Source organism: Blastopirellula marina DSM 3645, assembly GCF_000153105.1.
GTDB classification, from domain to species: Bacteria; Planctomycetota; Planctomycetia; order Pirellulales; family Pirellulaceae; genus Blastopirellula; species Blastopirellula marina.
In genome coordinates this window covers 606,763-664,433 of the sequence record NZ_CH672376.1, presented here as the reverse complement: position 1 = coordinate 664,433, position 57,671 = coordinate 606,763, and the positions used below count along the sequence as shown (strand labels likewise).

The following is a 57,671-nucleotide window of genomic DNA, read 5'->3' as shown; positions in this document are numbered from 1 at the left end:
AGTCAAAACCAATTCGTTGTCCACCGGACAGGAAGCGACGACCGCTTTGAAGAGTCGGCTCCGCGCATCCCGGCGATTACGCTTCATTTGCCAGACGAGCCGGAGTCGATTTCGATTGAGACAATCAACTTAAACCGTCCACTACATTTTTTGTTTGCTTGGGAGGATACACCTGACCGCGAACGGGCGAACTCCACAATATTTGAGCGTGCGAACTTTATCAGGTTCAACGACCTAGAGGCGAGATTGAGTCAATGAGCATACTAAACCGTCCAAGCGACGGACTCTTTAACATCCTGGTAGTTTTTGCCCGGTGCCTTGCTCAGCACGGCAGCATGGACCGTGGTAAATTGATCAAGGTTTGCGCCCCGGTGTCAGCTGTCGACTCTCAAGAGCGTGCGAAGCAGACACTGAACAACTGGATTCAATTGGGCCTTTTAAACGACAAAGAAGGCAAAATTTCAATTGACCGTAGTTTATCCTCAGAAATTAAAAAAACGTTTGAACATGGTCATCTAGCATTAGCATGTCGGCAACGCGTGCTTGCAGTAGAGAACAACCAGCGTTTTTGGGAAGCGGAAGACAACGGAAGTTCTGACTTCTGTCGCGCGGCTAGTTGGATGTTGGCTCAAAATGTATTCGATGTTGAAGTCGTAGGTCACAAAGCGGTTGAGGAAATCGAAGTGCAGCAACTTCGAGAGTTTAGCGCCTTTACCAACGATACCCGCTGGGCGGGTTTCAAAGCATGGGCATCTTTTCTCGGGTTTGGTTGGATTGGTCGTTATCCAAACAAAAACACCTTTGTAATTGATCCCACAACGGCTGTCTCTGAATCACTCGCCGAAGTATTCGGCAAAAGCAAGGAACTTGCTCAAGAACAATTCTTCCGCACTCTCGCGGACGTGCTTCCTGTCATTGACGGTGGTGTGTATCGATCACAAGTCGAAGAGAAAATCGACAGGGCAAGTTGGAAAGAGCCCAAATCCAGCGAAATATCAACATCACTCTCGCGAGCGCTCAGCCGACTTCACGAGAGAGAGGAAATTCAATTGGAGAATCGAGCCGATGCTATCAAGCGAACCTTGTTAGGTAGGAACAATCGCCCGCTCCGAAACGTTTCCCACATTATTTGGAAGGGAGGTAAGAAATGAGCCTTTCCGATTTTTGGCCAACCGAAAGAAACGTTCTCGAGTGTATCAAACCGGAGGCCGAGAACCCTCGTGATGAAGTGTTCTTGGCGATCCACCAGCCAATGCGGTTGGAAAGAAGGCATCTGAAGAACCACAGCAAATCTCCAGCTACAGAACACGATCTATTAACGGCACTGCTGAGCAACGACATTCCATCGGGAACTCTTCTAATTCCAATCGTTGGTGCGTCTGGAATTGGGAAATCACACATCGTTCGTTGGTTGGATGTCCAGTTACGGCAAAGGAAAGACCTCGAAAAACGCCACGTGATCCGCATCCCGAAAAGTTCTAGTCTAAAAAGCGTTTTAAGACGAATCTTGGAAGGGCTTGACGGCGTGCAATACAAGCAGATTCGAAAAGAACTGGATTCTGCACGTGAGAAATTGACGGGGATTCAGTCTGAAGAACTTGTCTTTTCGCATTTGGTGATTTCAGTTCGCACGCGTGTCGACGATGCCAAGAAGCGTAAAGCTAAAGCAAAAGAAAACGGAGAAAAACCTGATTCCGAAGATGAACGATGGATCGCAGTTGGTGATGATCGAAAGTTGCCTTCCATATTGCAAGATCCAGAGACGAGAAAATTGTTCATCAGTACAAAGGATCGTCGTGGGATCGTTACGGAATTGTCACGTAGACTAACCGAGGATTCTGAATCCGACGAATTGCCACGGAACCGGTTTGAGCCCGCTGACTTTGAGATTCCAGGCATCTTGCAAACTGACATTGCTAAAGCGGGCGAGAATGCTCAAAAGTATCTTAGAACTCTTTGTCGTTCGGATGGCCGGGCACAGGCCGACGCAATTGAATTGCTCAATGCGATCGTCGACGAAGCGATCGCGCCTCTTGCATCTCCAAGTGACAATTCGTTGTCAGATATCTTCTATGAGATTCGGCGCGAGTTGTTGAATGAAGATCGCGAATTGGTGCTGTTGGTAGAGGATTTCGCGGTGCTGGCAGGAATACAGGGAGCGTTGCTGGATGCAATGGTCAAGGAGGGTATTAGAGATGGTGAACAACAAATCTGCACACTCCGCACTGCTCTGGCGGTTACCGAAGGATACCTTAAAGACTTTGACACAGTTGAGACCCGAGCCCAACATGCTTGGCACATCCTTGAAAGCTCAAATGAAGACGAGTCGCAGACGATAGCAAGGATGTGTAGTTTTACAGGAGCGTACTTGAATGCAGCAAGGTTTGGTGCTGCGCGGCTTAGCGAACACCTTCCAGAAGATGCGATCGACCAGTCATGGGTTCCGAATTTCAAAGATGAAGTTTCATTAGCCAGCGACGAGTCAACACAACTGGAGGCGTTCGGCACATGTGAACACGAGAGATCGCTTTTCCCGTTTAATATTGATGCAATTCGGCAAATTGCAGATTCAAAAATGCGGGATAGTGACGGAAATTTGATGTTCAAGCCAAGAACGATCATCAAAGACATGCTGATCCCGGTTTTGAAAGATCACCGAAACGAATACCTGAGTGGTTCTTTTCCGCCCGCAGCACCATTATTAGGATATGGCGTTGACGAAATTGATCCCAAATTGCGAAGCCAAATTAATGAGTTACAGCGTGATGCCGTAACACAGAAGCGTCTCTACGCGATCGTTAGGTTTTGGGGAGACAATCCGGATCGACTGGAAGGAATGAGTGCTCCAGAAGGAATTTTCCAGGCTTTCCAATTACCTGAATTGAGCAATGGTTCGTTTCCATCACCGCCTCCCTCGGTCAAACCGATCACGACAGCAAACGGGCCTGGTGGAGACGTTCATGCGCCAACTCCAACTCAACCGGCGTCGCCCGAACCTGCGAAAGTACCTTGGATACCGGAAGAAATACAAAAGTGGTTTGATCTGTTTGGAAAGTGGGCGGGAGGCCAGGACCTCACGCAAAAAGAAGCCAATAGTCTTCGAAGTGAAATTCTAGACTTGGTCTCATCTGCAGTTGATTGGGACGCAGAACTTCTATCCGAAGATATTCCGAAGTCAGCGCAGGAATGGGTATATCTACCCAGGTCGCGTGGTGCTTCTAATTGCGATGCCGAAAACGCTTCTATTATTGTGGCGACCGACCAAGAGTTCGAAGTAAACGACCTGCCTGTTGTCAGCTTACTGCGTGCGGTCGTGCGTCACCGTTTCCACAAAGGGTGGAATTACGAAGAGGCGGATGAAGATTTTTCGAGGCTTGCGAACTTTATTGAGCATGCACGTCCACGACTGACGACGTGGCTTCGCAATAATTATCGGAATGTCAAGGGAGATCCCAGTCCAGTTTTGACGCAAACACTATTACTGGGATCACGGATACTTAATATCGAGAATTCGCACGCGCAAGAAGATGCTTCGCTAGTTGACGCTGTGTTTGCCAGGGGGAAAACGGCGTTTGAATCGGGGAATTCGCCGTGGGAAATGCTGCGACGGGAATCGCAGGAACATCGCGAGAGGTTAAGAACGGAACTGATGGTTCGCGTGTGTGCTCGTCAGGGATCTGGTGAAAAAGTCTTTGCTGTCGACGCGGCAAGCATTTTGGAAAACATTAAATCGCTCAAGTCCGAGTGGAAAGTCGATCAACGACTGGACAAAAGCGCTGACAAAGAGATTCCTGAAATCGCCTCTCACGTAAAAGCAATCTCTAAAGACTTGGATAAAGCCGCGTCCAATCGCCGGAAACAGATACTTGACGAATGGAAGAAAGTTGAAGCCCAGATCGGCACAACCCCGGATAAATCAGCGCTGATTGATGAAGCTCAACGACTGATCGAAACGGGGAAGCAGTACGGGTTTAGGCCATCAGTGGGTTCGAGTGCTGACCTGTCAAGGTTAGTAGAATCGTTCCGCGATGCTGCCATAAAAACCTGCTTGGAACATGTAACCAAGATTCAGGCCGAGGCCGACGGAGGGGCGCTATTGTCGGCCTTGGCACAATTCGATGAGTCAACCCTGGGACTGTTGATAGACTTTACCATCCAGATTGGTGCCTACGCAGCGGACGTGATTGGCAAATCAGACGGAAAGCTAAGAGTACTAGGCGACGATATTATTACGTCTGCTGTCCAAGATTTTGAAAAACGACTGGACACTTTCGATAGTTCCCTGTTGAAATCCAGAGGGGCCAACCTATGAACTTGCTTGAACATTGTAAACAAGCAAATGAAAAGCTGGCTAAACTTGCCAATGCTGAAAAAGCAAATGATGTGGCCGAAAACATCAGAAATCGGTCCAGCGAATTGCGGGAGACTAGCGAGTCTTTGGTCGGCGTTTCGGCAAGTGCAGTCGTCTTGCTGGATGCCGGAATCTTGAAGGAGTTGCAATTAATAGATGATTCCAAACCACGAATGCACCTAACGGAAATTCGGCAAAAGCTTAAAGACGATCCGTCTGCGATCACATCCGGTCGCACATTTACGAATTTGAAAAAATCTCTGCAAACTTATACGGAAAAAGCCATTCAACTAATCAACAGCAGTTGGATGGAATTCGTTACAGAGATGTCCCCTAAATTGGACAGCAAACTCCTTAAGCAGCATCGCAACACATCGTTCTCGGACACCGTTCTAAAGCTCGAACGTAACTCTAAAGAAGCACAGAAGATCGCCAAGGACACGCCAGGCGACGCACTAGCTTTCTCTAAATTGAAGGAATTGTGGGCCGAAATCCGCGAGGATTTAGCGAGCCTACCCCAGGCTGACGATCCAGAAGTTCAGGCGTTTTTGATTGCGGTCGGTAGCGAAACTGGTGCAGGATTAGGCCTGCTAACTGATTCGGTCCGTACGTGGCTCCTTGAGAATCAAATGATTGAAGATTTTAGTGTACGGCGCTTAAGGTAAAGCCATTGATTGACGGTTTGGAAAAAACTTAAGTGTTTGCTCTCAGTGAGTGCCTGTCGGCATAGCGAAGCGCGGGTCACTTTGGGCTTCTGACGCAACAAAAATCAGAATGCGGAAATCGGGTTTTCCGTTCAATGTCAACATCTATAGTCTAGATCGCAAGCTACGAATGACTTCCAGAAATACTCTTATTCCTATTTTTCTTGGTCTACTTGAGCAGGCTGAGTCGCGACTGCTTTCATGGGGAATGGTGGATGGTTCTTTTTCGGATGATGAAGTTCTTGATCTTGCGGATGAATTTGTTGAGCGGAACGCTGACGGGGAAATATCTGACGGTGAAAAACTGGTCGAACTTCTTGAGCAACGACGTTTGCTGTTTCAGTTCCAACAGGCCGGAGAAACAAGATGGCGAACTCGAATGGGCGAAACGGTTCGGCTGATTGCCCGATTGAGGCAACTGTTTCCGCAGCATTTGGCAACGCCGCGACGTTGGCAGATCGCGTCTACGCTGGTTGCTGACTACCGGTTGGTACTGCGGCCGCGCCAGTTTCCGAGGCGAGATGTTGAGTTCGAGCGTGCCGCGGACGAAATCAATGAACTCTCGGCGCTCGATTCTGCTCAATCTGCAGTGCTTGATGCATTGCTGAATCGATCAGGAAGTGAGTCGTTCAAACTTGCAGATTTTCAGTTGCGGGCGACGCGATCAATACTGGCGGGCTCCAGTAGTCAACGTGAGTCCGGGACGATCGTTTGCGCTGGAACTGGTAGTGGGAAAACGCTTGCGTTCTACTTGCCTGCGTTTTTGAAAATTGCACCGACGCTAGATGACTCGCGATGGACACGTTGTCTGGCAATTTACCCGCGCAATGAATTGCTCAAGGATCAGCTTTCCGAAACTTACCAACAAGCTCGTCGAATTGACGCTGCGTTGTCTGCTAACGGGAAACGGAAGTTAGTGATTGGCACGCTCTTCAGTGCAACGCCTACATCTGGCCGATTCTTTAAACGCGAGGATCCGCCTAATGGTTGGGTGACTACCAACGATGGTTTTGTTTGTCCCTATATGGGCTGTCCCTCGGATTCCTGCGGCGGGCCAATGGTTTGGCTAGATAGTGACCGGCAGGCCAACGTCGAGCGTTTAGTTTGTCGCGATTGCAACACGGCAACGCAACCAGATGAGCTAATCCTGACTCGCGAAAAACTTCGGGCCGGACCGCCAGATATCCTGTTCACTACCACCGAGATGTTGAACCAGAGAATGGCTGATTCGCAAATCGGACGATTGTTCGGAATTAATACTTCTGTTCATCAGAAGCCAGCGATGGTTTTGTTGGATGAAGTTCACACCTACTCCGGGATAACAGGTGCCCAAGTCGCGAACGTGCTGAGACGGTGGAAAAAAGCATCGGGAGCAAAGCCGCACTTTGTTGGGCTATCGGCGACATTGAGCGATGCCAAGCGTTTTTTCGCACAACTCACAGGCGTCTCTGACTTTCGCGTGGAAGAAGTCAGTCCTCATCCATCCGAAATGAATCGGCAAGGAGTGGAGTACATGATGGCCGTGCTTGGGGATCCGTCTTCGGGGACTTCGCTGCTTTCCGCAACTATACAAACCGCGATGTTGATGCGGCGAGTTCTAGACACACAGAGCGAGAGATACAGTCGAGGCCTTTACGGAACTCGCGAATTTGTGTTCACGGATGACTTGGATGTTACCAATCGCCTGTTCTTCAATTTGAGAGATGCTGAGGGCCAAAACGGTTGGGGGCGTCGCGATGCGACCAAGCCAGAAGGCTCTTTGGCGAACTTACGCGATTCGGCGCGGCCTGAGAGTGATCTTCGTTTTCGATTTGGGCAGTCATGGAAAATCTGTGAAGAAATTGGCCACGAACTAAACACAAATGCTTTGCTTCGAGTGGATCGAACCAGTTCTCAAGATGTGGGTGTTGGCGCAAACTCGGACATCATTGTCGCGACCGCTTCTCTGGAAGTTGGTTTCAATGATCCAGAGGTGAATGCTGTCGTGCAGCACAAGGCTCCTCGCGATGTTGCTCAATTTTTGCAGAGAAAAGGGCGTGCCGGTCGTCGCACTGAGATGCGTCCGTGGACAATCGTGATGCTGTCAGGATATGGCCGAGACCGAGTTGCATGGCAGAGTTATGATTTGTTGTTTGCCCCAGAATTGCCTCCGCGTGATTTGCCAACCGGAAATCGTTACGTTTTACGCATGCAGGCCGTGTACGCGTTTCAGGATTGGATGGCTGCTCAACTGCGAAAAACTCCAGGGCTCCCACCGGGCAGTATTTGGCAGGATTTTGCCGCGCCGCCAAGTGAACATGTAAGTAAAAAGCCCGGCCACGCTAGGGCGCGTCAGAAGGCGGAGGCGAGAATTGTTGAAGCCCTGTTAACTCGCGATATTGGCCTAGAAGATCTACGCAACTATTTGCAATCCGCCCTTCAACAGTCGGCAGAAGTGATCGACATGTTGTTATGGGAACCGCCAAGATCTCTGATGACCGCTGTGCTTCCAACTCTTCTTCGTCGATTGGAAACAGAGTGGCGTTTTTCAGGCTCTGCGTCATTCGGAAGGCGTTTTGACTACTTCGTCCCTAAAAATCCCTTACCCGAATTTATTCCTGCAACACTTTTCTCAGACTTGAACTTGCCGGAAGTCAACATTGTGACTCCCGCTCAAACACGAAGCGACGACGAATTGGATTCGCGATTACCGCTGTTGCGTGCAGTAAAAGAGTTTGCGCCAGGACGGGTTTCTCGCCGCTACGGAATTCACCATCAGCATGTCAGGCATTGGATCGCCCCTCCCGACCTGAATCCTGAACCGCAGAAGTTTCTACCGATTAGCAATTGGATGAGCCAACATGACGAACTGGGGGAATTCCAGTTTGTTGTTGATGGCGTAACGCAATCTATTCGATGCGTACGACCATATGAAATTCGGCCGGATCAACCACCCTCTCAGATTTCAGATACATCCAATTCGTTCCTGCGTTGGCAGACCCAGATAGCCCCAGCATTTCAAGGCATGGAAGGGATGTTGCCTTTGATTCCGCGGTGGGAAGCAATCGTAAAAGGGATATGTTTCTTTACACACAATGCAAATTGCCAAGTTGAGGTTAGACGATTCGCCCGTTCAACAGATTCTTTGATTGTAATGAAGAATGGTCAAAAGTTTGAAACACGAATTGAGTTCGTTGACGATCCTCCAGGCTGTGATAGTGGCGGTACGGAACACTCGCCTACTCCTGTTGCCGTTGGATTTTCAATTGAAGTTGATGGCGTCGCTTTTCGGGTTCATCTCCCGGACGAGTTGCATCTGGGCGACAGTGAAGAGTCTAGCGTCAAATTGCGTTCGTTACGAACTGCGTTCTTTCGCGATCGGGTCTTGGGGGATGCCGGGTTGGACGGCATTGCAAACTGGTTTCAAAGGCAATGGTTGGCGGAAATTTACTGCTCAGCGCTGATTCATGCTGCAATTGTCTCTGGAGTTGCGCTAGAGAGCGTCTGGGCGAGTCAAGGAAAGTCAAGTGAAGTTTCGCTCGATTTCCAAACAGTTCTTTCAGTGATATTTCAAAGCATTTCCACATCTCAGGACAATGCGACGGGAGATGGCAACGACGCAGCTCCCGATATCCGAGACGAGGTTCACCAACGCCTGTTTAACGATTTGGCAACGTTGCTGGCCCAGCGGGAAGTGCAAGAAGTTTTGCATCGGCATGCATCAACACTCTGGCAAATACCAGACGATTCGTGGCGTGCCTGGTTGCGGCGGAAGTTCAAAACAACACTAGGATCTGCATTGATAGAAGGTGTGCAGCAACTCTGTCCCGATCTTAGTGCTGATGATTTGACACTCGATATTGATTCCGGGCCTCGCCCCAGTGATGTTCCGCCAGTTCCCAATGACATGGAAGAGATCTGGTTGCTTGAAAAGACCGTGGGTGGCGGCGGGATCGTTGAAACGTTTTTGCACAGATATGGCGAAGACCCGCGGCGTTTCTTCGACTTGGTCGAGGCTGCTTTGAATCCCGGTGACTTCGAAGTTGTCGACGACCAGCTTACTATCCTGTTGGGGTGGCTGAACGATCCGAGTGACTCCTCGGTCCGCGATCAGTTTAGCGAAGTACGCAACGCTTCGTCCGTTTCGCATCAGGCCCAAGCCAACTCGTTTGAACAGTTGATACGATTGTTATCGCAGCGGGGGCTATTCGTTTGCCATAGTGTTGTAGCGGCAATCGCTTCTCGAATTCTCAAGCCCGGCAGTACCCCTGCCACGGATCAACTGCTGCTTGATTTGATTGCAGATTGGCAGCGATTGGAGCAACGGCTCGGTATTGACATCGACTTACGGATCATTGCGTACTTGAACAGTAATACAGATCGCTTGGATCGTTCGTTGGCTTCAATCGTCGGCGATGCGGTTGGAATTGATCCACGGCAGTGGCGATTTGGAGCTTTGACCAGCATGCTCTGGCCTCGGGGTAATTCAATTCGAGGTCGAAAACTGGATACTTACAACCCGTTTGTAAAGTTGCCAGATGCAGATTGTGAACTGGTAAGGGATTGTTTGGGCGGTGGTCCATTTATCGTATCGTTGGCCGATGCTGATTGGCGAGAGCAAGTTGTACGGCGACTGGTTTGTGACAATGCGGTAACTCTATTGGGAAACGCGGAGTCGCTTTCAAATTTGCGATTAGCAATCCTTGATTTGATGGCCCAGCCAGTCGATGTCGGGTTGCTGTTACTTCACCCCCGCGTTCGTTCCGTTCAGCGGCATAGCGGTAATATTGAAGTCACCTTCGAATTGGCGGAGGGCGTTCAATGAGTAATCGTCAAATTATTCGTTCATCTTCCACCAGCAACGCAGAGATCCGTGAACTATTGCAAGGGGTCTTTGCTGCTGAAATGCTTCGCCCAAGTCGATGCCTATGGTTGGTCTCCCCTTGGCTATCAGACATCGAACTACTTGACAATCGCTCAGGAACATTCGCATCGCTCAATCCGCAGTGGGGATCTCGCCAGATTCGATTGATTGAAATTCTTGGGCTTATGATGGAATTGGGAGCGGATGTTGTCATTGCCACACGTCCAGACGCTCACAACGAATCATTCCTGAGAAAGCTAAATGATCTCGCGCGTGCGTCAGGCAACGAATCACGCCTGACTTTTCACCGTTTGCCGACACTGCATACAAAGGGAATCCTGGGCGACGATTTTTATATCAGCGGTTCGATGAATATCACTTTCAATGGTATTGAAGTACTACAGGAAGGCCTGCTTTTCACCACGGATGCCGAATCCGTTTCCAATGCAAGAATTGCCTTCATGGATGGCTACGGGGGCAACTCATGAGCAACCTAACGCCAAACGAAGACCAGTTGAACTTTCTAAGAACTTTTTTTGGAGACGGCAACGCACTGCGATGGAGTGAATTCGAAGGCGGCGAAATGGCTCAAAGCGTTAAGGATTTGCTTTCGATACTGGCCGCTGATTTACTCGACGCAAAGCGTGCCGTTACGCTTCCCCGTGTTTCCGGCAATGGACAAACCGATTGGTACTGTTGCGCGAGAAACTCTCGGCAGTCAAGAATTCTCAGGGAGCAACTTAATTCGTTTCTTGGACCGTCATACACGGACTTTCGAGGCCAGCGAGCAATTTTGAACATGAACGATCCCGTCGAACTTGCAGTCAGCAAGGAGTTCGGAAGGCACGTGTTCAGGTTGAAAGTTTTAGATGGCGAACAGCGAAACATCGTTCGTGATCGCATCTTCTTAATGCGTTCGCTACGGGACCGAGCAGCAGAAAGAAGTCCTGAGCAGATCAGGCCTATAGGAAGACTGCTGCGCGATCTAGAAATGGCATTGTTCGCAGAAAACGAGGCTAACGCTTGGATGATTCACGAGCAACTCCGAGCACGCGGGAGGCTAAGTGCTCGCAACTTGCTGTTTTTGCAAGTGATAGTGTTTGCTTCTTTCGGACATTGGCAACAAATCTTGGCTTTGCCTCAATTCACTAGTTTGATGAATGTAAGGCGACCGCTCCGAGTTTCCCACGCCTTGCTGAAGGCGAACTACGCGGTGCACTTTCAGGAATTCGAAAATGTAAATGATGCCGCTGGTTGCATTGAGGCCTTTGCTGAACGAAAGTCATCGTTTGGCACGCTTTTTCGAACGGCGGGAAATGTCACAGATGATTTAGTGCTCAAAGCTTTGATTTTGAATGCTGCTTCAGATTTGGATAGGGGCGACGATCGACTGAAACACCTGACAAATCAGTATCGCGATGGCGAATTTGACAACGTCGGCTGGGTTGAAGCAATTTGCGAGTTTGCCGGCGCAAACAATGCATCCCAGGCTCCGCTTGTCGGATTCTCATCAATTCTTGATAAAGCGAAGCATGCGTGCGAATGCAATGATTTTCACAGTGCAATACCGCTACTGCTGCAGTGTGAACCGAGCATCGACGTGCTGCGACAGCTATTGATCTGCGCGTTTGAACTTAATGATTTGGAGCTAACTTCACAAACGCTTGATTACTTTCACAATGCTCCGCGGGACTTACAGGATAGAGCATTGGCAATGCGATCTGCTGGCCAGTGGTATCAGACGCTTTGCAAAGAAACTGGCCTATTGCACAAAGCCACAACTGGATATTCAGCAGATGTGGCGTTGCCGACCAATTGGCATCTTTGGTTGAATCGTTTGAATCAAGATGATGAATGGCAAGAAGCAATTGAGGTTTTGCAGTTCGGGATGAACGCGTGGGACGTCGAGATATATCGTGACGACGCCACTCAACGCCAAATGTTCGCAGAAGCTCAAACAGGTTCGAGATCAGAAACCGCCGAAGCTGCTCTTCGATTTGCGATGCCACATCTGCTAACCGCCTTTATCCCTGAAGGCCAGTTCATTCGAGAATTCAAAAGCCTATATCTAAACTTCGCCTTGATGCTTTCGCTGGACGATGAGATCGGAAAAGATGACCTAACGGCGTTAGCGACATTGACCGAAGCGATTCTCGAATCGGATCCAGTGGCTTCCAGTGCAAAGAATGAATTCCAAGATTTGTTGGAGATACTTGAGACTGCGTGGAGTCGCGTCCAATCGTCGCATTACTTGGACTGGACATTAACGATTTTGGATCTCTTAATTGCTTTCAACGTCAATCATCGTACACCAATTGACGGATACCTCAATTGCATCATTTCCAGCTTTCGACAATGGAGTGGCCGCGTCCGTCTCGATCAATGGGACTTCCTGCATCAATTGTTTGAAGAACTTGGTCAACAAGCTCGTCTCACAAATCTAAAACCGGAAAAATCCCAAGGAACTGATTCGGGCGAAGTCAATGTCCTGTCGCTGGCAGGCAAATCCGTGGCCATTTACACTTTAACTGAGCGGATTGGTCGACAAGCCGAACAGATGATTCGCAACCGCTTTGAGGGAGTGAAAGTTCACTTACTTCACACCAAGGCTTCCACGGATCGCTTGATCCAGCTTTCCCAATCGGCCGACATTTTTATCATCAATACATGGGATTCAAAGCACGCTGCCACGGGTGCAATTAAGCAAAATCGTGGAAACGAAAAAACTACGTTGATTCCAGAAGGCAAATCAGCTGGAAGTCTTGTCCGATCACTCGTTGTATCTATTGGCGGCCAAGAAGTTTAAAACACAAAATTTTGCAGAAAAAGGGCAGGGGAAAGTGAGCGGACCCTGGTTTTCGGATGAATCCCTAACAGGCCGTATGAAGAGCTCGCTCAATCCGCTGGCATCTTCATCATAAACACCTGGAACGCCAAGTATGCGGCAACGAATGGGATCAGGGATAATTCCGCCGAAGATGATGCGAACTTTAGAACCGAGGCGAAAAAGCAGTTCAGCACTATACGCAGCATCGGTGGCACATGCTGAGAATGGAGATCCATAACAACAAGGCGCTGCTCCAATACATTGGTGAAGTTTGCCGCGATGCAGTCGACACGGATCGCCAAGAGAACTTATTTGTTTAAAAGCACAACCAGATATGCCGAGAAAGCCTAAGCGTAGCCGTTCTCACGAACTCGAAACCGAGTCTCGAATCGCTTTTGAAGCGGCTCTGCCCTCTAATTGGGTCTTTCGCTCCATGGTCCCAGATTACGGTATCGACGGCTCCGTCGAGATATTTGAGGAGAAGGGCGAAGCAACAGGTAACCAATTTCTTGTTCAATTAAAAGCCAGTGAGACCTGGGGAAATAAACGCCGACTCGCGCTGAAACGGTCTACATTCGACTACCTTGTCGAGCAACCTCACCCTTGCATTATCGTAATATATGACGCGACGACCAAGGAAATCAGATATCAGTGGCTTGAAGGTGTTCCAAGCTACACGATTAACGTGAGTGATCGCTTCGTCAGCCTCCCTATAAAGCACTTTGAGTTATTCAAAGATGTTTCTGCGAGAATTGAACACGAACTAGTTCTCTTGCGACAACTAACGAATGGACAGTACAGGCTCCCGATTGGCTTGCGTGTTGAGATCGCGCCAAACGCTACTCCGGATTTTCGATATTTGACTGCTGCCGAAGTTGTCGTAAAGCGGTCGCGAGGATTACTTCGCCTCGCTTCGGAAAAATACAAAGGCGTAGCGGCCTGTATTCGCGTAGGAGAAGATGGGATCATTTTTCAACTGAGCATCCGATACCATGTCACCGGCATTTTGGATGACTCAGAGTCGATGGAGGAGTTGGCCGAAAGCATATTAGTGGGAATCATGCTGCTATTAGTTGCGGCTCAAAGATTCGACCTGCTCAATAATTTTGCGCAGGTGTTCGGTGGATGTCCTTGGCTCCATTCTAATCGCCAGTACATGTTCTTTGTTGGCACTGTTCTATGTACGAATGGTTGCGCACTGGCCGGCTTCAGAATTCTAGTCGGGCTAATTGAAAGCGATTGCACCACGGACGAAATACGGCAGGTTCGAGTCGGGATATCTGACGCTCTGGCCGAACCTATTGCGGTTTCATTTGCTTGTAATTTACTCGTACAATTTCGAGATTCAGGTTCTTTTTCGTCCGATTGTGCCTCCGAATTCGATTGGCTGCTTGCTGTATTGCATTTTCAACTCGACCTGCGTGAGAGCTATCGGCTTTACCGCAAGGCCTTGCGTGGCCAATCCGCATTCAGGCAGGATCCGAAGTTCTGGTTCGAATTGGCACAATGTCAACTTCAGCTAGGGCGATACTCAAGTGCAAAACGAAGTTTCTTGTTTGGGCATTTTCTCGAACCCAGCAACGACTTGCTGTACGGCGCTGGCGTTGCTGCTTTTTCGGTGGGTGAATTGACTTCGGCGGAGAAACTGTTTCTGGAGGCCGGTCATGGGGGGATGCGAGGGATAACTCGCCTCAAGCTCCTCGCAATCCGCATCATTCGACGTTATACGCGGGCCGACAAGGTCGATCGTTTCTCTGAAAAGGCTTACGAGCTATTGATTCCTCACTCGGGAACTCTGGTGCCGAAAGATGCTTGTTCCGAGGTCCTGAATCTTGACCCTCTCAACGCAATTGCCTGGCGGAATATGGGGATTCATAACGCAAATGAAGGCAACATCAAGATTGCAGCAGAGATGGTTTTGGTTGCGGCTTCACTTGCTCGTGACGAAGGCCGGTATTGGGCTGAGGCTCATTTCTTGGTGGTCTCGCTGGGAAAAACTCGGTTGGCACTGCAAATTCTCTACGCCGGTTTTTGGGTGAAAGGTGCTGCTTTTGCTGCCGATATTAGGGAGGTAGCGGAAAAGGAATTGCAGATGCCGCCCGTGCCACTTGAATTCTTAAACGATATGATGGCTCGGGGAAGTTCCGAGCATCAACACGCTAATGACCAGGCGGATAGACGCTACAGTTCTTGGTTGAAGCAAGTCAATAATCGCGGTTGAGAATTTTTCTACATGTCATGTTTGGAAATGAGGATGGGAGCTAGATTCATCGCGCGAACCAAGTTGTGTTTGACGTCGCTGATTCCCACAGTTGGTGAGAGATTTTCCACAATGCTCCAAATGCGCGTTACGGGTAGTTCTGTGTCGCATCTCACGCAATCCGTTGATTCACTTGGCATTGGGGTGCTGCGCTGGGGCGCTGGACGGATCAGCCAATGCTCTACGAATATCGGCAGCAAATTCGGGATTTTCCTGCTCAACACTGTCCGCATAAACATGCAGGGCCTTCACTGCGTGCGGGTCTCCGCCAGAGTAGTCGAGCACGATGTACCTGGATTCAGAAGGACTTGGTTTTCCGTCAATGCGGACGACCGAGTACCTTTCGGTGAACCCGCCCTTGGAATAACCGGATTCGCTCGTTTTCGTTGTCATCTGATTTCTCCTTATAGTTGAAGAGGAATTGGCCTTTGTTATTGTCGCACTTCCAGTGACACGTTAGGTCAAAACCATCCGAAATCGGCAAACGCGATCATTTCTCATATACAGCGAGGACATTAAGGGCAGCTCCTTTGCGCATTGTGCCCACCAGACGCAATCCAACAGAAAACCCTCGCTGCACGAAATTGTACGCAAATACCCCCGTATCGAAAACGCCAGCAGGGACGGCGTGTAGATGCATCTCTTCTCCCTTTTCGTTCAGCACGAGTCGATAGTCAATCCACCGTATACCGCCTCCGTGTTTGGCTGACGCTTGTTCGATCACATCCATCGCCATCCAGGAATCGTACAATTCTTCGTTCGTGGCCAACGCAAACTTCTCGCGTTCCTGTATAGCTTGCCCCGCTTTTGAGTCCACTTGCCTTGCTGATTTGTACTTACTCAATACGCTCCGGAGCAAATCTGGCGAGTTCTTCGCCTTCAGGAAGGCTCTGTCCCCAACCTCCGGATAAAGTTTCTCGATAGCCCCATTCTTAAACTCCGCTGCCATGGGGAGAATTGGAACGCCAGCGGGCACGTCTATGAAGAAAAGCGAGCGAGGAAGTTCACTAATGAAGTTGTCGGAGAGCCAGTTCTCCGTATTTGGAAAGGCATCGGTGTTCACGGTTTGGACTCGATTTCGCAGATTTGCAAAGTAGTGCAGAGCTAAGTGCACTAATTGCCTTTGCGGAGTATGGATCGAGTGCAATTCGATTATGCGTTTTTGTGAATCCAAGTTCTCGGACATATGTTTGCCCCCTAATTGTCCCTTAACACCGCCCTTGGCACTGGCTTTGGCTGAACCTTTCAAGAACGGGAATACCGAACATAAAGCATTGAGTAGTGCATTTGGCTCGATAGTAATTTCAGTTGACAATTCGGCCGCAGCCTCACCTCCTGCTTCGACTGTAAAGTTCTTTGTACTCTCCTTCCCAATTTCGAGCGAGGTGGAACCCTCACTATGTTCAGGTTGGACAATCGCGTCATGGAACCGGCCAATCTGTTCTGCATCAATGAACAGTGGGGCGTCGGCGAGCCAGCGCAATTCGGAAGGAACCGTAGCTTCGTTTTTTTGATTTGACATTGAGGCACCTAACCTGCTTGTTTGTTGAATGAGATTCTCGTCAGTCCAATTCCGAATTCGGGCAAGTGGTCCATATGCCCGGTGGAGGCGATACCGAGAGAGAAGACGACGACGCCTTTTGTCGATTTACTATTACTACCTACTTCTTCCAAACCAGTTCACGATACATGCCTAGCAAGTGGCTTGAGAGCAGTTGAATGTGGCGAGGAACGTTTTGCACTTCATTCCATTTGAGGATGTTTCCCCCGTCGAACTCCCAGGAACCCTCTGTCCAACTGCAGACCTCCTTAAGCGGCATCAGTTCCTTTTTGAACAGTTCCTTCGAGAGCGACTTGGTCTTGCGATTGCGGTCGGCGATTGTATCCATCAGAAAGCCCATCGAAATAAAGCCTGCACCGTGCATCAAGCGAGACTTTCTGGGCAAAAGGCCCCAGGCGTCGGGAAACACTTCTGCGACGGCCGACCAGAAGTGTTTCAGCAATTTAAGCTGGTCTTCGATGTCCGTGTATAAGTAGAGGACGCCATCGGTGAGGCTATTCTCCAGCATCTTCAGGATCGTGTTGTCAGCTACAACACCGGTGCCGTTGGTTGGCGTCCGAATCATGCCGTGAAGCGGTGAGTCTTCATCAAAGTTCATTCGCTCTGACAGCAATGCGGGATGGCGGCGACGTTGCAGCGCCATCGGTAGTTTGCCACCGGTGGACGGCAGCAGTTCGTAGATCAATCCCTTGGGTAGCGGTTTGGTTGCATTCACCAAAATGAACTGTTGGCGCTGCTCCTCCAGTCCCTCTGCCAGGAAGCCAATTACGCAAACGGGAAAGCCGGAGATTCTGGCGTCTCGCAGAGCGGCTGACCGCTGCTGGCCGTCGACGATCCAGCCGGGTTTGTCTTCCTCGATGATCGAGTTGTCGATTGGGATTTCAAGGACGCCAGATCGACTAAACGGAGAATCGGTCCCCGCTTTTCCAGGATCGGGTTTGAACTTCACCGTGTCATCAAACGCAACAACGATCGCGTTGGGGAGCAAGGGGTTCTCTGATTCCAGGTAGGCTCTGATTTGGTTGATGTGGGCCATGACCTCAGGACGTTGGTATCCTTCGAGTCCCTCTTCGCCTTGGCGACTGACTCGGGAGATCGTGCAAAAGTCATGTAGGCTCTTGCCATCTGCTGCAAAGCTGTAAAGCTTCCTGTTCTTGCCCTGCTTCACTTCAATTGCAGCGAGTCGCAATACCTTAACGTTCTTGTTGGCCGACTTTGCAGTTGTCCGTTTTTTCATTGTGGCGGTCGCCATGCGTGGCGTGTCCTTCAATTATGCAACCGCGATGCGACTGCGGATCTTTTTTAGGCGGTTGTGAGTAACAAAAACATTGTGGAACCCTCTCCGGCGGTTTCGCTCAGCACCGCGAAAGATGAGAACGTTAATGCCGAGTTCTTCGCAAACGGTGCATTTGCATTCTTTCCATGGTCGATCGCGGAGCGTCGCTTCGTATTCCGTTGCATAATTCCGAATGCTGCCGAAGAGAGCCTGGTATTCGATTAGTAATTCGATTAAGTCGGCACGAGGAAAGCGGCGCTTGTCGAAAAGTTGCAAGGCTTGCATGCATTCACGTTCGAGGCGAAAGGCGTCACTTTGCTTAACCTCTCCCGATAGGATTCGATTCTTTAGCTTAACATTGACGTCGACTTGCGGAACTCTTATGGCGGCGTAATTCCGGTCTTTGCCGTAGTAGTTTTCTTTGTCTTCCTTGAATGCCTGGAAAAGCGGCGAAGTACTGTCGAAGCTGACAACTCCATGCTTGGCGAATTGCTTGACATGATCGAGTCGCGTGACGCCAAACAGATGGAGACGAGTGTCGGATTTCAGTTTCGGAGCAATTGGCTCGAGTATCTCCATGATTTCGCGAGACTTTAGCGGAACCAAACCTCCGATGGCTATGTACTTGTAGCCCATCTTCTGGAGCGCACTGAATGCTCTCGAATACGACTTGGGGCTCCAGCCTTGAACAATGCCAAGCGGTTCAAAGCATACACGCTCTTTTCTGCAAGTCTGAATGAAAGCCCTCGCGAGTTCGAGCGTCAATTCTTGCCGATCAACACAGTCTTTAGGGACAGCATCTATGCCTGGCAGCGTCGAGTCCCAGTCAGGGTTGTACTGCAGGATAATATGGTCAATAGACGCCCCATAGTCGAACCCAGCGTCCTGATAGAATCGAATGACGTCGTCAACGGTGACGGGAGGAACTGGTTCCTTGACGTAAGTGAACGCTCCGCAATCGCCGATGACTTTCATGCCCGGTGGGATTCGCAGAAACTCTTTTACGCCCTCAACAGCAAATCGCCGCTGCTGACCCAACGTGTACCGACCGGTCCCTGCGCCAGTTCCTTCGACGATCGCCTTGGAAACGAGCATTCCGTCATAGGGGGGCTTCTTGTAGACCTCGTGCGCATATAAGTCATCGCGCTGGCGGATTCTGGTATCGCTACGTTTCTCTGTGACAAAGTCAAAACTTGGGTCGACTAAGTCTTGGCTGTCCGGGAAAAAGAACTCCATGATTAACGATTGCCCTTCGCCTGCAGATACCCTCTGATCAGGACGCTACTGAGTATGTTGATGTGCCGAGGCACGTTATTTACATCGTTCCACTTCATTCCATCCATGTCATCCCAATTTCCTTTCGTCCAGCGGCAGATTGGAGCAACCAGCTTTAGCTCGCGGATGATATCGGCCTTGGCGGATTTTTCTCGGAGGTTGATGACGGGCATGATCCGATCCATCAAACGGCCCATCGCTCGCAGGCCTGCGCCGTGCATGAGTCGACTTTTTGATGGCGGCTTGCCCCACGCTTCGGGGAAGACTTCGCGGACGGCGGACCAGTAGACGACGAGCAGAGAAGTGATTCCGTCGAAGTCCGTTTCTCCAGTTGCGATATTGCGGTACGAGAAGAGGCATCCCGATGGTTGCGACAAGCTTTCTTCGACCATCTTTACGATCGAGTTGTCGACGATCACAGTTTCGGGCTTTTGTTCTTTGGGTGTCGATGCTCGTTTAATAATTCCAAAGAACGGCGATGACTTTTCACGATTGAGCCAGTCGCAAATCGCCGATGGCATTTTCTTAGCGGACAAATTAGCCGGCAGGTTGCTGCTGACCTCTGGAAGCAACTCCGTGATCAAGCCGCGGGGAAGCGGTTTGGAGCTGTTGACTCTCAAAAACTGATCCCGTTGCAGATCAACTTCGTCCGCAATGAACGCATTCACGGGAATCGCCAAGTCGCGGCGTTTGCATTTTGACAATGCAAGAGCGCGTTGCTGACCATCGACAATCCAAGCGGGTTTGGGGCCATCGCCGGTTGGCAGATGAATTTCAATCGTTCCGGCTTTTGCGAATCCGTCATCAGTAGCTGGTCCACGACTCTGCTTGAACTTCACGCTGGACGAAAGTGCGAGAATGATCGAGTTCGGAAAAATAATTGAGTCCGAATCCAGGTAGTCGACGATGTTTTGCACGTGTTGCCGAACGTCTGGGCGCTGGTAGCCGAGCAGCTTTCCGTCTTCATCACGAGAAATTCGTGAAATATCGGCTACCTGCAACAATTCGCTGCTCGTGAGCGTAAACATGTAAAGCGGATGGTCGACATTCTGGTCGATACGGAGAGCACGTCGTTGAATCGGGGAAACTGTATCGTTCTTTCGTCTAGCCATTGATGCTCTCCACAACTTCTCTGTAGAGCGCCGAAAAGCGCTTTTGCTCGCAGGCTTTGTTTTTGTTTCGCAGCATTCGCAATAAAGGAGTGTGCCGCAAGGAACTGTTCTGGTTTAACTGTCGGAGAATAAACTGCCTAACCTCATCGTCCGTCATCGGTTCGCGATCGTACTTTTGAATTGCTGGTTGTTGGCGGAGTAGTTTTCGGTATCGCGCCGCAAGGATCGAGGCGCGAGGCGGAACCCGTGCCTCCCGCAGTATCTTATTCGCAAGTCGAGTATTGAGCGAGCGACGAGCGCCGCCAGTTGCTGCTTGAAATCGCGCGTCGCAGGGCACTAGATTCGCATCAAGTCCGTCAAGCGAGTTGACGCCAGAGCAGACAATTGAAAGCTGGTCAGGATCACTTAGCTTGGGCAGCCCTTTACGAATATCGTCCGCAATTGCTCGCAAGTAATTTTTGGAAGCTGCTACCAACAACGAACGATTGGGGTAGGCCGCCATTAAGGCGGCGAGGCTACGTGGACGATCCTCAAATTGGGCTTTCCATCGCGAAGTTAATTGCCACCATTGTTTGAAAGCGTCAGGTCGTTCGTCGTCGGATAGGGGGGCTGAAATGGAGTCGGGGTGATTTTGAGAAAACGTCGCTGCGTACGGTGTGATGAGGTCGTCAAAACGAACGAGACCAAGTCCCGCGGAGCAGACCCAAATGTCAATTTCAAAAAAGGCAGATCCAAAACTCCGTACATTCGACCAGTGGTCGCCAGCATAAAGATCCTTGACGATGACCCGGTTGCGTTTGTTGCGATTGATCCTGGATTGCCATTCCTTGAAACGGGCACGGAGGGAGTTACCCGGAACGTTTCGTAGTTTGCATTCCTCGGGAACGGGCTGTTTTTTGTCTTTCGTGCATGTCACGACGACATTGACGACATTCATGCGGCCATGGCCTCAAGTTTTGGCTGGTTTATCGCAGCCATTTATGGTTTCCATTATAAGAGCGTTCACGGACGCGGGGGGCATGAGCGGCGCACGTAAACTGTCGCGGAATAAATGCCAAAGCAAGCGTGCGCACTGCTATCGATTGGGCGTGCGAATTCAATGCTAGACCCTTTCTTAGGGATCTTTAGAAAACGCTTCGCCCCTATGGCAATCCGATCAATTTATGAGTCTGGATGCTGAGTTCCCATTGGGGATGCTTGAGGCAATATTGTGCCGCAAGTTGGGTGTTCTGCTCTCGCGACAGTCCATCCATCGGTTGCAGGAAGAAATGATCGAAGTCGAGGTTTTCGTACTTCGTAGGCTCACCACCAGGCTGTGGAAACACCAGTTTAAGTTCGTCCCCGGCTCGCAGGATGCATTCCGCATTTGCCTTAGGGCTGACAGAAATCCAGTCAATTCCGGGCGGTGGAATCTTGGTCCCGTTGGTTTCAACGGCGACTTCAAAGCCCTCATCGTGTAGGGCTTCGATCACGGCCTCATCAAGTTGCAGCAATGGTTCCCCGCCGGTGCATACGACCATTTTGTTGGCATTCCAGCTTTCCGGCCACTTTGCGGCAACGGCACCTGCCAATTCGAGAGCGGATCTAAAAACGCCGCCGCCTGGGCCATCGGTGCCAACAAACTGGGTGTCGCAAAATTGGCAAATGGCCGAAGCTCGATCTTGTTCTCGGCCAGACCATAGATTGCAGCCCGTGAAGCGGCAGAATACTGCGGGGCGACCGGACTTGGCCCCCTCGCCTTGGAGCGTGTAATAGATCTCTTTGACGAAGTACTTCATATTCCTGCCATTTCGTGGTCGACGTAGCGAGTTGGGTCTTCCTGGCCGCATTGTTGGAAGCCCTGGCGTCGCAGAATACAAGCGTCGCAATGTCCGCATGCTCGTCCGTCGCCGTTTGCTTCGTAGCAACTAACAGTCGTCGAGTAGTCGACCCCCAGTTCGATCCCTGCCTGGATGATTTCGGCTTTGGGCTTGTGGATTAGGGGCGTGTGAATGTTCAATTGGGGGCCAGACCCAACCGCCTGTGCGGTCGCGAGATTGGCCATCGCTTGGAACGCCGAAACATACTCAGGCCGGCAGTCTGGGTATCCGGCGTAGTCCAGCGAGTTTACGCCAATGAAAATGTCAAATGCTTCCCTCACCTCCGCTATAGCCAACGCATACGACAAAAAGATCGTGTTTCGGGCTGGAACATAAGTGATTGGAATTGCCGCGGTCATCTCATCGAGCGTTCGATCTTTGGGGACGTCGATCATATCTGTCAAAGCGGATCCGCCGAACGCCCGCAAGTCGATGTCTATTACCGTATGATCTTGAACGTTAAATGCCTTTGCAGTTCGCCGCGCCGACTCGACTTCTGATTGATGCCGTTGCCCATAGGCGAAAGTGAGAGCCGATATTGTAAACCCTTGCGATTTCGCAATCGCAAGCATTGTGGTCGAGTCCAGGCCGCCGCTCAAAAGTACAATCGCTTTCGACATCTGATTCCCCCCAATTAGTCTGTCGGAACACGAAAATCACAAGCCCGGCATCTGCTTGCAGTACATAAACTACCGTGTTGGAAGCGACTCAGTCAACGTCCAACTGCGTAATTATGCAACGTAGTCCCGGTGCAGTTAATTTGGTGTTCGTTGCAATACGAGTTCAGCAGTTAATTTCGAGACCTCTCTGGCCAAAATACTCGAACATACGGATAAAATCCCCGGGATAAGATCTGGTTTTTTCTGATTGGCGTTGATCAAAAAAAACAGGGCAGGTTATCGCTGCTCGGTATTCAATATTCAATTGATGTTCCCTCCGAACGGTCTGGGAACTTACTCGAGTCTGGCGGGCATTTTTCCCAATTGAGAGTTTCCCCTCCGCCAACAGTTCGCGAATCAACTGGATCTTCCTATGGGGAATCCGCCGCGATCGCCCACGGTCGGGCGTCTTGCCGCCGACAACGGCCTCGCGGATCTCGGCGTGATGGGCGTCGGCGATCGCCTGGACCGATGTGCCCTTGCGGTGGAGTTCGGGAATTATCCAGTTTGCGTTACTAGGGTACGCCGCGAATACTGAGTAATCCAATTAGATTGATGTCCGAGGCGATGCTCGGCAAGTAAGGATGCTCCTTACGAGAATGCACTTTTTTTCCCTCGACAAACTCTACTAATACTGGCTGATTGTTTCCCAGGTTCCGCAAGTTTGCGCGAAACGACACGATCCGAGAATTGGAAAAAGTGGGACGCGCATCCAGCGGAACAATCATGTGCATCAAATTTCTGGACTGGGACGCAAGCACCCGACAGCTTGCTTGTAGCATCAGCCCAGATGTGCTCTGTATGGGGATCGTTCGGTGTGCAGTGCCAAACTTCGCTGAGAATCGCATGCTCACGGAAGTAATCGATGTTCCAGTGCATACGCTTGCCATGTTCACCACAGCGTTGGTGTCGTGCGAAGCGGCTAGAGGCTGTCCAGGTCGCCGACGTCGGCGCAGCATTACGCAGTCGGTCTGCGCCGATTTGAGCGGCTGCAAGCGAGGAATTTCAAGCGAATCCTGGCGAATTGCGGGACGCTAGGAGCCGAATATTTCTTCAATCATCCGATTTATAGCCATTGCGTCGATGCCGCCTTTGAGGTCGTCTTGCGTGGTGATAAGAGTCCCGTTTGGACCGTGGCCCTCGGTGCGTGCAAGAATTCCATGATCTCGGTACCATTGCTCCTTCTCGACCCAACGTCGGCTGTAATCTTGATTGCCGAGCATCCCGAGATGTTCCCAGTAATATTTCTTTCCTGAATCGTCGTCTTCGATCGTAAAGTCAGGGAATTTGTTCTGTGGCTCGCCATCGAGTGTGAGTTCGACTTCGTAGTCGTATTCGATTTTTTTAGCGTGAAGCAGGTTAGCAATGATTACCTCGGATTTGGAGCGAACGAGTTCACCACGTGTCGTGTTGTGAATGAGTCGTTCTTCAAGAAATGCCCCCTTTATTTCAATGGGACGAGGGGGTCCGAACAAGTTTGTTAAACGGCAGGCGGCGGCAGAGAATCGTTCGGAGCTAAATCGATGCAAATCGGTCGCTGAGCCTTGCAGCAGCACTACTACCTTTTCTTTCTGACGAGTAAGCGCTGTGTACAGCAGCTCGCGCGTGACCATTAAAGGGGAACGCGGTAGAACCAGAAATACCTTTTTGAACTCGCTTCCCTGGGCTTTGTGCACAGTCAATGCGTATGCCAGCTCAAGGCTGGCCTCACCTTCTTCCTTAAAGTCGCTTGGGTAGAACTTGAACGAAGTTCCCTGCTGTGTCGAGAATTCGATTTCAAGATATTTTGGATCCCAAGACTTTTTCTTTGTTCGCCGGTGTCCAATTACGACTCCAATCTCACCATTCGCTAGATACCCGTCTTTATCTGGCGTTGGATACATTCGCTTCTTGTACATTCGTTGATTTCGATTGTTAATGACCTTATCGCCATAGACAATCTGGTGCTCTCCCATTGGGCTGGGAATGCTGCGTCTCCCTTTGAAGTTCCTCGCCTGCTCGATGGTTCGTTCCTTATAATACCTATGGATTAAGCGATTCAGCGTCTCGACTCCCCAAGGTTTTTGCCGAACCGGACTGAGAATCTGCCAGGCTTCGGCAGCGACGCCTGCGCCGTCAAATTTCCCCCACTTGCCATTGAACCAGATGGATCCACTGTCATCGGGATTGCCTCCTAACGATATGCTGAACGCTTGCCAGTCTTCATTTTCGGCTTTGAATTCAAGGGTCTCCCGAAGCACCTTAGGTAATTTTCTTTCCAGCTCATCCGGCGTCTCCCACGTGACGAATTCAACTGTCTCGCTTTTTCGCTTTCCAGATAAAATCTCAAAGACCTGGTCATCGCCAGCACTTGTTTCGCCGCTGCCGAACCACGATGCAAGCAACAGATCGTCACGCTCGCCGGCCCCTTGGCGACGCGGAATCATAAGCTCTGTGTAGCCTGGGGCCACGTGTGGTTCGTCAGCCGGGAACACATCTGGCTGAAGACGCGTCACGATGTCAATGAATGGTCGACCAGCGCCAATTGGCGGAAGCTGTCGATAATCGCCAACAAAAATTAGGCGATCAACTTTGATTAACGATTCGATGAGCGCAGCCATCATCTCCTCGGTCAGCATCGAGCACTCGTCGACGATCACCGTCTTGGCAAGCGGATCACCCCGTTTTCCAGTCAATAGGTATCGTTGCGTGTTCCTGTCATAACGCCCAGATTGGCTTAAATGTTGCGCCAAAGTGAACGCCTGGCTATTCTTTATCCCCGCTTTGCGAGCGACATCCTCCATGCGGACACGTGCTTTGCCGGTAGGAGCCAATAGCAGAACGCCTTCCTTGCTAATGCGAGGTTGTGCGCACAGCACAGAAAGTAGAGTTGTCTTTCCCGTGCCAGCGCGACCGATGAGAACGCTAAATCGAGATGATGCGAGTTCTTCTAGTGCCGCCGTCTTTTCCTTTCTGGCGAGCTCTTCTATTTCGCGTTCTCCAACATCGCCTGGGAGGACGACTCCGTTGCTTTCGAGAAAGGAATTGAGTGATTTTCGCCAATCGGTTGTGGATTCATGCCGTTTACCGTCGATGCGATTTTCAACAGTGCGACGGATCAGATCACCGGCCGCACCAAGGCGTTCGAGTTGATATGCTGCTCGATCATCCGCCATTTTTACGATACGGATCTCATCCTTAAATAGCTCTTCTTCGGCGACCGTCATTAGGTCCGCTGTTACCTGGGCCTTCTGTTCATCGTCGTCCCCAGCATGTCGTCTCAGGTCGCGAATGACGTCTGCACGCTGGCGAAGGGTATCGCCATTCTGCGCCGCATCTTCGAGATTACGTATGGTTAGGGCACGTAGGCGACGAGTGTCTACCGCTGTTTTTACAATTGAGGGCTCGGGAATTGGGAATTTCGAGCGAATCATTGCGTTTGGAAACAGACCGCGATCCACGATCCCGATCGAGACCGGATCGGCAGCGAGGCGCGTGGTTTCATAAATCAAATATGGATTTGCGACAAAGTCGTCGTCCGTGCAATTTATTTCCCAATCCTCTCGCTCTTCCGGCGAAACCAACACGCTTGCTTGATCCTGTGTTAGATCCAGCCGGCTTAGCAGTTCGAGGAAGCTGCGCCTTCCCGTACCCATTCGTTTCCACGACTTCGCGATCGTCTTGTCGATGCGCCGTGCAAGTTCGGCAGGCAAATGCGACGAGGGGTCCTCTAGCGCCGCGAACCAGGCCGGCCATGGACTGTCCTTCTCGCCAACCTTGTCTATCAGGGCCTGAGCGACGAAGTTTCCTAACGTAACTCCCGTCGCTGTCAGAACCGAGCCAATCCCAGGGAACGGTCCCCGCTTGTTCCAGAGGCGTCCCAATTCGCGATCGACCCACTTCTCGTGGGCATCCGATACATAGCCAAACAATTCGGAACTACGTTGCAGTGCATCTCGAATTGAAAGCAGCGCGCTTATCGCCGCATCGTTGCTGACGTGCTCGGTTCCGTACGAAAACTCGTTAAATCGGTCATCCGGTGAGAATGCGACTGCGTCTGCCGGATTGAATGCGCGTCCCTCATCACTTTTGATTAATGCTTCGTGATATGGCAGCAAAAACCCGTCCGTGCAATCCGGGCGTATCGAATGCGTAACCATGCACTCCCATAGCATGCTCCGTAACTGGTCTCCAGGATCTCCGTCATATTTGTATTCAGTAAACTTTCCGAGATGCTTGACGCGACCAACGCCAATGAGCACTCGCCGACCAACATCTTCCACCAACGGAACTTGTTTAGCGTAGAAGAATACCAAGGAGTCTTTCGGGCGAACGTGTTTCCAGAAGCATTCCAACAGAGCAAGGTGATTGCGGCGATCTTGAACCCAGTTTGTATTGAAGCCAAGTTCTTCTTCCGAGGGCTCGAATTCCAAATCGACACCGTCAATCGGGTATCGATCGACTTTGGGGATAATTTCTTTATTCTTTGGATTTCCAAAAACCTGATCTCGCATCATCCAGAGAAATGGAACGGCTGCTGCGGAATAGGCCGGATGACGCAATGCCGTAGGGCGGAAGTGTCCATGAGTCTTTGAGTTGTTCTTCGCGTAGGGGTGCTCGACAACGCGGTCAAATTCAAAGTCGGCCATGAACGTTGCGCGTTCTTTGACGCAAGGCGGCAGTTGTATCCCTTGCTTCTGCAAATCCAGTATAGAAGTTGCCGCGATTGCTTCTTCGGCTGCTTCATCCTTACTGTCAGCGATCCCTTTCAGCTTGAGGCAAGAGGTGTTGTACTTCGGTTCTTTGCAGATAGTGCCCGCCCATCCGTTATCATGCCACGGAACACGAACGGACACATGTTGCATGGGATAGGAAAGGTCTGCCATGGTTATTGACTTTCGTGCCTTCGAGAGTTCATGACTGGGGATGTAGCATGCGTCGCAGTTTATCAGACGGAAGTATGCGTTCGTAGTATCCGTTTTCTAGGTGGCCGATTCCAGCCTCAATAGTCAAGAATCCGTCAATGCCTGTTGATTAATCGACTTGGCGAACCACTCGGGCAATGTGGTCGATTGATAAGCATCTCGCCGCCGAATTGTTACGTGGAAGTGAAGTCGCTTCGCCGTGGAGTTGTATAGATTGTGACCGCGAGTAGCTGGAATTCGATGCGATATCGGTCCAAAATTCGCGGAGATTCCTTTATTTAGAGTTCTGGGGCTGTTTCAAACGCGTGCTGGAAAATCAGCTTAATCCAAGCACATTTTGCGTCATGTAAGTTGAGACTCTCGGCTTACCAGTGCTGAGTTGCCGGTCTGCATGCGCAACTCTTTGCCCTCCAAGATTTATTGGAGACCGAGAGGCTGCTTCGTTTCTTGGCGAGTCAATTCCGGCTCGTCGCTGTTCGCCATTCTGGAGGACCCAATGTCACACATCGTTTCCATCGCGACCGAAGTCCGAGACCCTGCCGCCATTCGGCTGGCGTGTGATCGGCTTCGCTTGCCTGAGCCAGTCTTCGGCAGGGCACAGTTGTTTAGTCGGTCCGAGACCGGCTGGGCCGTGCAGTTGCGCGACTGGCGATATCCGGTCGTCTGCGACGTCGCAACGGCGAAGGTCGCCTTCGACAACTACGGCGGCCGTTGGGGTGACCGTAGTCATCTCGATCTATTTCTGCAGGGATATGCGGTCGAGAAAGCCAAGCTCGAAGCTGTCAAAAAGGGGCATTCCGTCTTTGAGCAATCGCTCGAAGACGGTTCCATCAAACTTACTGTCAATGTTCGAGGCCAGGTATGAATCGAACCATCGAGATCACGGTCACCAAGGATGGCCAGACCCGCGTTGAGACGAAGGGATTTATTGGCGCTGAATGCCGAGATGCGAGTCGTTTTTTGGAGCAGGCCCTCGGACAGCAACTCGACGAACTGCTCAAGCCAGGCTTCCACCAATCTGAATCAGTGCAGCAGCAGATTCGCTCCGGCAACTAGACATCTCTTAACGTCGCTTTTGTTTCTTGACGTCGCCTCTCTCATTCATGGAGCCATTCAATGTTATTGAATCAGCATCTCGGGGAGTACGTACGCGCGTGCTTCACAGGCATATGGATCGAATCGCACGAGCATCAGGACGCCCTCGTGGCGATCGCACAGCTTTGTCGCGAAGAGAACTGGCGGATGGCCGCTTGGAATTTGGAATCGGGACTACGAGCCCCGGGAAATGAATCACAATCGTCAGCCGGTGATCCGCTCGGGGCGATTCGTGCGATCAACACGCTTGCTACGCCGGATGGCACTACGCTGGTGGTCCTGCAAAATTTTCACCGGTTTATCCAATCGGCGGAGATCGTGCAGGCCTTGGCGCATCAAGTGCTCGCCGGCAAGCAAAATCGCACCTTCGTCGTGATTCTCTCGCCGATCGTTACCATTCCGGTCGAGCTTGAAAAGCTGTTCGTAGTTCTCGAACATGAACTTCCCGATCGCGAGCAGCTACGCGAGATCGCACTGGGGATCGCAACGGAGGAGGGAGAATTTCCCGACGGAGCGGGACGGGAAATCGTGCTGGATGCAGCGGTTGGCCTAACACGCTACGAGGCCGAAGGGGCATTCAGTTTGTCATTGGTCCGCGAAGGCCGGCTGACCGCGGCGACGCTGTGGGAGCAGAAAGCCCAGATGCTTAAAAAGAGCGGATTGCTCGAACTCTACCGAGGAGGAGACAATTTTAGCCAGCTTGGTGGCTTGAATTCGCTCAAGGCATTTACCAATCGGGCCCTTCTGCGACCGAGCCGAGGTAATCCGCTCAAGCGCCCACGAGGCGTGATGCTGCTCTCGCCGCCTGGTTGTGGCAAATCCCAATTCTGTAAAGCGCTCGGGAGCGAAGTGGGACGACCGGTGCTGATCTTGGATGTCGGAAGTCTATTGGGCTCGCTTGTTGGCCAGAGCGAGGAGCGGACGCGGATCGCCCTGCGGACTGTTGACGCGATGGCCCCCTGCATTCTGATGATCGATGAAGTGGAAAAGGCATTCTCCGGGATCAACGGTAGCAATGATTCCGGCGTCGCGAGTCGAATGTTCGGCACGTTCCTTTCCTGGCTGAACGACCACGAATCGGATGTCTTCGTCGTCTGCACCGCCAACGACGTCGCCAAACTTCCGCCAGAGTTCAGCCGCAGCGAGCGCTTTGATGGTGTGTTCTTTGTCAACCTGCCTGACCGCAAAGAGAAGGATACGATTTGGGGAATCTATCGCGAGCTGTTTGAGATCCCCGCGGATCAGGATTGTCCAAGCGACGATCAGTTCACGGGGGCCGAAATCAGAGCCTGCTGCCGATTAGCAGCCTTGCTCGATGTTCCGCTTGCTCAGGCAGCCCAGTATGTTGTTCCCGTGGCCGTCACCTCGGCCGAATCGATCGAGCAACTTCGCAAATGGGCATCGGGAAGATGCCTGGATGCAAATAAACCGGGGCTTTTTCAATACTCGGGAAACAGTCCTAAACCGCGGCGGCGCGTCGCACGCGATCCGTCCAACAACTAGGCGACCCTTGTACCGTGATCAATTGAACTAAGGGCAAACAGCGAATGTTCGACCATCGCCATTTAGCCACAATCCGTGCTGCGCTCCGCTACTGGCGTGACGAAATGACACCGCATGGAGCGTCGGCAACCGCGGCCTACCTTCGAGCGGATGACGCGGCGTTACTCGACGCCGCTGAAATCGCCGAGCTGATTCGAGACCTGGAAACGCTGCAAATCGGCTATCTAGTCCTCGACGGCGGCACGCAAGCGGTAGTTAGAAACCAAATCCAAGCAGCGCCGCCTCCAATTGTGGGCTCGCCGCTGACCTCCAAAATTGCGGTTGTGTTGTACTGAGCCGGCGCGTAACCGGCCTTCCGAACTGGGGTTAGAGCCCCTTCATCAGTTCGGAGATCGAAATGTCGAGCGACTCTGCAATCCGCTCGATGTTACGCAGCGCTAGATTTCTCTCCCCACGCTCGATCCCGCCAACGTAGGTGCGGTCGAGTTCGCAGATATGAGCAAACGCCTCCTGCGAGTAGCCCCGTTCGGCACGCAGTTCACGGACTCGCTCGCCAAACCTGATCAGAATGTCTGCTTTTTTCGCCATGTCGCTAATTTGGCGACAATGACTACCATAAGGCCACGGACTATAAGTATCATTTAGTTTCGGCCTGAACCCTTGCGAGAGCTATCCCGAAGATTTTACTGCCTTACGGAGTACATCCAATGTCGAAAGATGACGTTCGAAAAAACGAGGGCGAAGAGATGGTCGCCTTGAACAGGCTGGCTTATCAACTTGGCAAGATGGTTTCCCGTCTGCCGGAGGTTGGCAGCCTGATCGTCTTATTTCTCATCATCGTGATCGGACAATTCCTGGGAATCATCAGCCCGTTAATCGGCTGGATTGTGATCACGGTCAGTGCTGTACTGCTCTGCTTCAACTTTTTTCTCCGAAGGTGGCGAAGGTCAAAAGCTGGACCGCAAGCGGACATGGCGGAGTTCAAAGAGTTGATCATTCCCGGAGAGTCTTCGCCCGAATCCCTCGTTCATGTTGCTTCCAAGCCCAGATCGAGAGGTGACGGTGGACTTGCAGCAGCATTTGCAGATTTCTATCGAGCGTATCCATTTGCGAGCCTCGGGGGGATCTTGCTTCTTTTAGTTACCTTAGGAGTGTTTTTTGATCTGTTGGAAACATCCGTCGCATTTGCCATTTTCCTTTTTGGGGCAATGTTCCTGGTTGCGCTAAACGTGTTTGGGCAACTCTTGAAATTGCCTCCTTTGGTTTTGGTTTTTGTAGTCATCGTCGGCGCTTCCGTTAAATCATGCAATGATCGAGCTAGAGATCGCCAGCATCGTGCGGCGGTTTCCATGGCGATGAATCATCAGCCCTTGGCCGGCCATGGGCAAAGACAGAAAGCCAAGAGCACCGAGGCGTATTGGCAGGCGACGGTCTCCTCGCGTCATTTATTTCGATTTGGACCTCCGCTGCCCCCGGTGCAAAACCAAGTGGATTTTGATCGACTCATCCATACGATGCGAAAGAATGTCCGTGAGACCCGAGAGGCGACCAATGACAATTTGGATGTCGACTTGGATCTAGTCGCATTATCCCAGAGATTACTTTCAACCGATGAACTTGAACTGCAGTGGGCCGAGGATACGGCGAAGTTTTTAAATTTTGGAAATGCTGACGAAAGCCTGCCTTCGTATGAAGACGCCTTGAATCAACTTAACGAAATGACGGAAGAACAACGGCAGCAACTTCCACCTGAAGTCCAGGCATGTCTATCTGATCTATTCACTTTGATGGAAACGAGACAAAGCTTGAGCAGTGAGGTGGAAGCTATACAGGCAACACTTCGCAATCGCTATCCGACGCAAAGGTTCCCACTTCCAGAACTGGAGAGCAATTCCGAGGATCCTGCGCAATAAACTTCAACTAGCTAGTTGGAGCAAAGAGCAAACGTCGACACCAAGCCGTGGCAAGTTCTCTATCTGGGGAAACTTGCCGCGGCGTTTTTATTTCTTGTTTCAGCAACTCAACCATATTGGAAATCGTCATGGCCGTAGTAGTAGAAAATGAGTTAGATACGTCTTCGACTCAGCGGCTGCAGTCAACCATGGCAGCCGCCCGACTCAGCTTCACGTGGCTCGGAGTACGCAAGTCGCTCAGCTCGCACCAGCGTGACCAAGCGGCGGACTCCTTCGGCGCGGAGGGAAAGTTTCTCTCCGCCGGCAAAAAGCTGCTCGATACGTCGCATCCCGCATTTAAGGCGGTCACAGCGATCCGGGGACAGGCGTTGCACTACTGGAAGGGAATGAGCCTTCCTTTTCCGGAGCCTGGCATCCGCCTGATTCGGCAGGACTCCATCGCACATTTCGATACTCGGATGGCCGAATTTAAGGAGGAGCTTGACGAGGCGGTGATTGAACTCGACCGTCACTTCGCGGAGCTGCGCCAAGCAGCCCGAAGTCGCCTGGGCGAGCTTTACAATTCCGATGATTATCCACCTTCTTTGATCGGCATGTTCGCCATCGAGCACGATTATCCAAGCGTGGAGCCTCCGAATTATCTACGTCAACTGAATCCCGAGCTCTACGAGCAGGAATGTCGCCGGATGCAGTCACGATTCGATGAGGCGATTCAATTGGCCGAACAGGCCTTTCTGGAGGAGATCGCCCGACTTGTCGATCACCTGGCCGAGCGACTGAGTGGCCAAGGCGACGGCAAGCCCAAAGTCTTTCGTGACTCGGCGATCGGCAATCTGACTGAGTTCTTTGAGCGATTCCGCCAGCTCAATGTGCGGTCGAATCCGCAACTTGATGAACTGGTCGATCGTGCTCGCCAGATTGTCACAGGAATCGAGCCGCAGCAACTGCGAGATAACGACACCCTGCGAAGCCAAGTTGCCACTCAACTAGGCGCGATCCAGGCGTCGCTGGACGGCCTGCTCGTTGATCGTCCGCGTCGCAATATTTTACGTCGCCCACGATGAGGAGCCGCGAAGATGCAACTTCTTATCTCATGTAATGGCGATGTCCGTTGCATTTACGACGAGGCGTTACCGCTGCGGGCGCTCGGTCACGTCTCAATTGCCCGTGGATCGCATGTGGAACCGACCGAAGAGGGAAATTGGACAGCGGATCTATCGCCGGTGAATGGTCCGCTGTTAGGCCCTTTTGAGTCTCGTATCGCGGCGCTCGCCGCTGAACATGCCTGGCTGACTCAGAACTGGCTTGAGGCTGCTTCGCGAATCTAGCTGAGCATGCCGGCAACGAGCTTTAGCGCAGCACCGCTTGAGACTCGTCGAATCTGGAGCCAATCCACCAAGTGATCGTTGGGACAGAACGGATTCCGACCATTGGGATCTCGTCTCAGCACTCGCTCTAGGACATTGATTATCGGTTTCATCAGATCGACGAGTGAGCGAAGACTGGTAGTAGAGATGGCGAGCCAGATTGGGTTGCAGATCACTGGTGCGTCCCATTCCTTTTGAATGGCCGCGGTCCATTCTGATTTCCAGGCAAAGGTTGGATCTGACGGCGGAATGCGGTCCGACTCGACGGAGAGCAGCTTTCCCTCCGGAACTAGTCGACTACCGGATTCGATGGTCAGTCCGATGGGCTGGCCGACCAGTTTCGATGCCGTAATCGAGTTCAACTCGGGAAACCCACTTTGGTAGAAGCCCGATCGTTTCAGAGCCCGCATCGCTGGGCGGACAAGATTGTCGAGGTCGACGTTTCGTTGAGATTCCAGTCGGAATGTCAAAGACACATTGGCTAGATCACTTGCGCTGACGATCTCATCGACCCACAGGGCTTCATTTGCGTCCTCCCCGCCGATTGCGGAGCCCGCAATTTCAATCTTCAACATTTTCCGTGCCCCCCACATGCACGCGATTGTGTGTCGCTGGCTACCGCTTGAATCGCTGTCGCCGATGCAAGTGGCTCTGTTCATTACTTCCTTAAGGATACGTTCCCCATGACCCAAACTGAAATCGCACGAGCCGTGTCCAGCGCTACTGGCGAAGACCTGGCCGAAATCCGCCGCCGCGGCTTTTCACTCGCGGATCCCTTCGAGGTGAACTTCGATCCCGAACCGGATGATGTCGCCACCCAGATCATTGACTGGGACGACGCCGAACTCGGTCAGCCGTTTCCGGTCGCAGTTTCCCTGGCGGACTTGTTTGCTTATGAAGCGGATTGAAGGTCCCTCGCCAACCGCTCTACCCAGCCCCCGCGGAGCACAAATGGAATCAGATTACCAAGATGCGATCCATCGGTTCCTTGGCTGGTTCGCAGTTGCCTGCGTGATCGCGGCCATCCACGCTGGCCCGGTGACGATCCTGGTCTGGCTGGCCGTCGCTTATGTGTTGACGAGCATTGATGGCCCCGGCACGCCTGGGTCTGGCGGCAAGCCAGGAAGTTGCGGGAGCAGCAAGCGTCACAAGTAGGAATTGATAGAGCCTGTGCCGGCCAATTAAAGCGTCAATCATCTCAGCAGCCCGGCCTAATGGAGGTCGGGCTGCGGGGGATTTTTTTTAGCTATTGAGTGCTATTTCCGGACCTCACTGCGGCTCTAGCATCTTTCTCAACTCGATCAGTGAAGCAATCGCTGTCTGGTGCCGCTGTTGAGCACGCGCAAGTCGATTCTCCCAGCGGCGTCGGATCGATTCCTGCTCATATGCTTGCGATGCCCCCAGCTGACAACATGCGGCATCAAGCATGGTGCTCAGAACTTGATCGACGAGTAGTTGTTCCAGCAGCGAATCCCCTTCTTTCAATAGCTGGGCTTGTGTGTCGGCGAGGCGAATGGCGATAGATTCCCGGACATCCGTCAATCCATCCGCCGCGAGATCGATCAGATGCTGTTGGACGTGCCGATTTAGGTCGCCTAACAAATGGCACAACTCCGGCTTGCCCCGTAAATGCTGACGCAGTTGATCAAGGGCTTGCTGGTCGCCATGGGAGGCATCGTCCACTAGGTCGGTGTACTCTTCATAAGTCAAGTTTTGGGGTTTCATCTTGGGTCTCGGGATAGGCGACTCTTTTGCACGCTTCCACCGCTTTCGGAGGTTTCTGATTGTCCGATTGGCTTCGCTGTGGATTGTCGCTAGAACGCGATCCACTGCATCGATAATGCCTAAGGCCGAAGTCACTGCTTCTCGCTCCGCCTGGCGGGAAGCTCGTACCAACTGTGAGGTTCTTTCCACGGCTCGGACGGCCGGATCGGCAAGTGTGCCGAGGTAAGTGCGTTCGACCCCCGAGCCAACGCGCGTTGATCGGTAGACGTAGTTGGATCTGGGCATCGTCATGTTCCACATTGCGTCTTCGCGCGGCCGCGTGACGCTGTTACTGGGAAGAGCTCGAAATTACACTACCCAGTCTTCACTAGTCTTCCCATAGTGAAGGGTTTGGCATTTATTGGGGCCTGGTTCCTTCGTCCGACCTCGGCAACTTGGTCCATTTTGGGCTTCTTCCAGGCATATTCCGCAAGGATCGTGGCCCGATTTCGAGAAACAGTGTCCCGAATGGAGGTCGATTCAACAGCTTTTGGAGGATTTCCTAGCGTGAAATAGCTCGCTTTCCACAGGGATTTCGAGATATTGCTGGTGGCTGGGAGTTGCGCAACATCAATCAGATGGGCAATCCATGCTCGTTGGCGACCAATAACCGACCCTAGGTTGTATGACTCCTGTTCGTATCCCAAGTAATCGAGCCAAGGCTCAATGACCATCGGACCGCGCTTCCACGCATGAAGAAGGAATAGAGTCTCAGGGCTGTTTGCCTGCGCGGGATCGACACCAATTGCGACCCAGCGAATCCACGAAGTAGCTTTGAGTCGTGCCCTTACATCGAAGTACAAGGCCGCGAAGGTTGCGACGCCATGGACGGGAAAGCCAATCGCCCGAGCGATGGCCTGATCCGTTTGGCCGGCGAGCATACGAGCCTTGAGTTCCAAAACTCGGTTCGATTGTTCCTGAAGTAGTTTCAGGGCCAAATAAAGGTCAGGATTTTCCTTAACCACCCGATGCATTCCACGAGCAGTTGTAAGGCGATTCAATTGGCGAACGTATCTCACTGTTCGCTGGACCAGTTCACCATCTCGCTTGACGGTGGCATATCCCCCGCGTTCCACAATGTTCATTGCCCGTAGCCATTGTGAATCGGGTGTGACCCATGGGGTCGTTTGGTGGACGGGCGGTGAATGGTCCATATTCATAGTTAGTCGCCTTGAATTCAATCATGAATTGGGAAGATTTCGATGTATTTCGATTTGCGTGTACTTGGTTGGTGCGATCTGATTGCGAAGTTCTCTAGCACGGACTTCATCAATTACGCCAGCCAGCGTTGGTTAACTATCTGCGGACTGTTCGGCCTGCCCTGTCCGGATGGATTGCCACTTAATGGCGCTCACTTCCGTTTTCGACGCCCCTTGGACGATTGCTTTTTCGCAGTGATCTCGAAGGACCAGTCGTCGACTGTTACAAATTCGCGCACTTCCGTTATTTCGTCTGTCGCGATCGTGACTTGATTTACCGGTAGTGTCGAAGGAATATCAGGAATCCGACGAGTCATCCGGAAATATTTCCGAAGTTCTTCGGCCAGCGGAATGGCGATCACGGCACTGTTTATTTCGCGATGATTCGCAAGGTACTCCGCCAGGACAAAATCGGTAGTTAACTCAATAGCGTCTTTGCTGATGATCAAGATTGGATTAAAGCCTCCTTCCGCGAGCTTAATCGCGTGTTCAACGATTTCCGCTGAGATATCCGAAATTGGTGGCTGCGAGCCTGAACGCTTCGTTCCTTGAGTCCAATTACTAAGAATTGCCTCAATGTCCCCCTTCATGCCCGCCAAGGCTTCGTACAGCTCTCTTCGATATTGATCCTCGGCAAAGACATAAGGGCGCTTGTACTTCTGAGGCTCCATCTCCCAGTCGGTGCCCAAAATGTCTTTTATCGCGTCGAGTTGAAATCCCTTCGCTCGGAATTGTTTGATCCGCAGACAGCGATCAAGTACCCACTCGGGCCAGTATGCGATCTTTCCTTTTCCTGAAGGGTGGGTTCGAATGGTTGGTTCCGGAATTAACTCCATTTGGTACCAACGTGTCAGCGTTACGCCATTGGTGATGCCGGTGGCAAACATGATTTCCTTCGAGGTAACTTCCGGCATTTTCGGTAACTTCTCCAGAAACTTTTGACAGCGACATTGCTATTGTCACAATGTGCGCGTGACTTGTCTAGCTTTTACGGATGATTCGGTCTCGACAAAATCCAATCGGGCAAATTACACCAAGCTGAGACGGTAGTTAGAAACCAAATTCCGAAGAACACGAGAAGCTGTCGCAAATGAATCCACGTGCTATCCAATTCGTACGTGTTTCCAAACGCAATAACTCTCGATGCTCAATACGAAAGTCTGCAAGTTGCGGCAGGTTCAAGGGAGGCGAGACTCGAAGACGCGGCGGAGTCGTTCTGTCAATGGCGCGACGGAAAGCGAGTCCTACGCCAGCAATCCATCAGCAGCCTGGGTTTCGCCAAGTTGGCATTCGTAAGCTGGGCAACCTGTCCGGCAATGATCGTATGTTGAGTCCATTTTGCAGTTTGACTTACACGAGATAATCATGAGCACCTCCCAAACCATCAACCATCCAACTTATTACTTGGAAGACTATGGCCAGTACATGTCGTTCGATTCGGATGCTACCATTTTTGAGGAATGGCTGTGGACGGAGCGGTTGACAACGATCGCGAAATCGGATGGGACTGTCGCCGCTGTCAAGCTTCGAGAATCGTTGCTTTCACCAAGTCCACGCCGTGCGAACCGGGGCTTAATCGAGCTGATCGAATACCTTGCTCATGAGCACAACTTGACGGTTCAGCGCCGGTTAATGACGCGGCCGAGAAATCGACTGCCAATGCCCGCGCAAGTCGCATCTTTCGTCTCCTGGCCGCCAAGTTCCCATGTGCATGAGCTAGTACATGATCATGATTCAGGACTTATCTATCTTGGCCGGCGCGTCGGTCGTGAGCAGATTATTGCCGAACTGACTAGAGCTTTTCCCAGTTCGACCTTCGCCATCATGGTCGCAACGAACCAACAAGCTGACAAGGTTCAAGCCAAGCTTAAAGGATGGGGAATTGATGCTCAAAAAGTGAACGAGCGACGGGGGGCCTCAGGAGCCGGCCGGTGTTCGATCGGTCTTTTTCGGGCGCTACAAGCTCGTGAAGTAGAATTTGAAAAGCGCGATGTCATTATCGCCTACGATGCCCTAGAGACCATCTCAGAGAACGGGCAAATGCTCCTGACGATACCTGACGTCTGCGGTCGTCTTTTTGGCCTACTTGACCATGACGCGAATCGAATGCAGCGACAATCAGATTTGCTCGCATCTACCTTCGGATTTCGCCAAGCGATTGTCCCCATGCATGGTCGCCGGCCAGTTGATGTGAGAACGGCATTCATCCGAAAGAGATTTTCAGATACGGCGGCGCAAACGGCTTATCAGGCCAAGCGGAATGGGATTTGGTACAATAACGATCGCAATCAAATGCTGACAAGCCTTGCCTGCGGTCTTGCGGAAGGTAACGGAGAGAAGGTCTCCAGATACCTGAATGCTACCAACATTGGATTGTGCTGCAACGCGCAGCATCGAGTCGCTCTGCTGACGGATTCGATCGAGCACCTAGCTCAACTGGCCACAACGATTGAATCATGGCCTATCCGAGTTAGTGCCTCGGTCGATCTCACCGGTCTTCCCGCGGAGAAGCAGCGATTGATGGTACGAGGGACCCAGCGTTGGGTTGATGGGCAAACGCTGCTCGCCACCCCGGGAGGTCTTGCGAACATTCAGCCGGGAACGTTTGATGCGATCCTTTGGGCTGGAGGCGGGCCCGGACTTCCTCCCATACCCTCTTCGCAGCTTACTACTGCTCGTCATTCGCCTCGAAGCCTTTATGTAATCGATGTTAAGGATAGGCATCATTCCCAGCTCCGACGGTGGAGCCATGCGCGACAAAAGGCATGCCTAGATGCTGGCTGGATTGACGGCGCGGAGTGTCCCGTGCAGGCGGCCTTTCAGGCATTCCTCGAGAGACGCAATCAAGAGGTATTTGTATGACTCTTTCAACGGCGGATGCCCTAACTCCATATTGCTTTGAAGTCCATGGGTTTGGGGGGGCCTTTTTCTACGATTTGAGTTATCGAAGGCCTCAATCGCGGCCCAGAAGTACGGTGCTGGATTACACGCGTGATGCCATCGTCAATCGCCGGAATCTCGTTCGAGTCTTTAAGGAGCGGCAGTTCTCTGCCGGTCAGGGGGCGGGGATCGACGGACTTCGCTTGCGTGACATCAGCGTCACCGAATTTGGTGATATCGCGGAACGTATTGTGGATCAAATCGAGCGCGGAGTTTGGCGTCCTCGCCCCGCACGCATTCATCGTATTCCAAAAGATAGTGGTGGCTATCGCTACCTGAGCATTCGATGTGCGGTGGAACGTATCTTGTCGACGGCGGTGGCAAAGGAAACAATCCAACAAATTGATCGACATCTACTAGATGGGTGTACCGGGTTTCGACCCGGGAGAAGTATTCCAGAGATGCTCGCGGAAATCACTTATCGCGCAGAAGTCTGCGGGTGTACTTTCATCACGCAGGATGACATCCGAAATGCGTTCCCTTCCGTACTAGTTGAACACGCCGTCGAGGACTACTCGCGGCATGTCGCTGACCCTCAATTACTCCAATTGATTGGAGTGATAATTCGAGGGGATCAGCAATCTCGGACCATAGGCTTGGATCAGGGAGACTCCCTGAGTCCTCCGACCCTCAATCTGAGATTGCACTATTGTCTGGACCTGCCACTTTCCGTCGCAGTTCCGGACAACACGTTTTGGTACAGGTACGCTGATAATATCTTCTACCTGTCCCGAAGCGCTGCCGAAGGCAATCAAGCACTCTCCAGGGCACGTTGCTTGCTTCAAGAGGCTCAATTCGAGTTGAAGGGGATCGGAAATTCCCCTCAGAACCTTCTCCGTCAGGGAACCAGAATACCCATATTGGGATTGTTACTCGGATGGAACGGTTCACGCATCGAGTTTTCGATAAGCAGGGAGTCGTACCATAAACTTGCTTTACGCCTGGAAAGAGTTCATGAAGAACCCAAGCCAACTGTAGTTGCGAGGAGAGTGATCCAAGGATGGATTGAATCGCTTGGTTCTGTCTTTGAGAGCGGTGAAGCACTCCAGAGCCTTAGGCAGGTTCGTCAGATAGCTGCAGATACGGGCTTCCGAGAAATCGGAACATATTCGCAGCTGGAAGACTGGGCTGATAAGGCACGGATTCGTTGGATAGGCCTTAAGGAACGGGTCTGGCAGCGATTACAGCAGGGGAATGAGCTATAGAGGCCATTTCTTACTGGAGGCTCCGCCGTCCAGTACCACTGCCTGGTAAACCTAGGCAATACCCGTCTCAGCAACTTGCTGGGGCGGGTTCTTTTTTTAGCTTTCAGGGCATTCCAGCTTTGCCGGGTGTCGCTTAGGAAACGAGAGCGAAGCAAGCAACGAGACTGCATTCACACCCAATAGATTTGCTTGCCAAGCCAGGAGTTGAAGCGGGGGATATTTGTGTTCTCATGCCCATCCAAGGCGCGGAGGGGCATATCACTGCTTGAGTCCAAGTCATTGCCGAATGGCGTCGAGTGGTCCAGAAAAGAAATGGGCCACCGCGACAAAGTATGCATCGAAACAGTCATGCGATTCAAAGGCCTTGAGGCGACCTACATCTACATCTGGGGCGCAGATGAATTTGACTTGGACAATGATGTGGAACTGCTTTACGTGATTCTCAGTCGCGCCAAGTCAAGACTGTGTTTGGTTGGGGACGAGCAACGCTGCAAAGCATTGGTCGGGAAGAGTTAACTTGGCCGATCTCTCGCCCTTCAAGTACCGATCGGATGAGGGATTCTGGACAAAGGGTGCCTGAGGCGACCGGTGGGTATTTGAGTGATGGCAGGCTAGATACGCCACTCGGATTGAGAAAACGTCTCAGAGTAGTCGCACCAATCCGCTTCGCATTCCGTCCGCAGCGCTTCGATTTCTTCATCGGTTAGCGAGTATGCCTGCAGGCTGCGTTCCTCTGCCAAAGGATCAATGGTCCCCAGGTAGGTCTCGGCCCATTGCAACCATCGACCTACCTCGCTGGCTTCGTCAATCGTGCCGCACCGCCGGATCGCCTCGTCGCGTACTGCGTCGACGTACCCGCGGACTTTCAACGCGTGTTCCCAGATGGGGATCGCTTGCCCCAGGTTGGCGGCGCGGATGCTGTCTCAGGACGACTTCTTTGCTTGACTCCGGCATTGGGGCCTCCCGGGTGCTAGTTATTCGGCAGCTGTTGGTGAGCTGCTTTTTGACCGAGACCTCAAGGAACTTGCAGGCAACGACGCTTTGGCATCTCAGGTCTATTGGACTATCCGACTTGAGGATGCTCAAGCAAGACCTGATCAACCAAACAGCCAAGCCAACCACTTGCGAAACACAACGGGATTTTCCGATCTGGGGCTACTAGGATCCGCCGTGGTGAGGGCCGAATCGCCAGCTGAACAAGCCAAGAGGGTTTTGTTGCCTATTCACGAAGAAGTGAAAACCGATATCAGTAATGATGCAGGGAACCAATTCTCGTTGCATTCTTAAATTGGATGACCGGCCAATGTCGCCCTGCGCTGCGAGCGCCGCAAAAATTTGGAGCGTTCCGAAGGGGACTATAAAGTGTCCGATAAGAATTTTTTTTGATGCGGGTCATCGTCATAAGTTGCTTTGAAAAAAGAGGTTATGGAGATCGGGTGCGGTCAAGTCGACCGATTCCCGCCGCCTCCACTTTGGGGCCGTTTGCGAGAAATCGTAAGCGGCCTTTCTCTTTGGGTTTACAGAAGCAAACCAAGATGTCACGAGGTTGTCTTCATCAGCCGAGGGGGCGGAGCTGTAAGGCGGGTTCTCGCTTCGATGTCTCCCCAGTCGCCGACGCCCTGTCGGCTGGCATGCATGATTGGCGACCGAATTGGCTTCACTCCGACCAGAATCTCGGAAGTCTCGTTAACCGGTAACGGAGGGACAAAGGAATGGGATCAGAACGCCCCATTCGCAGAGCTCACGTCCTCCCTCTTTTTTCGTATTCGCCGTAGGGCGCACGGCGACGAGAGAATCATAAGTGCGAGTTCCCGCTTCCTCGTCGTCATGGCACGGCGATTGCTTTACAAGGCCCCAGCTTCGCACCTAGGTGGTTCCGAAACGCTGTGTGCTTCGGGTCTTTTCGCACGCCCAAAAGTCGTGCGGAAACTCGATGCAAATGAATTATCGAAGAGGTCATCGGCAGCCCATGAACGCGCTCAGAAACTTGACGCGGCGGATAGGCGAAACCGCTTACTCCAGTATCACTTCTCAAAAGTCGACAGAGGTCGCCGATGGAATCCTGCAAGCGATTGGAAGGACATCGCTGGTCCGATTTCGACGTTACCTCGATCGACAAGATGTCACCCTCTACGCGAAACTTGAATCGCAAAATCCGGGCGGAAGCGCCAAGGATCGCCCGGCCAGGCAAATGCTGGAAGCAGCGATCAAGGAGGGTGAGATTAGCTCCAACGCAACGATCATTGAATCCTCTTCCGGCAATATGGGGATTGGTCTCGCTCAGGCGTGTCGCTATCACGGTCTGCGATTCATCTGCGTGGTTGACCCTAATGCTCAACCCCAAAACGTCGCGATCATGCGCGCACTGGGAGCCGAGATCGAATTGGTTACAAAGCGCGTCAACGGCGACTTCCTGGCGGCCAGGCTAGCTCGCGTTTGTCGCTTGCTGGAAGAAATTCCGCAGAGCTACTGGCCGAATCAATACGCGAATCCGCAAAATCCGATCGCGCACGAACAGGGTACGATTCGAGAAATCGACGAGCTTCTGAAGGGTGAATTCGACTACCTCTTCGTTGCGACTAGTAGCACAGGAACCGCCCAGGGGTGCCGCAACTATCTTCAATCACGCGGACGAGATGTCAAAGTCGTCGCCGTCGACGCTATGGGTAGCGTGCTGTTTGGGGGAACTTCTGGGGAGCGGAAGATCCCTGGACTGGGCGCCGGCCGCGAACCCAAGTTGGCGCGCGGCCAGTCATTCAGCCAAATTGTCCGTGTGAAGGATGTCGACTGCGTTGTGGGATGTCGTCGCGCAGCAGAACGAGAAGCGCTGCTCGTCGGCGGCTCGTCCGGCGGCGTACTAGAGACCGTTCGATTCATGCAGGATGAGCTGGCCGGAAAACGGTGCGTGGCAATTTTGCATGACTCGGGAACTCGTTATCTCGACACCGTGTTTGACGATGCATGGGTCCAGGAGACGCTCGGCGTATCCTCGCAGGAAATCGAGTATCTCAAAAATGCGAAAGCGTTTTCTTTTGCGTCAGGTCTCACGCAATGAGCGATGCGCAGCTAGCTTCGGGCGACTCAGCGACGGACCTTCCGCGGGACTCGCATTCGACATATAGTCTTGCGATTGTTGGATGCGGACCGCGTGGATTGTATTGTCTCGAATCCTTCGCGCGTGTTTTCGCTCAACAATCTCTTGCAGTTCCCGTCGTCATTACGATCTTTGAACCGTCGCGAGATCCGGGAGCAGGGAATATCTATGCGGTCGACCAGCCTCATTTTTTGCGTATGAATTACGCGAATGAGCGAATCGACGCATGGCGAGATTGTCAGGAACGGCCAAAATCCAATCTCTCGCTCGTCGAGTGGTTAGAGCGACACCATCCCACGCTTGCGAATCCTGACGGCTATTCGCCGCGTGCGGTCGTCGGCGAATACCTACACGATTGTTTTCTCCAAGTATGCGACCAAATTTCGGAATCGTTCGTAGTTAAAATTTGTCGCCAAAAGGTGACAAACGTCGAGCGACTCGAATCGATGTGGAAAGTTTCCACCGAACAGGACTCGATTTTGGTCCATGATGTCGTTGTCACGGTCGGGCATGAAGGTTGGCGAGCTCCGGCAAGCTTGCCGCCTGTCGATTCGAAGCGATTCATCAAGAGCGTTTTTCCGGTAGATCGTCAACTATCGATGGCATGCGTTCCTCCCGGACGACGAGTGGCGGTTCGAGGGTTCGGCTTGACCTGGATCGACGCCGCGCTCGCGCTTACGGAGGGCCGTGGCGGCCATTTTGTCCGGCAACAAGGCGCTTTGTGCTACAAACCAAGCGGCGCCGAGCCAGCGGCGATCCTTCCCTATTCACGCACCGGTCGACCGATGTTGGCGAAGCCGGTCAAAACGAGGATGACAATTCCTAGCCAGTGGGACGAAATCTGGAAGGATGGATCTCGCCAGATCAGCGAGGTCACGCGGCCGATCGATCAAGGCGCATTTTGGGAAAAGATCTGGAAGCAAATCCTCGATTCGGCAGCCGCCGCACTCCAAGTCACTTCGCCCAATGCGGAAACCTCCGCGACAATTTCCCAGTGGTTTGAATGGTGGCGAACGAGTAATTTCGACTCACGGCTTACGCTCAATCTGATGCAGCAATCCGTGGATGTTGCGCTCGGGCGGATTCCGCCCAATGCGCCCTTTGCCCTGGGCGAAGCTTGGCGGCAGCTTTATCCAGCGTTGATAAACTGCATCAATCATGGCGGACTTTGTGAAGAGGCTTGGCCTGCGTTTCGTCAGATCGAGGTAGAGATGGAACGTCTTGCGTTTGGTCCTCCGGCAGAGAACGTTCGCCGCATCTTGGCGTTAGAAAAGGTCGGCGTCGTCGACCTAAGTTTCGTATCTGGCGCCACGTTGGCCAGTGACGCTGCATCGCTGCGACTTGTGACGCCACAAAATAGGTCCGATGTCGATCTAGTGATCAATGCGGTCATTCCTTCGCCATTAGAGACCCGTTCTAATGGACCGATCGCTGCGATGTTCCAGCGAGGAATTCTCTCGCGACAAAATCGACACATTGGATTCGACGTGGATGAAAAAGGGGGTCCGACAGCTTCAACGCATTCGGATGCTGCTGGCCTGACGGTGTTTGGACGCGTCACCGATGGATGCATCCTTGGTAACGACACGCTCAGTCGTCAGCTTCATCCGGAAATCGAGAATTGGGCGGCGTCGATCGTTCCACGTTTATCAAGTTGGAAGCAGAGAAATTGATCACCAATCCGAACACTGCGAGTATCGACACGGGCCTGCGCCGAAACTGCCGCGGTCTGACTCCACTCGATGCGCGGATCGAGCCCTGGATGCAGTCGGTGCTGGAGAGCGAAGAGTTGTCGGGATGGGTCGCCGAGCATGGTTCTCCGTTGAATATTCTGCATGCGAGCCCGCTGGCGAAGAATCTCGCCGCTTTCAATCGGGTCGCCGCCGACCATCAGCTCGACTTTCAAGTTTTCTTCGCCCGCAAAGCGAACAAATGCCTGAGTTTCGTCGACGAGGCGACAGCCAGCGGCGCGGGAATCGATGTCGCCAGTCTTGCCGAGCTTCAGCAGGTTGTCGCCAACGGCGTGCGGCGTTCCCACATCATCTGTACGGCGGCGATCAAAGAGGAAGCGTTGCTCGCCGCCTGCGTCCAGCATGGCGTTACGATCGCTATTGATAATGGAGACGAGCTCGAGCAGTTAGCGTCGCTACTAACGAATGACTCATCGCAGGCATCGATCGCACTCCGCTTGAGTGGATTTGAGCATGACGGAAATCGACTCCATTCAAGATTTGGAATCGACATCGGCCAGTTTGAAGATTTTGTCAGCCGAAATCGTGGGGCCCTCGACTCGCCTGCGCTGAGCATTGACGGGATCCACTTCCATTTGGACGGATACAGTGCGTCGCAACGCGTTTCCGCCATCTCCCAATGTCTAGGCTTGATTGACCGCCTGCGAGAACTCGGACACGTTCCCAAATTTCTCGATATCGGCGGCGGCGTTCCGATGTCCTATCTGGAAGACAAGAGTCAGTGGGAAACGTTCTGGGAGGCCCATCGAGAATCGCTGCTCCAGCGGCGTGATCCCATTACCTATCGCAACCACGGATTGGGGTTTACGGCGATTGAGGAAAAAATTTACGGCAGCAGAAACTGCTATCCGTATTATCAGGAAGGCGTCCAGGCCCAATGGCTCGAAATGGTGCTCAGCGGGCGCTGCGAAAACAAGACGATTGCGACCGCAATTCGCGAACGAAATCTCCAGCTTCGGTGCGAACCGGGGCGCAGTCTCCTGGACGGCTGCGGCCTGACCATCGCCAGGGTTGTCTTTCGCAAGCAGCATCCCAACGGGGATTGGTTTATTGGACTCGCGATGAATCGTACCCAATGCAGAACCAGTAGCGATGACTTTCTCGTGGATCCAATTCTCATTCGCTCTCAGGTTCAAAACCCGGCCCCAGCGATAGAGGGTTATCTGGTGGGCGCCTACTGCATGGAATCGGAATTGTTGACGCTTCGCAAGCTGCGGTTCCCCGACGGCGTCGAAATTGGCGACCTAGTGGCATTCCCCAATACAGCGGGATATCTCATGCACTTCTTAGAGAGTCGATCGCATCAGTTTCCGCTGGCGAAGAATCTTGTCATTACCCAGATAGAGCCGCCGCAGGCAACTTTGGACCGGATCGATCAATCATGATTGTGAAAAATGTCGACGCAGGGTGGGAAATCATTTTCCAACCGGCGCATGCACTCCTTGCGGGAACGATTGCAGCTCATTTTCAGGAAGCGTATCGCGGTCCTTTCTGGTTTGAGACGCTTACGGCGATCACAATTCACGACGATCAAAAGATTGAGTTTCGAGCAGGAAGCAGCAACAGCCTAACCCGCGCCGGCGCTCCCCAAGACTTCACGATGAAATCGATGTCCGCCGAGGAAAGATTTGTCGAAGTGCGGGATCGGCTGCGCAACGCCTATCAAAAGCATCGTTGGATTGGAATACTTGAATCATTGCATGCCGATTTTTTGTATTCGGAGGAAGAGGTTTCAAAGCCTCTTCGCCAACTGCTGGACGAAGAAAAAGGACATCGACGCTCCCTTCTTCGCCAGCTGAAAATCGGACAAAAGGAAGCCCAAGCAGTCTACCAACTGATGCGCTGGTGCGATCGTTGTTCGCTGATTCTCTGCCAGGGTGCGCTTCCGGCGATGGAGCGAAAACTGGAGATCACGACGCTCGGAAAAGCGCGCTTTGATATATGGCAGTGCAAAGATAAAAACGTCTGCATCGAACCGTGGCCCTTTGACCAAACCGAGTTCGCGGTCTCGATCGAAGTCTTCAAGTTATCTCAGCCAACCTTCGCCGATGACATGCAATTGAGCGAAGCACTGATGCAATGCAAACCGATTCAACGCACGTGGAATTTTCAATCGTCCGCATCCTGAGCGAGTGAGAATCCGGTCTATTCTTGCTCGAAGCGGAGATTTCGGAGCCAAGATGAGCTCGCAGCCGGCATTCGTTAAGAGTACGGCTCGTATTTCCTCGGCCAACGCGCATCGACGAGTTTCCAATCCCCTGGGCAAATCGCTTCTGAGCAAAATGAGTTCAGCAGCAATTCGCCTGGGACGGAACTCCCTGCTGAGCGACGGCGGCTCAACAAGTGAGATAGGTGGAAGCGTTCGATTTAAGTCGGGTAACGAAAACCGTAAGCGTGCTGAATGTACTGTCGATCGGCGTCGTAGTCACCGTCGTAGTCCGCACGGAGACGCTGCTCCAGGTCGTCGTTCCATTCAGGATTACTCTCCTGATATCGACGTTGCGCGGTATAGCCAAACCGAAATGCCTGTTCACGGTTTTCAAAGGCATTATCAGATCCGGCCATTTGCTTGACGGTGTCGTCCAAATCTTGGTTCATATCGCGGTTTCCCTCGACGCCAAAATCGGCCTTGGTTTGTTCCCAATCGTTGGCGAACGAACGCTTAACGCGTTCCCACATGGTCAGGTCTTCTTCCGTGTAAAACTTGGATCGGGCGTTCATTGATCTCTCCTCGGTCATGCTGGGGTGTTTAACTCGCACCATTGGAGCGACGACGATTACAGTCGCCGCATCTGCGTCGGAGGAGATATGCGAAAGTCGTACCAGGATTGCACATCGCCTGTCCTTTAGGGAAAAAGAGGGACGTCGATTGGCGTTCTCGACGCGTCTGATCCGCATAGCGTCGTCTTTGGGCGGTCCGATCCATAAATCTGTCTGGCGGCGATGAGTTGCCGGAACTCTCGCTTGTTGTGAACGCCCGACAAGCATGATGGATAATCTTCTGTCAGAGATGCGGCGCGGCACATTACCCAAGACCATTCTTAGAGACAAGAAAAAGGGAGGATGTCAGCGGCAAAGTCCCCTCTGGCGCCCGGAGAATTTCGCCGGCACGAAAAGTGCTTTCTAAACTCCCTCAAGAACGTACCGGACAGTTGTGCCGTAGGGACAGGGTTACCATGAGCGATAAACCAAAAGATCTGGCGATCCACAACTCGTATTGGATCCGGCATCAACCGCTCGAACAGCGGTTTCCTGCGTTATCCGGCGATCACGACACCGAAATATTGGTGATCGGTGCAGGCATCTCAGGACTAAGTATCGCCCTGGAGCTTCTTAACCGCGGTCACCGGGTCACGGTTTGCGAAGCCAACCTGATCGGATCAGGAACGACCGGAGGAAGTACAGGGCACTTGGATGCTCACCCAGAAATGGGAGCGCAAAAGCTGATCGATCGACTTGGAATCGAAAAAGCGAAGATCCTGACGCAAAGCCGTCTGGATGCGATTCGTGCGATCGAAAATCTAGCGGATGAATCGGTCGAGTTTTCACGTTGTCCCGCCTACTATTACACAGACAAAGCGTCCCATGTTCATGCATTGCGCGATCAGTTGAACGCGACCAACGCCATCGGTTTAACGGCCCAATGGATGGATGCTGTTCCCATCCAAAGGGCTGTTGCCGGATATCAGCTCGCAGGGATGGCTCGGTTCAATTCCTTCGCGTATCTGCGGCAATTGACCGATCGAGTCGTTGCTGCCGGCGGGGTTCTGTTTGAACAGACGATGATTGCTGGGCCTACCGAAAGTTATCCTGTATCACTACGTTCAGCCCAGGGAAGCGTTCGCTTTGACCAGGTCGTTTGTGCCGTGCACTGCAACTTTACCGGGTCGATGCGTCTATATCTTCAGACTCCTGCTTATCAGTCGTATGTGATCGCGGCCAGGGTCAAATCAAGTCTGCCGGAAGCGCTCTTTTGGGACGACTCCGATCCTTATTTCTACGTGCGTCGAGCGACTGCAGACGGAAGAGTCATTTTGGCGGGCGGTTGCGATCATCGCACCGGCAACGGCGGCGAACAAGCAGCTTTCAAGGAGCTCGAAGCATGGATTCGCGATCGGTTCGAGATCGAAGAAATTGTCTCGCGCTGGAGCGCCGAATTGTTTGAACCGACCGATGGCCTCCCCTTCATCGGGAAAGTAGCTGGAACCAAAAATGTTTGGATCGTCACCGGCCTCAGCGGCGTCGGCCTCTCGTTGGGAACCGCGTCTGCACCGATCCTCGCGGATCTGCTTGAAGGCAAGCCGCATGAGCTCGAAGACGTACTTTCGCCCGCCCGCGTCGAACCGACCTCTGTCGTTGATGTCGTCTCTGAACAAATGATTGCAGTCGGCAATTACGCCGAACGAATGTTGCCGAAGAGCGAGATCGAAGTGGAGCGACTCCAGCCTGGTCAAGGCGCTGTTGGCAACTTGAACGGCAAACGCAAAGCCGTCTGCCGTGACGCGAGCGGATGCCTTCATGAGCGGAATCCTGTCTGCACGCATCTGGGTGGAGTCGTGCATTGGAACGAAGCGGAGCAGACTTGGGATTGCCCCGTCCATGGCGGGCGCTTTGCTGCAGATGGTTCTCGATTGTACGGACCTCCTGAAAAGGATCTCGATCGGTAAGCGAATTGTGCTTCCGAATCAAAGGGCGCCGCTTCTAGGGGATCGTGCAGCTCGAGTTAGAGAGAAAGATTGCCGGCATCAATCAGTCTTTCCTTATGTGCGGAAAGATGTCTAGGGATCGCACACGCACGATGAATCACGTTGCGTCCGCGTACTCGTGGCGAACCAACTTACGCCAGAAACTGGAACGTAACGTCCGTCGGCCAAGTATCTTCTGGCGCAGCAGGGAGTCAGCTACTGACTGCAGGAAGAACGCAGATGCGAACTCCCAAAGTGAAGTGGCGCCCGAAATGGAGGCGCGCCCCACGAGAAGCCCGTGACGCAGCTACAGGGAAAATCGCAAAGTAAAGAAGCAACTTGTTTTTCCGAAGAGATTGGCCTCCCCCACCTATCTAGACTTTTGCAGTGTGCGGCGGCGTGGTCTAAAATGGTGGGTTTGGGAACGTTTTTTGTTAATGCGATGGAGTGTAATGAAATTCTCATCGCTCCTTCTTTCGATTGCAGATCTCAACGCATCGACCTGCACCACGCCGGCCAATAAGAGCTTCCACCAATCGGCTTCGCCTTAAAGTCAACATCATGCAGACGATACTCATAACAGGCTCCTCGGGTTTAATCGGTTCGGAAGTGTGTCGCTATTTTGGCGAGATCGGGTATGCGGTGCATGGGGTCGATAACAATCAAAGAGCCGTTTTTTTCGGGCCTGAGGGAGATACCCGATGGAACCAAGATCAGCTCACTCGCACGGTTGCTAACTTTCAGCACCACGAACTGGACATTCGGGACCGGGAGGGGGTGCTTCAACTGGTCCAGCAACTCAAGCCCGATTTGATTGTTCACACGGCGGCGCAGCCTTCGCATGATCGAGCAGCGGCGATCGCTTTCGACGATTTTGACACGAACGCAATCGGCACCCTCAATCTGCTAGAGTCGGTCCGACGAACTTGTTCCGATTCGCCATTTGTGTTTATGTCCACCAACAAAGTCTATGGCGACCGACCCAATACCATTCCTCTTCGGGAATCCGCCGAACGGTTTGATTATGCGGACGAAACGTTCGAGCAAGGCGTGCCCGAATCCCTGTCGATAGACCAATGCACCCATTCGCTGTTTGGAGCCTCCAAAGCCGCCGCCGATCTCATGGTTCAAGAGTACGGCCGTTACTTCGGAATTCCTACGTGTTGTCTTCGTGCAGGCTGCGTGACCGGCCCTGCGCATTCCGGAGTACAATTGCACGGCTTTTTGAGTTACCTCGTCAAGTGCAACTTAACTCAGAAGCATTACACGATTTTTGGTTACCAAGGAAAGCAAGTTCGGGACAACATTCACCCTCTCGACATTGCTCGGTTTATTGAAGCGTTCGCTGCCAAGCCAAGATTCGGCGAAGTGTACAATCTAGGCGGCGGGAAAGAAAACTCTTGTTCCATCTTGGAAGCCTTCGCGCTGACGGAAGAATTGACTGGAATCCCGCAAGTTTACAGTTATTCTGAACAGAATCGCATCGGCGATCACATTTGTTATTACAGCGACTTGGCAAAGATCAAAAGCCACTATCCTGATTGGGAGGTGAGCGTATCCCTTAAAAACTCGCTAGAACAGATTGTGGATAGTTGGCGAAAACGACTGGCGACCGCATAAGGCGGCTTACGGCGCGTCGCTCGCTTCCAAGATTAGGAGCGACAGCGCCTAGTTTTGGGGATGGAATGAAACTTCTGATTACCGGCGTTTGTGGCTTTGTAGGGAGCGTATTGGCCAAGGCATGGTTAGAAACGTCGGCCTTCGAAATCATCGGCCTGGACAATCTCAGCCGTTCGGGAAGCGAGCTTAATCGCAACGACCTGCGCAAACGAGGCGTTCGACTCATTCACGGTGATATTAGGTGTAGTAGCGACCTCCAGGATCTTCCTGAAGTGGACTACGTGATTGATGCGTCAGCCAATCCCACGGTGTTGGCCGGAATCGACGGCCGCAGCAACAGTCGCCAACTAGTCGAACACAATCTCCTGGGCACGATCAACCTGCTTGAGTATTGCCGTCGAGTCCAGGCCGGGTTCATTCTCTTGAGCACCAGCAGGGTGTACTCCATTGCCCCTTTAACGACATTAGATCTCGTGATGGACGAAGGAGCTTGCCGGCCTGTCTTGGACGAACACGCTCCGCCTGGGCTTTCTGCCGAAGGGGTGAGCGAAGATTTCTCCACGACTCCACCCCTGTCTCTTTATGGGGCCACCAAACTCGCCTCGGAAACGATGGCCTTGGAATACGGGAGCGCTTACGAATTCCCTGTGTGGGTCAATCGCTGCGACGTGATGGCGGGTTCTGGTCAATTTGGCCGCGCCGAGCAAGGCATCTTTAGTTACTGGATCCACTCCTGGCACGCCCGCAAGCCGCTCCGCTATTTGGGATATGAAGGAACCGGAATTCAGGTTCGTTCGGCACTCTCCCCGCTCGACGTATCTCCCGTGTTGGAACAGCAAATGGCTTTTTCAGGCACGCCTGAGCAGCGTGTATTCAACCTTTCGGGAGGCCTTGAAAACTCGATTTCGTTATACAATTTAAGCCGTTGGTGCGAACAGAGGTTGGGACCTCATCAAGTCCAGGCCGACCGCACGCCGCGCAAGTTTGACGTCCCTTGGATGGTGCTAGACTCTGCCCGCGCCAAACGCGTTTGGAATTTTCAGCCGCGTATTTCCCTCGATATGCTGTTGAATGAAATTGCTGACTTCGCTCAATCTCATCCCGACTGGCTCGACCTGGTTGCAGATTGATGTACGCATCCGCTTCCCGATTTTCCCAGCATTTATAACCCTCGCTATGAATACGCTCAATAAACTCTCGGTAGTTATTCCGGCTCGCAACGAGGAGGGTTGTATTGCGTCCACCGTGGAGCATCTGCACTTGGAGTTGCGTCTGCAAAAGGTGCCCCACGAAATCGTGGTGGTCGATGACGGAAGCACTGACCAGACGTGGGAGGTTTTGCAAAAGGTCGCCGGCGAAACTCCCGAAGTCAAGCCGGTGAGCAATCCTGGTCCGCACGGCTTTGGCCGCGCAATCCAATACGGCTTGCAACATTACACGGGCGACGCCGTGGTGATCATGATGGCGGATGAGTCGGACGATTGCCGCGATGTGGTCGTCTACTGGGAGAAACTCAAGGAAGGCTACGAGTGCGTCTTTGGCAGCCGCTTCATCAAGGGGGGAGGAGTCATTGACTATCCGACCATTAAATGGATGCTAAACCGAATGGCCAACTTGTTCATCAAAATGGTGTTTCGCATCAAGCTGAACGATACGACGAACGCGTTTAAGGCCTATCGCCGTGAAGTGATCGACGGCTGCCGCCCCCTCTTGGCGCCCCATTTTAACCTCACCGTCGAGTTGCCGCTCAAAGCGATCGTACGCGGGTATACCTGGACAATAATTCCGATCACCTGGCGAAATCGTCGAACGGGACTGGCGAAGCTCAAAATTCGTGAAATGGGGAGCCGCTATTTTTTCATCACGATGTACGTCTGGCTGGAGAAATACTTCAGCCGCGGAGATTACAGGCGGCAAATCGAGTCGGACTTTCACTCGACTGCTCACGCTTCTGATGATCCGGACCTGCGACCCTCGGGCGATACCCCGGCGTTTTCCTCCGACGAACAGCCCGATGCCGAACTGCCCTCGGAGAAGCAAGACGACGGTGATCGAGCAACACGAGGGCTACGCAGCATTCTCACCGAAGTTGAAGCCAAAGAAACAGCAGATTGATGACAATAAAAAAGAAGGGCTCTAAAGCGCAGAAGAGCAACGCTTCAGGACCAACAGCGGATAGCGCTGCACCGAACGCTCCACAGACCTACGATTGGATTCGAGTTGTCGCCTATTCCGCCCTGGCCTGGCTCGTGATTTGGGGCGCGTGGCAGCGCGTCGAAAATTGCGATCGGTGGCCCTCAACCTACCACATTATGCGGCAATACATGTCAGCGTTGCGAGCACGGGACATCTATTTGGCGCTCACACCTTCCTCTCAACAATCCGATAAAGAGCAAATCTACTATCAGAAAGTTTCCAAAGAGGAAGTCTACGAACCGCCTGTTAACGAGTTGTTTACCGCTTTGGCTTATCTTGTTATCGGTAGAGAATCGCCCTATGTTTCGACCTATTTTTCAACACTTGTATGGCTAGCAGGGGGAGCGGCCTTATTCCTGACTGTCCTCCAATTAACCAAAAGCCCGATCACTCAGATGGCGGCGGTCGGCTTTTACATGAATAGTCCCTTGGGCTTGATCGTGTCCCGCACGTTCCAGCCGGAACCCTTGATGATCGCCACGTTTTTGCTGGCTCTTTGGCTGGTTCTTCGCTCTGGGTATCCAACCACTTGGCGGCGCGTTCTCTGGCTGGGAACGGCTTGCGGAATGCTTTTACTTGCGAAACCTGGCTTTATGTTTTTTCCTCTGTGTGCGGGATTTACAGGATTAGGATTGACGGCGTTGGGAATCAAACGCCTTCTGACCGACCCGCGCTGGTATGCGTTTGGAATCCTCTGCGCGTTGCCAAGCATTTTGTGGATTCAAGTCGTTTGTCCGCAACAGCAAGGCGTCTCTTTTTTGCCAGCATTGCTTTGGGACATGTCCATGTGGGGACAATGGATTCAATACCTAGAGGATTACTATGGATGGGCAACCCTGCTGTTTGTGGTCTTAGGCATCGTGCTGTTCAGCGGCGATCGATGGCGCTGGACTTACCTCGGCTTACTTGCGGGGTACATGGTCTTCGTGATCGCCACCAACTATCGGAGCATGAGTCACACTTACTATTGTGCAGTGCTAATCCCACTGGTAAGCATTTGCCTTTGTCCACTGATTGATGGGCTGTTCCAGCAGGCAAGTCAGAACGCTCGCACAGCGACAGGAATCATACTGCTTACGGTCTGGCTAACGCTAATAGGATTTTCGGCGGGACCAGAAATACAATCCTATTATGAACCGCTAACTGGGGGAGAGTATGTTGCAATTGGCCGAGCCGTTGGAGTGGGAAGTAACGTCGTGGCGATTACTGACGATTATGCTAGGGGCCTGAAATATCACAGCTACTTAGATGCAAAACACTGGCCCCATGGTGGCGACATCAAGCTGCAACGTGCTGCTGGCGAAGAGATTGAATCCTTTACGACGCGACTCGAAAATTTCCGAAAGAGTGGAGCGACCCATTTCGTCGTCATCTTGACCGAACGTGTGCACGGCGAACAAGAAATCCTCCAACACCTTACCGAAAAATACACGATATCAGCAGGCGTTAACGGCAAGTACGTCATCTTTGATTTGAATCAGCCAAAATCCAATCAAGAGTAAATTGTCGACCCGCCACAGATCACGGGGCTCAAGCTTTCTTCACCTAGCGGTTTCCGTGCCCGAAGTCTTAACGCCGTTATGCAGCATTTTGCTGATCGTTAAAAAAGCAGCATTGCTATCGCCCTACACTGGCTCCTGTTCTGGGGCCGGCGAAGCGGGTTCGTGGGGATGCCTCTGCTCCTCTGCAAGTTAGCTTGAGCGGACCAGTAATCCGACCGGAATGAATCCCTCGAGCAGTGAGCCTCCGGAGTATTCTCTTGCTTCGGCCCGTACTGTTGGTACACTGATCTGTCACTCAACCGCACCTCCCTCGGAGCTATCGTTGTGGCCAGACAATTTACTACGCAGGCCCCATCTACGAAGACGCATCGCATCTCCATGAACCTTCGCCCGACCGCGGGACTTCTGGGTGTGCTCCTTGCGGCTTGGACGCTCGTTAGCGTTGATCTACCAACTTCTACCGCAGCGGAACCGACCTTCCTGCCGGCCGACGAATCGCCGGCTCCTACCAAGCCGCTGGAACCCCAAGCAGGCCTTGCGGCCTGGAAGGCTCGCGCTGGCTTTCGCGTCGAGTTAATGGCGGCGGAACCGCTGACCATGGATCCGGTCGCGATTGACTGGGACGCGGATGGTCGGTTGTGGGTTGTCGAGATGGCCGACTATCCCAACGGCCTGGATGGGAACGGGAAGCCGGGAGGCCGCGTTCGAGTTCTCGAAAACACCACTGCGGATGGTCCGTACGACAAGTCCACGCTCTTTATCGAGGGGCTGAACTTTCCCAACGGAATCGTTGCCTGGAACGACGGCGTGATCGTTACCGCGGCGCCGGAGATCCTCTATCTGACTGACACCAACGACGACAGCGTTTGCGATCACAAAGAGGTGCTCTTCAGCGGCTTTCACGAAGGAAACCAGCAGCTGCGAATGAACGGACTGCGGTGGGGGCTGGATGGCTGGATCTATTGCGCGAGCGGCAGCCATGCGTCATCCTACGGCAGCGGGACAAAAATCAAGTCTCATCGGACCGGCGAGCTGTTTCAAATCGGCAGCCGCGACTTTCGATTTCACCCTACCACCGGCGCTGTTGAACCTCTTTCGGGGCCCTCGCAGTTTGGCCGAAACACCGATGGGTGGGGCAACTGGTTTGGCGTGCAGAACAGCTTCCCACTTTGGCATTATGTGCTTGAGGAGAAGTATCTCCAGAGAAACCCTCACTTGATCGCACCGGAATCGCGGTCCCTGCTCACCAAGGCCAATCCACGCGTCTATCCGATCAGCGAAATTGAATCGCGATTTCACTCCCATCAACAATCGGGACGCTTTACCTCTGCTTGCTCTGGCATGGTCTATCGCGATTCCCTGCTCTTTCCCGATCGCCAAGATGGCGCCGTCGCGCATAGCTTTACCTGCGAGCCGGTCCATAACGTCATTCAGCGCAACGTCCTGACGCGCCAGGGGGTCAGTTTTACGATGCAGCGAGATTCCGCAGACGAGGCCGTTGACTTTCTGGCCTCGCAAGACCGCTGGTGTCGCCCCGTCATGGTGCGAACCGGACCGGACGGCGCCCTCTGGGTGGTCGACATGTATCGTTACGTGATCGAACACCCTCATTGGCTGCCCGAAGCGGGTAAACAGGCAGTTGCGCCCTATCTTCGTGCCGGCGATGGCCGAGGGCGGATCTATCGCGTTGTTCCCGAGGCCGGTGTCGCCGACCCTCCTGTTCGACTCGGTGAACAATCGACCGCGGCGCTGGTCGAACTGTTGGATCATTCCAACGGTTGGATTCGTGACGCCGCGAAGCGACTGCTTCTCGAAACTCAAGATCCCGCTTTGGAAACCACGCTCCGCGATTTCTTAAGCCAAGACCGCACGCCGTTGGGTCGGCTCAATGCACTTTACGCCTTGCATGGCGTCGGCAAAATCGACGAAAGACTGCTCGTCAAAGGCCTCGCAGATCCGGCCATGCCGATTCGCCGGCATAGCCTGAGAATGGCGGAGAACATCGCCGATCCCGGCCCCGAGCTTTCCCAGGCGATCGCCAACTTGGCCGAAGATCCGGATCCGGTCATTCAATTTCAACTGGCCTGCTCGCTGGGACAATGGAACCAACCTTTCGCCGCCGCGCTCATGGCGAAGTTGCTGCCCAAGCATCTCGCAACCAAGTGGACTCGCACGGCCCTTTTGAGCTCGCTGACCGCGGAGAATA

The 57,671-nt window shown here is 52.4% G+C and carries 49 protein-coding genes (2 of these 49 only partly in view); 30 read left to right on the top strand and 19 right to left on the bottom strand.

Translation table 11 applies throughout. The features are described 5' to 3' along the window. From dpdF to dpdD, 7 genes are all read left to right on the top strand, one after another. Window positions 1–258 carry the 3' end of a protein DpdF gene (dpdF, locus tag DSM3645_RS04355; protein WP_002650818.1) on the top strand. It extends 2,355 nt beyond the left edge of the window, so the window shows 258 of its 2,613 coding nt (coding positions 2,356–2,613); the start codon falls outside the window, past its left edge; the stop codon is at window positions 256–258. Then, complete coding sequence (gene dpdG, locus DSM3645_RS04350; RefSeq protein ID WP_002650817.1) at window positions 255–1,151, top strand: protein DpdG; 897 nt, start codon at window positions 255–257, stop codon at window positions 1,149–1,151. The genes dpdF and dpdG overlap by 4 nt, the downstream gene beginning before the upstream one ends. After that, on the top strand, window positions 1,148–4,312 hold the full coding sequence (gene dpdH / locus DSM3645_RS04345) for a protein DpdH (RefSeq protein ID WP_002650816.1): 3,165 nt from the start codon (window positions 1,148–1,150) through the stop codon (window positions 4,310–4,312). Before dpdG ends, dpdH begins: the two co-directional genes overlap by 4 nt. After that, window positions 4,309–5,016 carry a hypothetical protein gene (locus DSM3645_RS04340; protein WP_002650815.1) on the top strand — a complete coding sequence of 236 codons (708 nt, stop codon included), beginning with the start codon at window positions 4,309–4,311 and terminating at the stop codon, window positions 5,014–5,016. Before dpdH ends, DSM3645_RS04340 begins: the two co-directional genes overlap by 4 nt. A 169-nt stretch (window positions 5,017–5,185) precedes the next feature. Further along, a complete protein-coding gene (gene dpdJ, locus DSM3645_RS04335) occupies window positions 5,186–9,859 on the top strand; it encodes a protein DpdJ (RefSeq protein WP_040351599.1) in 4,674 nt (1,557 codons plus the stop codon). Then, window positions 9,856–10,386, top strand: coding sequence for a phospholipase D-like domain-containing protein DpdK (gene dpdK, locus DSM3645_RS30145; protein ID WP_040351598.1), 531 nt, complete (start codon window positions 9,856–9,858; stop codon window positions 10,384–10,386). Before dpdJ ends, dpdK begins: the two co-directional genes overlap by 4 nt. After that, a complete protein-coding gene (gene dpdD / locus DSM3645_RS04320; RefSeq protein WP_131282199.1) occupies window positions 10,383–12,704 on the top strand; it encodes a protein DpdD in 2,322 nt (773 codons plus the stop codon). The genes dpdK and dpdD overlap by 4 nt, the downstream gene beginning before the upstream one ends. Window positions 12,705–12,793: 89 nt before the next feature. Here the strand turns inward: dpdD and DSM3645_RS31150 are convergent, their stop codons facing one another. Then, complete coding sequence (locus tag DSM3645_RS31150) at window positions 12,794–13,027, bottom strand: hypothetical protein (RefSeq protein ID WP_002650809.1); 234 nt, start codon at window positions 13,025–13,027, stop codon at window positions 12,794–12,796. Between the two features lie 32 nt (window positions 13,028–13,059). On the opposite strand from DSM3645_RS31150, the gene DSM3645_RS04310 reads away from it, so the two are divergent. Continuing rightward, window positions 13,060–14,946: a DUF4365 domain-containing protein gene (locus tag DSM3645_RS04310; RefSeq protein ID WP_040351597.1), complete on the top strand. Its 1,887-nt coding sequence runs from the start codon at window positions 13,060–13,062 to the stop codon at window positions 14,944–14,946. A 168-nt stretch (window positions 14,947–15,114) separates the two neighbouring features. Here the strand turns inward: DSM3645_RS04310 and DSM3645_RS04305 are convergent, their stop codons facing one another. From DSM3645_RS04305 to DSM3645_RS04260, 11 genes are all read right to left on the bottom strand, one after another. Further along, entirely contained in the window at window positions 15,115–15,378 is a 264-nt protein-coding gene (locus tag DSM3645_RS04305) for a hypothetical protein (protein WP_002650807.1), read from the bottom strand. A 97-nt stretch (window positions 15,379–15,475) separates the two neighbouring features. Then, window positions 15,476–16,507 carry a hypothetical protein gene (locus tag DSM3645_RS04300; protein ID WP_002650806.1) on the bottom strand — a complete coding sequence of 344 codons (1,032 nt, stop codon included), beginning with the start codon at window positions 16,505–16,507 and terminating at the stop codon, window positions 15,476–15,478. Window positions 16,508–16,646: 139 nt separating this feature from the next. Next, the gene (gene dbpB / locus DSM3645_RS04295) at window positions 16,647–17,798 is read right to left on the bottom strand and encodes a DGQHR domain-containing protein DpdB (protein ID WP_002650805.1); all 1,152 of its coding nucleotides are present in this window, start codon (window positions 17,796–17,798) and stop codon (window positions 16,647–16,649) included. 18 nt (window positions 17,799–17,816) lie between these two features. Beyond that, window positions 17,817–19,058 (bottom strand): tRNA-guanine transglycosylase DpdA, encoded by a 1,242-nt coding sequence (gene dpdA, locus DSM3645_RS04290; RefSeq protein WP_002650804.1) that lies wholly within the window; start codon window positions 19,056–19,058, stop codon window positions 17,817–17,819. 2 nt (window positions 19,059–19,060) lie between these two features. Next, window positions 19,061–20,209: a DGQHR domain-containing protein DpdB gene (gene dbpB / locus DSM3645_RS04285; RefSeq protein WP_002650803.1), complete on the bottom strand. Its 1,149-nt coding sequence runs from the start codon at window positions 20,207–20,209 to the stop codon at window positions 19,061–19,063. Continuing rightward, entirely contained in the window at window positions 20,202–21,146 is a 945-nt protein-coding gene (locus DSM3645_RS04280) for a hypothetical protein (protein WP_002650802.1), read from the bottom strand. The genes dbpB (DSM3645_RS04285) and DSM3645_RS04280 overlap by 8 nt, the downstream gene beginning before the upstream one ends. A gap of 205 nt (window positions 21,147–21,351) precedes the next feature. Further along, window positions 21,352–21,987 carry a 7-carboxy-7-deazaguanine synthase gene (gene queE / locus DSM3645_RS04275; protein WP_002650801.1) on the bottom strand — a complete coding sequence of 212 codons (636 nt, stop codon included), beginning with the start codon at window positions 21,985–21,987 and terminating at the stop codon, window positions 21,352–21,354. Continuing rightward, window positions 21,984–22,688: a 7-cyano-7-deazaguanine synthase QueC gene (gene queC / locus DSM3645_RS04270; RefSeq protein WP_002650800.1), complete on the bottom strand. Its 705-nt coding sequence runs from the start codon at window positions 22,686–22,688 to the stop codon at window positions 21,984–21,986. Before queC ends, queE begins: the two co-directional genes overlap by 4 nt. Before the next feature lie 163 nt (window positions 22,689–22,851). Further along, window positions 22,852–23,274: a hypothetical protein gene (locus DSM3645_RS31145; RefSeq protein WP_002650799.1), complete on the bottom strand. Its 423-nt coding sequence runs from the start codon at window positions 23,272–23,274 to the stop codon at window positions 22,852–22,854. A 44-nt stretch (window positions 23,275–23,318) separates the two neighbouring features. Then, window positions 23,319–23,693 carry a DUF123 domain-containing protein gene (locus DSM3645_RS31740; protein ID WP_390072384.1) on the bottom strand — a complete coding sequence of 125 codons (375 nt, stop codon included), beginning with the start codon at window positions 23,691–23,693 and terminating at the stop codon, window positions 23,319–23,321. Window positions 23,694–23,761: 68 nt separating this feature from the next. Beyond that, window positions 23,762–27,592, bottom strand: coding sequence for an ATP-dependent DNA helicase (locus DSM3645_RS04260; RefSeq protein WP_002650798.1), 3,831 nt, complete (start codon window positions 27,590–27,592; stop codon window positions 23,762–23,764). A 535-nt stretch (window positions 27,593–28,127) separates the two neighbouring features. On the opposite strand from DSM3645_RS04260, the gene DSM3645_RS04255 reads away from it, so the two are divergent. From DSM3645_RS04255 to DSM3645_RS04240, 4 genes are read left to right on the top strand one after another with little or no spacing between them, the layout of a single operon-like run. Continuing rightward, entirely contained in the window at window positions 28,128–28,496 is a 369-nt protein-coding gene (locus tag DSM3645_RS04255; protein WP_002650797.1) for a hypothetical protein, read from the top strand. After that, window positions 28,493–28,687 carry a DUF2997 domain-containing protein gene (locus DSM3645_RS04250; RefSeq protein ID WP_002650796.1) on the top strand — a complete coding sequence of 65 codons (195 nt, stop codon included), beginning with the start codon at window positions 28,493–28,495 and terminating at the stop codon, window positions 28,685–28,687. Before DSM3645_RS04255 ends, DSM3645_RS04250 begins: the two co-directional genes overlap by 4 nt. A 60-nt stretch (window positions 28,688–28,747) precedes the next feature. Then, window positions 28,748–30,229 carry an AAA family ATPase gene (locus DSM3645_RS04245; RefSeq protein ID WP_002650795.1) on the top strand — a complete coding sequence of 494 codons (1,482 nt, stop codon included), beginning with the start codon at window positions 28,748–28,750 and terminating at the stop codon, window positions 30,227–30,229. Window positions 30,230–30,273: 44 nt separating this feature from the next. Further along, complete coding sequence (locus DSM3645_RS04240; protein ID WP_040351596.1) at window positions 30,274–30,564, top strand: hypothetical protein; 291 nt, start codon at window positions 30,274–30,276, stop codon at window positions 30,562–30,564. 31 nt (window positions 30,565–30,595) lie between these two features. Here the strand turns inward: DSM3645_RS04240 and DSM3645_RS04235 are convergent, their stop codons facing one another. After that, the gene (locus tag DSM3645_RS04235; protein WP_002650793.1) at window positions 30,596–30,817 is read right to left on the bottom strand and encodes a helix-turn-helix domain-containing protein; all 222 of its coding nucleotides are present in this window, start codon (window positions 30,815–30,817) and stop codon (window positions 30,596–30,598) included. A gap of 119 nt (window positions 30,818–30,936) precedes the next feature. On the opposite strand from DSM3645_RS04235, the gene DSM3645_RS04230 reads away from it, so the two are divergent. From DSM3645_RS04230 to DSM3645_RS04220, 3 genes are all read left to right on the top strand, one after another. Beyond that, window positions 30,937–32,142, top strand: coding sequence for a hypothetical protein (locus DSM3645_RS04230; protein ID WP_002650792.1), 1,206 nt, complete (start codon window positions 30,937–30,939; stop codon window positions 32,140–32,142). A gap of 128 nt (window positions 32,143–32,270) precedes the next feature. Then, window positions 32,271–33,206, top strand: a complete 936-nt coding sequence (locus tag DSM3645_RS04225; protein WP_040351595.1) for a hypothetical protein — start codon at window positions 32,271–32,273, stop codon at window positions 33,204–33,206. 12 nt (window positions 33,207–33,218) lie between these two features. Next, window positions 33,219–33,470 (top strand): hypothetical protein, encoded by a 252-nt coding sequence (locus DSM3645_RS04220; protein ID WP_002650790.1) that lies wholly within the window; start codon window positions 33,219–33,221, stop codon window positions 33,468–33,470. Here the strand turns inward: DSM3645_RS04220 and DSM3645_RS04215 are convergent. Beyond that, window positions 33,467–34,084, bottom strand: a complete 618-nt coding sequence (locus DSM3645_RS04215; protein WP_002650789.1) for a hypothetical protein — start codon at window positions 34,082–34,084, stop codon at window positions 33,467–33,469. The genes DSM3645_RS04220 and DSM3645_RS04215 overlap by 4 nt on opposite strands. 108 nt (window positions 34,085–34,192) lie before the next feature. Between DSM3645_RS04215 and DSM3645_RS04210 the strand changes: the two genes are divergently transcribed. Both DSM3645_RS04210 and DSM3645_RS04205 read left to right on the top strand, forming a co-directional pair. Next, complete coding sequence (locus DSM3645_RS04210; protein WP_002650788.1) at window positions 34,193–34,417, top strand: hypothetical protein; 225 nt, start codon at window positions 34,193–34,195, stop codon at window positions 34,415–34,417. Window positions 34,418–34,460: 43 nt separating this feature from the next. After that, window positions 34,461–34,664, top strand: coding sequence for a hypothetical protein (locus DSM3645_RS04205; RefSeq protein ID WP_002650787.1), 204 nt, complete (start codon window positions 34,461–34,463; stop codon window positions 34,662–34,664). Window positions 34,665–34,778: 114 nt separating this feature from the next. Here DSM3645_RS04205 and DSM3645_RS30140 read toward each other — a convergent pair whose 3' ends face one another. The 3 genes from DSM3645_RS30140 to DSM3645_RS04190 form a co-directional block, all read right to left on the bottom strand. After that, a complete protein-coding gene (locus tag DSM3645_RS30140) occupies window positions 34,779–35,234 on the bottom strand; it encodes a hypothetical protein (RefSeq protein WP_131282196.1) in 456 nt (151 codons plus the stop codon). A 353-nt stretch (window positions 35,235–35,587) separates the two neighbouring features. After that, window positions 35,588–36,433 carry a hypothetical protein gene (locus DSM3645_RS04195; protein ID WP_131282193.1) on the bottom strand — a complete coding sequence of 282 codons (846 nt, stop codon included), beginning with the start codon at window positions 36,431–36,433 and terminating at the stop codon, window positions 35,588–35,590. Between the two features lie 191 nt (window positions 36,434–36,624). Then, the gene (locus DSM3645_RS04190) at window positions 36,625–37,386 is read right to left on the bottom strand and encodes a hypothetical protein (protein WP_002650784.1); all 762 of its coding nucleotides are present in this window, start codon (window positions 37,384–37,386) and stop codon (window positions 36,625–36,627) included. Window positions 37,387–37,837: 451 nt separating this feature from the next. Here DSM3645_RS04190 and DSM3645_RS04185 point away from each other — a divergent pair, with 451 nt between their 5' ends. The 3 genes from DSM3645_RS04185 (at window position 37,838) to DSM3645_RS29210 (ending at window position 41,133) form a co-directional block, all read left to right on the top strand. Then, window positions 37,838–39,334: a hypothetical protein gene (locus DSM3645_RS04185; RefSeq protein ID WP_002650783.1), complete on the top strand. Its 1,497-nt coding sequence runs from the start codon at window positions 37,838–37,840 to the stop codon at window positions 39,332–39,334. Continuing rightward, window positions 39,331–40,617: a reverse transcriptase domain-containing protein gene (locus DSM3645_RS29215; protein ID WP_081444713.1), complete on the top strand. Its 1,287-nt coding sequence runs from the start codon at window positions 39,331–39,333 to the stop codon at window positions 40,615–40,617. The genes DSM3645_RS04185 and DSM3645_RS29215 overlap by 4 nt, the downstream gene beginning before the upstream one ends. A 312-nt stretch (window positions 40,618–40,929) precedes the next feature. Then, the gene (locus DSM3645_RS29210) at window positions 40,930–41,133 is read left to right on the top strand and encodes an ATP-binding domain-containing protein (RefSeq protein WP_081444712.1); all 204 of its coding nucleotides are present in this window, start codon (window positions 40,930–40,932) and stop codon (window positions 41,131–41,133) included. A 95-nt stretch (window positions 41,134–41,228) separates the two neighbouring features. Here DSM3645_RS29210 and DSM3645_RS04170 read toward each other — a convergent pair whose 3' ends face one another. Next, window positions 41,229–41,486: a hypothetical protein gene (locus DSM3645_RS04170; RefSeq protein WP_002650779.1), complete on the bottom strand. Its 258-nt coding sequence runs from the start codon at window positions 41,484–41,486 to the stop codon at window positions 41,229–41,231. Between the two features lie 1,100 nt (window positions 41,487–42,586). On the opposite strand from DSM3645_RS04170, the gene sbnA reads away from it, so the two are divergent. The 4 genes from sbnA to DSM3645_RS04150 are packed head-to-tail and all read left to right on the top strand — an operon-like array spanning window position 42,587 to window position 47,590. Continuing rightward, entirely contained in the window at window positions 42,587–43,672 is a 1,086-nt protein-coding gene (gene sbnA / locus DSM3645_RS04165; RefSeq protein ID WP_050769424.1) for a 2,3-diaminopropionate biosynthesis protein SbnA, read from the top strand. Continuing rightward, on the top strand, window positions 43,579–45,384 hold the full coding sequence (locus tag DSM3645_RS04160) for an FAD/NAD(P)-binding protein (protein ID WP_081444711.1): 1,806 nt from the start codon (window positions 43,579–43,581) through the stop codon (window positions 45,382–45,384). The genes sbnA and DSM3645_RS04160 overlap by 94 nt, the downstream gene beginning before the upstream one ends. Further along, on the top strand, window positions 45,381–46,847 hold the full coding sequence (locus tag DSM3645_RS04155) for a Y4yA family PLP-dependent enzyme (RefSeq protein ID WP_237564753.1): 1,467 nt from the start codon (window positions 45,381–45,383) through the stop codon (window positions 46,845–46,847). The genes DSM3645_RS04160 and DSM3645_RS04155 overlap by 4 nt, the downstream gene beginning before the upstream one ends. Further along, entirely contained in the window at window positions 46,844–47,590 is a 747-nt protein-coding gene (locus tag DSM3645_RS04150) for a DUF3891 family protein (protein WP_002650775.1), read from the top strand. Before DSM3645_RS04155 ends, DSM3645_RS04150 begins: the two co-directional genes overlap by 4 nt. 239 nt (window positions 47,591–47,829) lie before the next feature. Here the strand turns inward: DSM3645_RS04150 and DSM3645_RS04145 are convergent, their stop codons facing one another. Next, a complete protein-coding gene (locus tag DSM3645_RS04145; RefSeq protein ID WP_002650774.1) occupies window positions 47,830–48,183 on the bottom strand; it encodes a hypothetical protein in 354 nt (117 codons plus the stop codon). 455 nt (window positions 48,184–48,638) lie between these two features. On the opposite strand from DSM3645_RS04145, the gene DSM3645_RS04140 reads away from it, so the two are divergent. The 6 genes from DSM3645_RS04140 to DSM3645_RS04115 all read left to right on the top strand — a co-directional run. Continuing rightward, window positions 48,639–50,129: an FAD-dependent oxidoreductase gene (locus DSM3645_RS04140; protein WP_002650773.1), complete on the top strand. Its 1,491-nt coding sequence runs from the start codon at window positions 48,639–48,641 to the stop codon at window positions 50,127–50,129. Between the two features lie 579 nt (window positions 50,130–50,708). Continuing rightward, window positions 50,709–51,767 (top strand): NAD-dependent epimerase/dehydratase family protein, encoded by a 1,059-nt coding sequence (locus tag DSM3645_RS04135; RefSeq protein ID WP_040351592.1) that lies wholly within the window; start codon window positions 50,709–50,711, stop codon window positions 51,765–51,767. Window positions 51,768–51,832: 65 nt separating this feature from the next. Next, a complete protein-coding gene (locus DSM3645_RS04130) occupies window positions 51,833–52,897 on the top strand; it encodes an NAD-dependent epimerase/dehydratase family protein (RefSeq protein WP_002650771.1) in 1,065 nt (354 codons plus the stop codon). A gap of 46 nt (window positions 52,898–52,943) precedes the next feature. Then, a complete protein-coding gene (locus tag DSM3645_RS04125) occupies window positions 52,944–53,882 on the top strand; it encodes a glycosyltransferase family 2 protein (protein WP_002650770.1) in 939 nt (312 codons plus the stop codon). Continuing rightward, window positions 53,882–55,465, top strand: coding sequence for an ArnT family glycosyltransferase (locus DSM3645_RS04120; RefSeq protein WP_002650769.1), 1,584 nt, complete (start codon window positions 53,882–53,884; stop codon window positions 55,463–55,465). The genes DSM3645_RS04125 and DSM3645_RS04120 overlap by 1 nt, the downstream gene beginning before the upstream one ends. A gap of 378 nt (window positions 55,466–55,843) precedes the next feature. Next, window positions 55,844–57,671 carry the 5' portion of a PVC-type heme-binding CxxCH protein gene (locus tag DSM3645_RS04115; RefSeq protein ID WP_002650768.1) on the top strand. Its footprint extends 1,118 nt past the window's final position, so the window shows 1,828 of its 2,946 coding nt (coding positions 1–1,828); the start codon lies at window positions 55,844–55,846; its stop codon lies off the right edge, out of view.

Coding starts and splice junctions, on each gene's coding strand:
- DSM3645_RS04215 (WP_002650789.1), bottom strand. CDS start 34,084: ATGTTGAAGATTGAAATTGCGGGCTCCGCAATCGGCGGGGAGGACGCA.
- DSM3645_RS04125 (WP_002650770.1), top strand. CDS start 52,944: ATGAATACGCTCAATAAACTCTCGGTAGTTATTCCGGCTCGCAACGAG.
- DSM3645_RS04210 (WP_002650788.1), top strand. CDS start 34,193: ATGACCCAAACTGAAATCGCACGAGCCGTGTCCAGCGCTACTGGCGAA.
- queC (WP_002650800.1), bottom strand. CDS start 22,688: ATGTCGAAAGCGATTGTACTTTTGAGCGGCGGCCTGGACTCGACCACA.
- DSM3645_RS29215 (WP_081444713.1), top strand. CDS start 39,331: ATGACTCTTTCAACGGCGGATGCCCTAACTCCATATTGCTTTGAAGTC.
- DSM3645_RS04185 (WP_002650783.1), top strand. CDS start 37,838: ATGAGCACCTCCCAAACCATCAACCATCCAACTTATTACTTGGAAGAC.
- DSM3645_RS04135 (WP_040351592.1), top strand. CDS start 50,709: ATGCAGACGATACTCATAACAGGCTCCTCGGGTTTAATCGGTTCGGAA.
- dbpB (WP_002650805.1), bottom strand. CDS start 17,798: ATGGCGACCGCCACAATGAAAAAACGGACAACTGCAAAGTCGGCCAAC.
- DSM3645_RS04190 (WP_002650784.1), bottom strand. CDS start 37,386: ATGCCGGAAGTTACCTCGAAGGAAATCATGTTTGCCACCGGCATCACC.
- DSM3645_RS04240 (WP_040351596.1), top strand. CDS start 30,274: ATGTTCGACCATCGCCATTTAGCCACAATCCGTGCTGCGCTCCGCTAC.
- DSM3645_RS04300 (WP_002650806.1), bottom strand. CDS start 16,507: ATGTCAAATCAAAAAAACGAAGCTACGGTTCCTTCCGAATTGCGCTGG.
- DSM3645_RS04220 (WP_002650790.1), top strand. CDS start 33,219: ATGCAACTTCTTATCTCATGTAATGGCGATGTCCGTTGCATTTACGAC.
- DSM3645_RS04250 (WP_002650796.1), top strand. CDS start 28,493: ATGAATCGAACCATCGAGATCACGGTCACCAAGGATGGCCAGACCCGC.
- DSM3645_RS04140 (WP_002650773.1), top strand. CDS start 48,639: ATGAGCGATAAACCAAAAGATCTGGCGATCCACAACTCGTATTGGATC.
- DSM3645_RS04260 (WP_002650798.1), bottom strand. CDS start 27,592: ATGGCAGACCTTTCCTATCCCATGCAACATGTGTCCGTTCGTGTTCCG.
- DSM3645_RS04205 (WP_002650787.1), top strand. CDS start 34,461: ATGGAATCAGATTACCAAGATGCGATCCATCGGTTCCTTGGCTGGTTC.
- DSM3645_RS04225 (WP_040351595.1), top strand. CDS start 32,271: ATGGCCGTAGTAGTAGAAAATGAGTTAGATACGTCTTCGACTCAGCGG.
- DSM3645_RS04340 (WP_002650815.1), top strand. CDS start 4,309: ATGAACTTGCTTGAACATTGTAAACAAGCAAATGAAAAGCTGGCTAAA.
- DSM3645_RS04160 (WP_081444711.1), top strand. CDS start 43,579: ATGGGTCCAGGAGACGCTCGGCGTATCCTCGCAGGAAATCGAGTATCT.
- dpdJ (WP_040351599.1), top strand. CDS start 5,186: ATGACTTCCAGAAATACTCTTATTCCTATTTTTCTTGGTCTACTTGAG.
- dpdH (WP_002650816.1), top strand. CDS start 1,148: ATGAGCCTTTCCGATTTTTGGCCAACCGAAAGAAACGTTCTCGAGTGT.
- DSM3645_RS30140 (WP_131282196.1), bottom strand. CDS start 35,234: ATGAAACCCCAAAACTTGACTTATGAAGAGTACACCGACCTAGTGGAC.
- DSM3645_RS04245 (WP_002650795.1), top strand. CDS start 28,748: ATGTTATTGAATCAGCATCTCGGGGAGTACGTACGCGCGTGCTTCACA.
- queE (WP_002650801.1), bottom strand. CDS start 21,987: ATGAAGTACTTCGTCAAAGAGATCTATTACACGCTCCAAGGCGAGGGG.
- DSM3645_RS04230 (WP_002650792.1), top strand. CDS start 30,937: ATGTCGAAAGATGACGTTCGAAAAAACGAGGGCGAAGAGATGGTCGCC.
- dpdA (WP_002650804.1), bottom strand. CDS start 19,058: ATGGAGTTCTTTTTCCCGGACAGCCAAGACTTAGTCGACCCAAGTTTT.
- DSM3645_RS04255 (WP_002650797.1), top strand. CDS start 28,128: ATGTCACACATCGTTTCCATCGCGACCGAAGTCCGAGACCCTGCCGCC.
- DSM3645_RS04120 (WP_002650769.1), top strand. CDS start 53,882: ATGACAATAAAAAAGAAGGGCTCTAAAGCGCAGAAGAGCAACGCTTCA.
- DSM3645_RS04235 (WP_002650793.1), bottom strand. CDS start 30,817: ATGGCGAAAAAAGCAGACATTCTGATCAGGTTTGGCGAGCGAGTCCGT.
- sbnA (WP_050769424.1), top strand. CDS start 42,587: ATGAACGCGCTCAGAAACTTGACGCGGCGGATAGGCGAAACCGCTTAC.
- DSM3645_RS04280 (WP_002650802.1), bottom strand. CDS start 21,146: ATGAATGTCGTCAATGTCGTCGTGACATGCACGAAAGACAAAAAACAG.
- dpdD (WP_131282199.1), top strand. CDS start 10,383: ATGAGCAACCTAACGCCAAACGAAGACCAGTTGAACTTTCTAAGAACT.
- DSM3645_RS04130 (WP_002650771.1), top strand. CDS start 51,833: ATGAAACTTCTGATTACCGGCGTTTGTGGCTTTGTAGGGAGCGTATTG.
- dbpB (WP_002650803.1), bottom strand. CDS start 20,209: ATGGCTAGACGAAAGAACGATACAGTTTCCCCGATTCAACGACGTGCT.
- dpdK (WP_040351598.1), top strand. CDS start 9,856: ATGAGTAATCGTCAAATTATTCGTTCATCTTCCACCAGCAACGCAGAG.
- DSM3645_RS29210 (WP_081444712.1), top strand. CDS start 40,930: ATGGGCCACCGCGACAAAGTATGCATCGAAACAGTCATGCGATTCAAA.
- DSM3645_RS04305 (WP_002650807.1), bottom strand. CDS start 15,378: ATGACAACGAAAACGAGCGAATCCGGTTATTCCAAGGGCGGGTTCACC.
- DSM3645_RS04195 (WP_131282193.1), bottom strand. CDS start 36,433: ATGAATATGGACCATTCACCGCCCGTCCACCAAACGACCCCATGGGTC.
- dpdG (WP_002650817.1), top strand. CDS start 255: ATGAGCATACTAAACCGTCCAAGCGACGGACTCTTTAACATCCTGGTA.
- DSM3645_RS04145 (WP_002650774.1), bottom strand. CDS start 48,183: ATGAACGCCCGATCCAAGTTTTACACGGAAGAAGACCTGACCATGTGG.
- DSM3645_RS04150 (WP_002650775.1), top strand. CDS start 46,844: ATGATTGTGAAAAATGTCGACGCAGGGTGGGAAATCATTTTCCAACCG.
- DSM3645_RS04310 (WP_040351597.1), top strand. CDS start 13,060: ATGCCGAGAAAGCCTAAGCGTAGCCGTTCTCACGAACTCGAAACCGAG.